Annotated in this window: 45 protein-coding genes and 2 riboswitches (2 of these 47 cut by a window edge); of the genes, 31 read left to right on the top strand and 14 right to left on the bottom strand. The window is 74.2% G+C overall.

The genetic code is table 11. The features are described from left to right. From CAE01nite_RS03490 to CAE01nite_RS03550, 13 genes are all read left to right on the top strand, one after another. Positions 1–903: the 3' portion of an ATP-binding protein gene (locus tag CAE01nite_RS03490; RefSeq protein WP_246130997.1), read on the top strand. The gene continues 354 nt to the left of window position 1, outside the view; only the last 903 of its 1,257 coding nucleotides appear in the window; the start codon falls outside the window, past its left edge; it ends in the stop codon at positions 901–903. Then, complete coding sequence (locus CAE01nite_RS03495; RefSeq protein ID WP_146900036.1) at positions 900–1,562, top strand: LuxR C-terminal-related transcriptional regulator; 663 nt, start codon at positions 900–902, stop codon at positions 1,560–1,562. The genes CAE01nite_RS03490 and CAE01nite_RS03495 overlap by 4 nt, the downstream gene beginning before the upstream one ends. A gap of 20 nt (positions 1,563–1,582) precedes the next feature. After that, entirely contained in the window at positions 1,583–1,930 is a 348-nt protein-coding gene (locus tag CAE01nite_RS03500; RefSeq protein WP_146900039.1) for a hypothetical protein, read from the top strand. 7 nt (positions 1,931–1,937) lie between these two features. Further along, positions 1,938–2,420: a DUF456 domain-containing protein gene (locus CAE01nite_RS03505; RefSeq protein ID WP_146900043.1), complete on the top strand. Its 483-nt coding sequence runs from the start codon at positions 1,938–1,940 to the stop codon at positions 2,418–2,420. Positions 2,421–2,530: 110 nt separating this feature from the next. Further along, complete coding sequence (locus CAE01nite_RS03510; RefSeq protein ID WP_146900046.1) at positions 2,531–3,541, top strand: LacI family DNA-binding transcriptional regulator; 1,011 nt, start codon at positions 2,531–2,533, stop codon at positions 3,539–3,541. 140 nt (positions 3,542–3,681) lie between these two features. Then, positions 3,682–4,998 carry an ABC transporter substrate-binding protein gene (locus CAE01nite_RS03515; RefSeq protein ID WP_146900049.1) on the top strand — a complete coding sequence of 439 codons (1,317 nt, stop codon included), beginning with the start codon at positions 3,682–3,684 and terminating at the stop codon, positions 4,996–4,998. Positions 4,999–5,131: 133 nt separating this feature from the next. Further along, complete coding sequence (locus tag CAE01nite_RS03520) at positions 5,132–6,097, top strand: carbohydrate ABC transporter permease (protein ID WP_146900052.1); 966 nt, start codon at positions 5,132–5,134, stop codon at positions 6,095–6,097. Next, positions 6,097–6,993 (top strand): carbohydrate ABC transporter permease, encoded by an 897-nt coding sequence (locus CAE01nite_RS03525; protein WP_146900055.1) that lies wholly within the window; start codon positions 6,097–6,099, stop codon positions 6,991–6,993. The genes CAE01nite_RS03520 and CAE01nite_RS03525 overlap by 1 nt, the downstream gene beginning before the upstream one ends. Further along, on the top strand, positions 6,993–9,356 hold the full coding sequence (yicI, locus tag CAE01nite_RS03530; protein WP_146900057.1) for an alpha-xylosidase: 2,364 nt from the start codon (positions 6,993–6,995) through the stop codon (positions 9,354–9,356). The genes CAE01nite_RS03525 and yicI overlap by 1 nt, the downstream gene beginning before the upstream one ends. A 291-nt stretch (positions 9,357–9,647) precedes the next feature. Continuing rightward, complete coding sequence (locus CAE01nite_RS03535; RefSeq protein ID WP_146900060.1) at positions 9,648–11,000, top strand: ABC transporter substrate-binding protein; 1,353 nt, start codon at positions 9,648–9,650, stop codon at positions 10,998–11,000. Positions 11,001–11,179: 179 nt separating this feature from the next. Next, positions 11,180–12,124, top strand: a complete 945-nt coding sequence (locus CAE01nite_RS03540) for a carbohydrate ABC transporter permease (protein WP_146900063.1) — start codon at positions 11,180–11,182, stop codon at positions 12,122–12,124. Between the two features lies 1 nt (position 12,125). Continuing rightward, the gene (locus tag CAE01nite_RS03545) at positions 12,126–13,013 is read left to right on the top strand and encodes a carbohydrate ABC transporter permease (RefSeq protein WP_146900066.1); all 888 of its coding nucleotides are present in this window, start codon (positions 12,126–12,128) and stop codon (positions 13,011–13,013) included. 311 nt (positions 13,014–13,324) lie between these two features. Then, positions 13,325–15,283, top strand: a complete 1,959-nt coding sequence (locus tag CAE01nite_RS03550) for a glycoside hydrolase family 2 protein (protein WP_246130984.1) — start codon at positions 13,325–13,327, stop codon at positions 15,281–15,283. 16 nt (positions 15,284–15,299) lie between these two features. Here CAE01nite_RS03550 and CAE01nite_RS03555 read toward each other — a convergent pair whose 3' ends face one another. Beyond that, complete coding sequence (locus tag CAE01nite_RS03555) at positions 15,300–15,626, bottom strand: hypothetical protein (RefSeq protein ID WP_146900071.1); 327 nt, start codon at positions 15,624–15,626, stop codon at positions 15,300–15,302. A 415-nt stretch (positions 15,627–16,041) separates the two neighbouring features. On the opposite strand from CAE01nite_RS03555, the gene pcrA reads away from it, so the two are divergent. Further along, positions 16,042–18,588 (top strand): DNA helicase PcrA, encoded by a 2,547-nt coding sequence (gene pcrA, locus CAE01nite_RS03560; RefSeq protein WP_146900073.1) that lies wholly within the window; start codon positions 16,042–16,044, stop codon positions 18,586–18,588. A 50-nt stretch (positions 18,589–18,638) separates the two neighbouring features. Here pcrA and CAE01nite_RS03565 read toward each other — a convergent pair whose 3' ends face one another. Next, positions 18,639–20,468 (bottom strand): HNH endonuclease signature motif containing protein, encoded by a 1,830-nt coding sequence (locus tag CAE01nite_RS03565; RefSeq protein WP_146900075.1) that lies wholly within the window; start codon positions 20,466–20,468, stop codon positions 18,639–18,641. 293 nt (positions 20,469–20,761) lie between these two features. Here CAE01nite_RS03565 and CAE01nite_RS03570 point away from each other — a divergent pair, with 293 nt between their 5' ends. The 3 genes from CAE01nite_RS03570 (at position 20,762) to CAE01nite_RS03580 (ending at position 24,197) form a co-directional block, all read left to right on the top strand. Beyond that, positions 20,762–22,378, top strand: coding sequence for an OmpA family protein (locus CAE01nite_RS03570; protein WP_146900077.1), 1,617 nt, complete (start codon positions 20,762–20,764; stop codon positions 22,376–22,378). A 141-nt stretch (positions 22,379–22,519) separates the two neighbouring features. Then, positions 22,520–23,512, top strand: a complete 993-nt coding sequence (locus CAE01nite_RS03575) for an NAD-dependent epimerase/dehydratase family protein (RefSeq protein WP_146900080.1) — start codon at positions 22,520–22,522, stop codon at positions 23,510–23,512. Next, positions 23,499–24,197 (top strand): PIG-L deacetylase family protein, encoded by a 699-nt coding sequence (locus CAE01nite_RS03580; protein ID WP_186816398.1) that lies wholly within the window; start codon positions 23,499–23,501, stop codon positions 24,195–24,197. Before CAE01nite_RS03575 ends, CAE01nite_RS03580 begins: the two co-directional genes overlap by 14 nt. On the opposite strand, the gene CAE01nite_RS03585 is transcribed toward CAE01nite_RS03580, so the two are convergent. The 5 genes from CAE01nite_RS03585 to CAE01nite_RS03605 all read right to left on the bottom strand — a co-directional run bounded on the left by CAE01nite_RS03585 (position 24,190) and on the right by CAE01nite_RS03605 (position 34,555). Continuing rightward, on the bottom strand, positions 24,190–25,410 hold the full coding sequence (locus tag CAE01nite_RS03585; RefSeq protein WP_146900085.1) for a glycosyltransferase family 9 protein: 1,221 nt from the start codon (positions 25,408–25,410) through the stop codon (positions 24,190–24,192). The two genes, CAE01nite_RS03580 and CAE01nite_RS03585, sit on opposite strands and share 8 nt — an antisense overlap. An 83-nt stretch (positions 25,411–25,493) precedes the next feature. After that, positions 25,494–27,785 (bottom strand): nucleotide sugar dehydrogenase, encoded by a 2,292-nt coding sequence (locus tag CAE01nite_RS18845; RefSeq protein WP_146900088.1) that lies wholly within the window; start codon positions 27,783–27,785, stop codon positions 25,494–25,496. Between the two features lie 49 nt (positions 27,786–27,834). Next, positions 27,835–29,775 (bottom strand): ABC transporter ATP-binding protein, encoded by a 1,941-nt coding sequence (locus CAE01nite_RS03595; protein WP_146900091.1) that lies wholly within the window; start codon positions 29,773–29,775, stop codon positions 27,835–27,837. After that, complete coding sequence (locus CAE01nite_RS03600; protein WP_146900094.1) at positions 29,772–30,788, bottom strand: phosphotransferase; 1,017 nt, start codon at positions 30,786–30,788, stop codon at positions 29,772–29,774. The genes CAE01nite_RS03595 and CAE01nite_RS03600 overlap by 4 nt, the downstream gene beginning before the upstream one ends. After that, the gene (locus tag CAE01nite_RS03605; RefSeq protein ID WP_146900096.1) at positions 30,785–34,555 is read right to left on the bottom strand and encodes a glycogen/starch synthase; all 3,771 of its coding nucleotides are present in this window, start codon (positions 34,553–34,555) and stop codon (positions 30,785–30,787) included. The genes CAE01nite_RS03600 and CAE01nite_RS03605 overlap by 4 nt, the downstream gene beginning before the upstream one ends. A gap of 38 nt (positions 34,556–34,593) precedes the next feature. Here CAE01nite_RS03605 and sucC point away from each other — a divergent pair, with 38 nt between their 5' ends. The 3 genes from sucC (at position 34,594) to CAE01nite_RS03620 (ending at position 38,310) form a co-directional block, all read left to right on the top strand. Next, entirely contained in the window at positions 34,594–35,760 is a 1,167-nt protein-coding gene (gene sucC, locus CAE01nite_RS03610; protein WP_146900099.1) for an ADP-forming succinate--CoA ligase subunit beta, read from the top strand. Between the two features lie 35 nt (positions 35,761–35,795). Continuing rightward, positions 35,796–36,686 (top strand): succinate--CoA ligase subunit alpha, encoded by an 891-nt coding sequence (gene sucD, locus CAE01nite_RS03615; protein ID WP_146900102.1) that lies wholly within the window; start codon positions 35,796–35,798, stop codon positions 36,684–36,686. A gap of 244 nt (positions 36,687–36,930) precedes the next feature. Beyond that, complete coding sequence (locus CAE01nite_RS03620; RefSeq protein ID WP_146900105.1) at positions 36,931–38,310, top strand: cell division protein PerM; 1,380 nt, start codon at positions 36,931–36,933, stop codon at positions 38,308–38,310. A 67-nt stretch (positions 38,311–38,377) separates the two neighbouring features. On the opposite strand, the gene CAE01nite_RS03625 is transcribed toward CAE01nite_RS03620, so the two are convergent. Next, entirely contained in the window at positions 38,378–38,761 is a 384-nt protein-coding gene (locus CAE01nite_RS03625) for a hypothetical protein (RefSeq protein WP_146900108.1), read from the bottom strand. 466 nt (positions 38,762–39,227) lie between these two features. Between CAE01nite_RS03625 and purN the strand changes: the two genes are divergently transcribed. Continuing rightward, the gene (purN, locus tag CAE01nite_RS03630) at positions 39,228–39,812 is read left to right on the top strand and encodes a phosphoribosylglycinamide formyltransferase (RefSeq protein ID WP_246130999.1); all 585 of its coding nucleotides are present in this window, start codon (positions 39,228–39,230) and stop codon (positions 39,810–39,812) included. Between the two features lie 28 nt (positions 39,813–39,840). After that, a riboswitch (ZMP/ZTP riboswitch) is annotated at positions 39,841–39,934 on the top strand. A 53-nt stretch (positions 39,935–39,987) separates the two neighbouring features. Next, the gene (gene purH / locus CAE01nite_RS03635) at positions 39,988–41,625 is read left to right on the top strand and encodes a bifunctional phosphoribosylaminoimidazolecarboxamide formyltransferase/IMP cyclohydrolase (protein ID WP_146900114.1); all 1,638 of its coding nucleotides are present in this window, start codon (positions 39,988–39,990) and stop codon (positions 41,623–41,625) included. Positions 41,626–41,726: 101 nt separating this feature from the next. Here purH and CAE01nite_RS17990 read toward each other — a convergent pair whose 3' ends face one another. Beyond that, positions 41,727–42,413 carry a superoxide dismutase family protein gene (locus CAE01nite_RS17990; RefSeq protein WP_222595807.1) on the bottom strand — a complete coding sequence of 229 codons (687 nt, stop codon included), beginning with the start codon at positions 42,411–42,413 and terminating at the stop codon, positions 41,727–41,729. A 130-nt stretch (positions 42,414–42,543) separates the two neighbouring features. Further along, a complete protein-coding gene (locus CAE01nite_RS03645) occupies positions 42,544–43,899 on the bottom strand; it encodes an FAD-dependent oxidoreductase (protein ID WP_246130985.1) in 1,356 nt (451 codons plus the stop codon). Between the two features lie 39 nt (positions 43,900–43,938). Here CAE01nite_RS03645 and CAE01nite_RS03650 point away from each other — a divergent pair, with 39 nt between their 5' ends. Then, positions 43,939–44,748, top strand: coding sequence for a hypothetical protein (locus CAE01nite_RS03650; protein WP_146900117.1), 810 nt, complete (start codon positions 43,939–43,941; stop codon positions 44,746–44,748). Positions 44,749–44,830: 82 nt separating this feature from the next. Here CAE01nite_RS03650 and CAE01nite_RS03655 read toward each other — a convergent pair whose 3' ends face one another. Beyond that, entirely contained in the window at positions 44,831–45,829 is a 999-nt protein-coding gene (locus tag CAE01nite_RS03655) for an aquaporin (protein WP_146900120.1), read from the bottom strand. 272 nt (positions 45,830–46,101) lie between these two features. On the opposite strand from CAE01nite_RS03655, the gene CAE01nite_RS03660 reads away from it, so the two are divergent. Both CAE01nite_RS03660 and CAE01nite_RS03665 read left to right on the top strand, forming a co-directional pair. After that, the gene (locus CAE01nite_RS03660; protein ID WP_146900123.1) at positions 46,102–47,319 is read left to right on the top strand and encodes an NADP-dependent isocitrate dehydrogenase; all 1,218 of its coding nucleotides are present in this window, start codon (positions 46,102–46,104) and stop codon (positions 47,317–47,319) included. A 20-nt stretch (positions 47,320–47,339) separates the two neighbouring features. Beyond that, a complete protein-coding gene (locus CAE01nite_RS03665; protein WP_146900126.1) occupies positions 47,340–48,332 on the top strand; it encodes a malate dehydrogenase in 993 nt (330 codons plus the stop codon). A 102-nt stretch (positions 48,333–48,434) separates the two neighbouring features. Here CAE01nite_RS03665 and atzF read toward each other — a convergent pair whose 3' ends face one another. Both atzF and purU read right to left on the bottom strand, forming a co-directional pair. Then, positions 48,435–50,159 carry an allophanate hydrolase gene (gene atzF, locus CAE01nite_RS03670; protein WP_146900129.1) on the bottom strand — a complete coding sequence of 575 codons (1,725 nt, stop codon included), beginning with the start codon at positions 50,157–50,159 and terminating at the stop codon, positions 48,435–48,437. A 192-nt stretch (positions 50,160–50,351) separates the two neighbouring features. Further along, entirely contained in the window at positions 50,352–51,179 is an 828-nt protein-coding gene (purU, locus tag CAE01nite_RS03675) for a formyltetrahydrofolate deformylase (protein WP_246131000.1), read from the bottom strand. A 140-nt stretch (positions 51,180–51,319) separates the two neighbouring features. Here purU and CAE01nite_RS03680 point away from each other — a divergent pair, with 140 nt between their 5' ends. The 5 genes from CAE01nite_RS03680 to CAE01nite_RS03700 all read left to right on the top strand — a co-directional run bounded on the left by CAE01nite_RS03680 (position 51,320) and on the right by CAE01nite_RS03700 (position 56,135). Next, complete coding sequence (locus CAE01nite_RS03680; RefSeq protein WP_146900134.1) at positions 51,320–51,871, top strand: GNAT family N-acetyltransferase; 552 nt, start codon at positions 51,320–51,322, stop codon at positions 51,869–51,871. 164 nt (positions 51,872–52,035) lie between these two features. Next, positions 52,036–52,123, top strand: a riboswitch (ZMP/ZTP riboswitch). A gap of 77 nt (positions 52,124–52,200) precedes the next feature. Continuing rightward, complete coding sequence (gene glyA / locus CAE01nite_RS03685) at positions 52,201–53,523, top strand: serine hydroxymethyltransferase (RefSeq protein ID WP_146900137.1); 1,323 nt, start codon at positions 52,201–52,203, stop codon at positions 53,521–53,523. After that, the gene (locus CAE01nite_RS03690) at positions 53,520–54,422 is read left to right on the top strand and encodes a bifunctional methylenetetrahydrofolate dehydrogenase/methenyltetrahydrofolate cyclohydrolase (RefSeq protein WP_146900140.1); all 903 of its coding nucleotides are present in this window, start codon (positions 53,520–53,522) and stop codon (positions 54,420–54,422) included. Before glyA ends, CAE01nite_RS03690 begins: the two co-directional genes overlap by 4 nt. Positions 54,423–54,514: 92 nt before the next feature. Then, a complete protein-coding gene (locus tag CAE01nite_RS03695) occupies positions 54,515–55,255 on the top strand; it encodes a maleylpyruvate isomerase family mycothiol-dependent enzyme (RefSeq protein ID WP_146900143.1) in 741 nt (246 codons plus the stop codon). 199 nt (positions 55,256–55,454) lie between these two features. Further along, positions 55,455–56,135: a glyoxalase superfamily protein gene (locus CAE01nite_RS03700; RefSeq protein ID WP_146900145.1), complete on the top strand. Its 681-nt coding sequence runs from the start codon at positions 55,455–55,457 to the stop codon at positions 56,133–56,135. 48 nt (positions 56,136–56,183) lie between these two features. Here CAE01nite_RS03700 and CAE01nite_RS03705 read toward each other — a convergent pair whose 3' ends face one another. Next, complete coding sequence (locus CAE01nite_RS03705; RefSeq protein ID WP_146900148.1) at positions 56,184–56,546, bottom strand: VOC family protein; 363 nt, start codon at positions 56,544–56,546, stop codon at positions 56,184–56,186. A 212-nt stretch (positions 56,547–56,758) separates the two neighbouring features. Between CAE01nite_RS03705 and CAE01nite_RS03710 the strand changes: the two genes are divergently transcribed. Continuing rightward, positions 56,759–57,671, top strand: partial view of a 5'-nucleotidase C-terminal domain-containing protein gene (locus CAE01nite_RS03710; protein ID WP_146900150.1) — the start only. It continues 1,691 nt past the right edge of the window; only the first 913 of its 2,604 coding nucleotides appear in the window; it begins with the start codon at positions 56,759–56,761; its stop codon lies beyond the right edge, outside the window.

The following is a 57,671-nucleotide window of genomic DNA, read 5'->3' on the forward strand; positions in this document are numbered from 1 at the left end:
GTGCCGACGCTCATCCTGCTGGCCGGCACCGGGCTGGTCTGGAGCCAGCTCGACCGCGTGCAGCGCGAGCGCTGGCTGTCGCGCGCCGGCGGCCGGACACCCGTGAGCCTCGTACGCCTCGTCGGCGGGATCGTGCTGGTCGGGATCGGCGTCCTGCTGCTGATCGGGCAGGACGAGCCGGTCGGCGTCCTGGTCCGGTCCGGGGTTGCCGCGCTCGCGGTGCTCGCCGGGGCGGCGCTGGTCCTCGCGCCGTGGGGTCTGCGGCTGGTCCGGGAGCTCGGGGACGAGCGGGCGGCGCGGGCCCGCGAGGCCGAGCGCGCCGACATCGCCGCGCACCTGCACGACTCGGTCCTGCAGACGCTCGCGCTCATCCGGACCCGCGCCGACCAGCCCGCCGAGGTCGCCCGCATGGCCCGCGCCCAGGAGCGCGAGCTGCGCGAGTGGCTCTACGACGACCGGTCCGCCCCCGGGACGTCGCTCGCCGCCGCGCTGCGCGAGGTGATCGGCGAGGTCGAGGACGGGCGCGCGGTCGCGATCGACGCCGTCGTCGTCGGCGACCGTGTCCCGGACGCCGACACCGAGGCGCTGCTGCAGGCCACCCGGGAGGCGCTGGTGAACGCCGTCGTGCACGGGCGGCCGCCGGTGTCGCTGTACCTCGAGGTCGCCGACGACGGCGTCGAGGTGTTCGTCCGCGACCGCGGCGACGGCTTCGACCTGGACGCCGTGCCGTCCGACCGGTTCGGGGTGCGCGAGTCCATCATGGGTCGGGTCCGGCGGCGGGGCGGGACGGCCACCGTCACGTCCCGTCCCGAGCGGGGGACCGAGGTGCACCTGCGGGTCCCCGTGCGGCACCACCCCACCCACCACGCCGGTCACGGCCACAGGAAGGACGCGGAGGCATGAGCCAGCCCACCGCGGTGGACGTCGTCCTCGTCGACGACCACCTGATGTTCCGCACCGGCGTGCGCGCCTCGCTCGACGGCCGGGTGACGGTCGTCGGGGAGGCCGACGACGTCCCGTCCGCGATCGCCCAGGTCCGCACGCTGGCGCCGCCGGTGGTGCTGCTCGACGTCCACCTGCCCGGGGGCGACGGCGGCGGCGGAGCGGAGGTCATCACCGCCTGCGCCGACCTGCTGGCCACGACCCGGTTCCTGGCGCTGTCGGTGTCCGACGCCGCCGAGGACGTCGTCGCCGTCATCCGCGCGGGCGCCCGCGGCTACGTCACCAAGGCGATCTCCGGGCCGGACCTGTCCGACGCCGTCGTCCGGGTCGCCGAGGGCGACGCCGTCTTCTCCCCGCGGCTGGCCGGCTTCGTGCTCGACGCGTTCGGCACGTCCGCCGGGGACGTCGCGATCGCCGACGACGAGATGGACCGGCTCTCGGCGCGCGAGCGGGAGGTCATGCGGCTCATCGCGCGCGGGTACAGCTACCGCGAGGTCGCCTCGGAGCTGTTCATCTCGATCAAGACCGTGGAGACCCACGTCTCGGCGGTGCTGCGCAAGCTGCAGCTGTCGTCCCGGCACGAGCTGACCCGCTGGGCGGCCGCACGTCGCCTCCTGTGACGCGACCTACCCTGACGCCCATGGAAACGCTCTACGACCTCCTGCTCGTCCTGCACCTGATCGGCTGGGCCATCGTCCTGGGTGGGGCGCTCACCTCGCTGCGCGCCCCCCGGATCGCCCCCGGCATGCTGCACGGCATCCTCACCGCCCTGGTGACCGGCATCGCGATGGTGGGGCTGGCGTCCTCGGGCCTGGCCGCGGACGAGCCGGACAACGTCAAGATCGGCGTGAAGCTGGTCGTCGCCGTCGCCGTCACGGCGCTGGTCGTGGTCGGGAACAACCGGCCGGAGAAGGCCACCCGCGGGCTGCTCGGCGCCGTCGCCGGGCTGACGGCGCTCAACGTCGCCATCGCGGTCCTGTGGCACTGAGGCGTCGGTGAGCGGCGGTGGAGAGGTCCTCGTCGGCCTGGTGATCGCGGTCGGGCTGCTCGGCGTCGTGGTGCAGGTCCTGCCCGGCGCACTGCTCGTCCTGGGTGCGGTGGTGGTGTGGGCCGCGGTCGAGGGGACCGGGGTGGCGTGGGCGGTCGCGGTGCTGGCCGCGGTCGCGACCGTCGCCGCGGCCGTGGCGAAGTACCTGCTCGCGGGGCGGCACCTCAAGAGCGGCGGCGTGCCCAACCGGACCCTGGTGTGGGGCGGGCTGGCCGGCATCGTGGGGTTCTTCGTCGTGCCCGTGGTCGGGCTGCCGCTGGGGTTCGTGCTCGCCGTCTACCTGGCCGAGTCCGCCCGGCTGCGCGACCGGCGGCGCGCCTGGCGGGCGACCGTCGTGGCCCTGCAGGCCACCGGGATCACCATCCTGGTCGAGCTCGCGGGGGCGCTGGTGGCCGCGGGCACCTGGGCACTGGCGGTCTGGCTCACCTGAGGGCGCCGGCCGCAGGGTCTTGTGCGGGCGCGCCCGGTGCCGCTACGGTCTCGGCTAAGCGTTTCGATTCGAAGCGTTTAGACACTCGACGACGAGAGGGCGGCTCCCGCATGACGACCATCCACGACGTGGCCCGCGTCGCCGGTGTGTCGATCAGCACCGTCTCCTACGCGTTGAGCGGCAAGCGCTCGGTGTCCGCGAGCACGCGCCAGCGGATCCAGGACGCCGTCCGCGAGCTGGACTACCGGCCGAACGCCGGTGCCCGGATGCTGGCCGGACGGCGGACGTACATCCTCGCCGTGACGGAGCCCCTGCGCGCCGACACCTACGCCCCGGCCCACATGGCGTTCGTCCTCGCCGTCACCCGGGCGGCGCGACGCCACGACTACGACGTCCTCCTGCTCACCCAGGACGAGGCCTCCGGTGGTCTGCAGCGCGTGACGTCCAGCCGCCTCGTGGACGCGATCGTCGTGCTCGACGTGCTGACCCACGACGAGCGCGCCGACATCGTGCGCGCGCTGGACATCCCCGCCGTCCTGGTCGGGGTGCCGGCCGACACCAGCGGCCTGGTGTGCGTGGACCTCGACTTCGCTCAGGTGGCGCGGATGGCGGTCGACCGGCTCGTGGAGGCCGGCCACACCACCGTCGGCCTGCTCGGGCACCAGTCGTCGGCCTACGACGGCGGGTCGAACTTCCCCCCGCGCCTGCGCGACGCGTTCCTCGCCCATGCCGCCGAGCGCGGCGTCGTCGGGCGCTTCGCCATGCCCGAGCGCGACCCCGGCCAGGTGGGGTCGGCGGTCGACGAGCTGCTCGGGCCGGACGCCGACCTCACCGGGCTGGTGATGCACTGCGAGGAGCCGCTGCAGGTCCGGGCGCTCGCGGCGCTGCGGGCGCGAGGGCTGCGGGTCCCGCAGGACGTCTCGGTGATCTCCGCCGCGTCGACGTTCGACACCTCCATGTTCACCCCGCCGCTGGACTCGATCCCGCTCGTGGCCGACGAGAGCTGCGAGCTCGCCGTCGAGCTCGCCCTGGCGCAGCTCGACGGGACCGTCCGTCCCACCGTCGAGCTCCTCCCGCCGCACTACCTCGACCTCGGCTCCGTGGCCGACTGGTCCGCCTGACCTGACCTCACCGACACGTACGACGAAGGGACCTAATTTTTATCGAAGCGCTTCGACGGTTTTGTCCGGCCCAGGGACGAGCCCGCACCACATCAGCTGCACCACCCGCGCCCCGGCGCGGCCTACGAGGAGGTAGACCCATGAAGAGGACCAGGACATCGGTCGTCGCGACCGCCATCGGCACCATCGGCGCGCTCGCCCTGACGGCGTGCAGCGCAGGGGGCAGCACCGACGCGGCCGGCGACGGCGGTGGCGGCGACCAGACGCTGCGCCTGTGGCACTTCGAGAGCGAGACCAGCGCCATGGGCGTCGCCTGGGACGAGGCGATCCGGGTCTTCGAGGAGGAGACCGGCGCCACCGTCGAGTTCGAGGAGAAGAGCTTCGAGCAGATCCGGTCGACGGCGAGCCAGGTGCTCAACTCCGACGAGGCGCCGGACATCCTCGAGTACAACAAGGGCAACGCCACCGCCGGTCTCCTGGCCAGTCAGGGCCTGCTGAGCAACCTCGACGACGCCGTCGAGGAGTACGGCTGGGACGACCAGCTCGCCCCCGCCCTGCAGACCACCGCCCGCTACGACGAGAACGGGATCATGGGGTCGGGCAGCTGGTACGGCGTCCCCAACTACGGCGAGTTCGTCGAGGTCTACTACAACAAGGACATGTTCGCGCAGGCCGGGCTCGAGATCCCGACCACGGTGGCCGAGTTCGAGTCCGTCCTGCAGGCGTTCACGGACCAGGGCGTCACGCCGCTGGCCGAGGCGGCGGCCGAGTACCCGCTCGGGCAGCTCTGGTACCAGCTCGCGCTCACGAAGGCGGACCGCGACTGGGTCGACGCGTACCAGCTCTACACCGACGACGTCGACTGGGAGGGCGAGGAGGTCACCTACGCCACCGAGACCATCGCGGACTGGACCCGGAAGGGGTACATCTCCACGGACGCGACGGGGCTCAAGGCCGAGGACGCCGGCGTGTCCTTCATCGACGGCAGCTACCCGATCTTCTTCTCGGGCAGCTGGTGGCACAACCGCTTCACCACCGAGATCAGCGGCTTCGAGTGGGGGACGTTCCTGTTCCCCGAGGCAGAGATGTCGCCCGGCTCGGCGGGAAACATGTGGGTCATCCCCGAGCGCGCGCAGAACGCCGACCTGGCCGAGCAGTTCATCGACGTCACGATGCGACCGGAGATCCAGGCGCTCATCGGCAACAACGGCGGCGTCCCGGTGGCGGCCGAGCCGTCCGACATCACCGACGAGAAGAGCGCCGAGCTCATCGCGAACTTCAACACGCTCAACGAGCGTGACGGCATCGCGTTCTACCCGGACTGGCCCACGTCGACGTTCTACGACGAGCTGAACGCGGGCCTGCAGGAGCTCGTCAACGGGTCGAAGTCCCCGGCCGAGGTGCAGCAGCAGCTCGGCGAGCAGTACCAGTCCGGCGTGGACGACATCGTCGGCTGACCGGCTCCGGGCGCGGGCGGCGACCGTCGTCGCCCGCGGCCGGCTCCCGCGCCCCGCGCGCGCGGCGTCACCGCCCCGCGCGCGCGGCGTCACCGCCCCGACCCCGTCCGACCCCAGCGAGAGAGGCACGCTCATGGCGGCCCCCACCCTGCCCGTCCGGCCACGCGCCGCGCGTGGCGCCCGGAGCTCGAGCCTCATCCCCGGCTCGGGCCGCAACGGCTTCTGGATCTACCTCGTGCCGGGCCTGGCCCTGCTCGTGCTCGTCGTGCTCGTGCCGCTGGTGTGGAACGTCTACCTCAGCTTCACGTCCTACCGCGGCATCCGTCCGCCCGAGTGGATCGGGCTGGAGAACTGGACCGAGCTCCTCGCGGACGCCACCTTCTGGACGTCGTTCCGCAACTCGATCGCCATGGTCCTGGCGATGGTGATCGTCCCGACGCTGCTGGGCCTGCTGCTCGCCGCGATGCTGTTCGACCTGATCGGCAAGAAGTTCGGCGGGAAGGTGGCGAGCTTCCTGCGGGCCACCTACTACCTGCCGCAGATCCTGCCCTCGGTGATCGCGGCGATCGTCATCGGGTGGATCCTGCGCCCCCAGAACGGCGCGCTGAACCAGGTGCTCGGTGGCGTGGGGCTCGACGGTCTCGCGCGCAACTGGCTCGGCGACCCCGCCACCGCGCTGCCCAGCATCATGGTCGTGCTGGTCTGGGTGCAGATCGGCTACCCCGTGGTGATCTTCATGGCCGCGCTGCAGCGCGTGGACCCCGAGCTGTACGAGGCGGCCGAGCTCGACGGCGCCGGCTGGTTCCAGCGGTTCCGCGCGATCACCGTGGGCATCATCCGGCCGGAGATCTTCGTCGTCGTCCTCACCTGCACGATTGCCGCGCTGAAGGTGTTCGGGCCGGTGTACGCGCTGACCGGCGGCGGGCCGGGCACCTCCACGATGGTGCCCGCCTACTACGCCTACAGCGAGTTCTTCCAGTCCCAGCAGGTCGGGTACGGCGCGACCATCGCGACCGCGCTCACCGCCGTCATCGCCGTCGTCGCCGTGGTGTTCATCGCGGCCCAGACGAGGCTCGAGCGCAAGGAGGAGCAGGGCTGATGGCCGTCACGGAGCTCACCCACCGGCCCGCGGCGACGTCGCGCCGGCCGGACCCCGTCAGGCGCGCCGGACGGCGGCGCACCGCCGGCGACTGGTCGGTCCTGGCGATCGCCGTCCTCATCGGGCTGCTCATCGCCGTGCCGTTCCTGATGATCCTGGTCAACTCGTTCAAGTCCCCGGCGGAGTACAGCAGCAGCGGTCCGCTGAGCCTGCCCACGCAGCTGTACACCGACGGCCTGCAGGCGTTCTGGAACCGGGTCGACTTCCCGCGCAAGCTGTGGAACAGCTTCCTCATCTCCGGCAGCGTCGCGGTGCTGGCGGTCGCGATCTCCATGCTGAACGCGTTCGCGCTCGGGATCGGGCGGGTCAAGGGGCGCACCTGGATCGTCGTGGTGATCCTGCTGGCGAACATGCTCCCGCAGGAGGTGCTGCTGTACCCGCTCTACTTCATGTTCAAGGCGGTCGGCCTCTACGACAACGTGTGGTCGGTGATCATCATCTTCACGGTCATCCAGAGCGCCTTCGGCACCTACCTGCTGGCATCGGTCTACAGCACGTTCCCCAAGGAGCTGCTGGAGGCGGCGTCGCTGGACGGCGCGAGCCGGCTGCAGATCCTGCTGCGGGTCGTCTACCCGATCTCGCGTCCCACGCTGAGCGTGCTGCTGATCTTCTTCTTCATCTGGACCTGGAACGAGTTCCTCATCCCGCTGACGTTCCTGGTCAGCAACGCCACCCAGACCGTCCCGGTCGCGATCACCGTGCTGCAGGGCGACCGTCTCATGGACGTCACCACGACCAGCGCGTCGGCCCTGCTCGGCCTGATCCCGACGCTCGTGTTCTTCCTCCTCTTCCAACGCACCCTCACCCGGGGCATCACCGCAGGAGCAGTCAAGTAATGAAGTTCACCGACGGTTTCTGGCACGCACGTCCGGGCGTCGACGCCCAGTACGCCCAGGAGGCCCACGCCATCCATGCGCGCCACGACGACGACGGCGACCACCTCGTCGTCTGGGCACCCACCAAGGTCATCGGGCGCCGGGGCGACACGCTCAACCGGCCGCTGCTCACCGTGACCCTGTCCAGCCCGCTCGAGGGCGTGGTCAAGGTCCGCGTCGAGCACCACCGCGGCACGCCGTGGAGCGGCGGCTTCGACCTGCTCGGCTCCGAGGCCGGGCACGGGGTCGTCGAGATCGGGGAGCAGGACGGTGTGCTCGCCTCGGGGTCCCTGCGCGCCCGCATCCGGCGCGGCGCCCCGTGGGACCTCACCTTCGAGACCGCCGACGGCGAGGTGCTGACCCGCAGCGGGCACAAGTCGATCGGGCTCATGGGGCTCGCCCCGGACGCCCCGGTGTCCGCCCAGCCGGCCGGCGTCACCGGGGTCACCACGACCGGCCTCGCGCCGGCGGCCACGTACCTGCACTCCCAGCTCTCGCTCGGCGTCGGCGAGCTCGTCTACGGGCTCGGTGAGCGGTTCGGCGCGCTGGTGAAGAACGGGCAGAGCGTCGACATCTGGAACTCCGACGGCGGGACGTCCAGCGAGCAGTCGTACAAGAGCGTGCCCTTCTACCTGACCAACCGCGGGTACGGCGTGCTCGTCAACCACCCCGAGCACGTGTCCTTCGAGGTCGCCAGCGAGGCGGTCGAGCAGGTCCAGTTCTCCGTCCCCGGGCAGACGCTGGAGTACCTGGTGATCGCCGGGCCGACACCCGCCGAGGTGCTCGAGCGGTACACCCGGCTGACCGGGCGCCCGGCGCAGGTGCCCGCGTGGTCGTACGGCCTGTGGCTGTCGACGTCGTTCACCACCGACTACGACGAGGAGACCGTCAACCGGTTCGTCGACGGGATGGCCGAGCGCGGTCTCCCGCTGAGCGTCGTGCACTTCGACTGCTTCTGGATGCGCGGGTTCCACTGGACCGACTTCGAGTGGGACCCCGCCGTCTTCCCCGACCCCGAGGGCATGCTGAAGCGGCTCCACGAGCGGGACCTGCGGGTGAGCGCGTGGATCAACCCGTACATCGCGCAGCTGTCGGCCCTGTTCGACGAGGCGGCCGACGCCGGGTACCTCGTCCGCCGGGCCGACGGCAGCGTCTGGCAGTGGGACCTGTGGCAGGCCGGCATGGGACTGGTGGACTTCACCAACCCGGCCGCGGTCGCGTGGTTCCAGGGCAAGCTCAGGACGCTCCTCGGTCAGGGCGTCGACGCCGTCAAGACGGACTTCGGCGAGCGCATCCCGACCGACGTCGTCTGGCACGACGGGTCCCAGCCCGAGGCCATGCACAACCGCTACGCCCAGCTGTACAACCAGGCGGTCTTCGACGTGCTGGAGGAGGTCCGCGCCCCGGGGGACGCCGTGCTGTTCGCGCGCTCCGCCACGACCGGCGGCCAGCGGCTGCCGGTGCACTGGGGCGGCGACAACTCCTCGTCCTACGTGTCCATGGCCGAGACCCTGCGCGGCGGGCTGTCCCTGACGCTGAGCGGGTTCGGGTTCTGGAGCCACGACATCGGCGGCTTCGAGGGCAGCCCGGACCCTGCGGTGTTCAAGCGGTGGGTCGCCTTCGGCCTCATGTCGAGCCACTCGCGCCTGCACGGGTCGGAGAGCTACCGGGTGCCGTGGGCCTTCGACGCCGCCGACGCCGACCCGGCGCAGAGCGCCGTCGAGGTCACCCGGCGGTTCACCCGCCTCAAGCTCGGGCTCATGCCGTACCTGTACGCCGCCGGGCTCGAGGCCCACCGGCGGGGCACCCCGGTGATGCGCGCGATGGCCCTGGAGTTCCCCGGCGACCCGGCGGTGGAGTACCTCGACCGGCAGTACATGCTCGGGCCGGACCTGCTGGTGGCACCGGTCTTCAGCGAGGCCGGCGACGTCGAGTACTACCTGCCCGCGGGTGCGTGGACGAACCTGCTCACCGAGGAGGTCGCCGACGGCGGCCGGTGGCGCCGGGAGCGGCACGACTTCACCAGCATGCCGCTGTGGGTGCGGCCCGGCGCCGTCCTGGTGACCGGCGTCGACGCCGACCGCCCGGACTACGACTACGCGCACGACGCGCTCGTGACCGTGTACCCCGGGGAAGGGGACCGGACGGTCGAGGTGACCCACCCGACCACCGGCGACGCCACCGCGTTCACCGTCGCGCGGCAGACCGACGGCGTGCGGGTGACGGCGGAGCCGCCCGTGCCGTTCCGGGCGCGGCTCGCGGGCCAGGACGCCGTCCCGGCGCGGGACGGGCGCGTGGACCTGGGGCACCGACCCATCGCCTGAACGGGGCCGGGGCGGGCGCCGGCGCGGGGTGGGGAGGGCCGGGAGCCGGGGTCCGGGGCGGCTCCGGGCGTTCATCGGCCGGACGCCGCGGAGCCACCGCTCATCAACGTCGGGACCCTACGGTGGCGGCGCGGAGCACGGCGGACCGGGCAGCACCGGCTCGCCGGGCTGGCCGCGGCCCCGAGCAGTAGCGTGAGCCCACAGCTCGGCTGCTGCGGCGCGCCGCTCCTCCAGGCTCCACGTCACTGTCGGCCTCCGGGTCGACGCGAACTCGAAGGACGGCGAAAGACCATGGCCACCAACCCCGGGACAGGGTCCCGCACCGGTCGCGCAGCCCGAGGGGGCGTGGCCGCGCTGTCCGCCGTCCTGCTCGTGGCGGCGTGCAGCGGCGGCGGTGGCCCGAGGGCCGCCCAGGAGGCCGAGGAGTCCGCCGCGCCGCTGGCAGCCACCTACGAGGGCCCGGAGGTCACCCTCCAGTTCTGGAACGGCTTCACCGGTGCCGACGGCCCCTTCATGCAGTCCCTCGTCGACGAGTTCAACACCGAGCACGACAACATCACGGTCGCCATGGAGTCGCAGGCCTGGGCGGAGTACTACGAGTCCGTGCCCGCGGCCGTCTCGACGGGCAACGGCCCGCACATCGGTGCGATGCACGTCGACCAGGTCGCGACCTACGCCGCGCGGAACGTGCTGTCGTCGGTGGACGACGTGGCGGAGGTGCTCGCCCTCGAGGAGGACGCCTTCGCGCCCGCCGTGTGGCAGGCGGGGCTCTACGACGACCGCCGGTACAGCGTCCCGCTGGACGTGCACCCGATCGGCTTCTTCTACAACCGCACGCTCATGGAGCAGGCGGGCCTCGACCCGGAGAACCCCCCGCAGGACCGCGAGTCCTACGAGGCCGCCCTCGACGCCTTCCAGGAGGCGGGCATCCAGGGGCACTGGGTCTCCCCGTACGCACCGGGCGCCCGCATGTTCGAGTCGCTCGCCAAGCAGTTCGGCGCGGAGCTCTACTCCGAGGACGGCGAGCAGGCCACCTGGGACTCGCCCGAGGCGCTCGAGGCGCTGGAGTGGATGCTCGGCCTCGTCGAGGAGGGCCACAGCCCCCCCGACGTCGCGAACCCGGCAGAGGCGATCGCGTTCCAGAACGGCGAGAACCCGTTCTACTGGGGCGGCATCTGGATGATCAACACCTTCGCCCCCGAGACGGACCTGGACTGGGGCGTGGCGCCGCTGCCGGTGATCGGCGAGGAGCAGGCCGTCTTCGCCGGCTCGCACCAGCTGGTGCTCCTGGAGCGTCAGGAGTGGACCCCGGACGAGCGTCAGGCGTCCGCCGTCTTCATCGACTGGGTCGTCGACAACTCCCTCGGGTGGGCGGAGGGCGGTCAGGTGCCCGCCGCCGCGGAGGTCCGCGAGTCGCCGGAGTTCGCCGCGCTGCCGCACGTCCCGGTGTTCGCCTCCGAGCTCGAGGACACCTTCTTCCCGCCGAGCCTGCCCGGCATCGCCGAGTCGCAGACGATCCTGTGGACCGCGCTGAACGAGGTGCTGCTCGGGGACCGGGACCCGCAGGAGGCCCTGGAGGAGTCCGCGCGAGCGGCCAACGAGGCGCTCGAGCGCAGCCGCGAGCAGTTCGCCACCGCGGAGTAGCCCCGACGGCCGCGCCGCGCAGCAGCCCGCGGCGCGGACGTGGCCACCACGGGGAAGCCCCGCCAGCACGACACATCCGACGGGTCGGCCGCTGCCGAGCCGGTCCCCCCGGCTCCGCAACGCCTCCCGGGCCGGCCGGGGCGACCCGTCGACCGAGCCCTGAGCCAGGAGGTACGGCCATGAGCGTGCAGACGAGCAGCGCGACCTCGCGGGCCGCAGCCGCCGCACCGGCGCGACCGGTCCGGCGCGGGGCGCCGTGGACGCCGTACGCGTTCCTCGCGCCGTACCTGCTGCTCTTCGTCGTCTTCGTGGCCGTCCCGGCGGTGTTCGGGCTGTGGATCAGCCTGCACAACTGGGACTACCTCATCGACAACAGCCCCTTCGTCGGGCTGGAGAACTACACGCGGCTGTTCGACCGCGACTCGCTCGCCGCCGGCGACTTCTGGCAGAGCATGCGGGCCACCGGGATCTTCACCCTGTACAGCGTGCCGCCGCTGGTGGCGATCCCGCTGGCCGTGGCCGTGCTGCTCAACCGCAGCTTCCGCGGACGCACCTTCTTCCGGGCGGTCTTCTTCGCCCCGTACGTCCTGGGGATCGCCGTCATCGGCGTGCTGTTCGGCTTCATCCTCGACCCGAACATCGGCCTGCTCAACGACTACCTGGGGCGCCTGGGCATCGCCCGGAACATCCCCTGGACGACGTCGGTGCCGGAGGCGTGGATCTCCCTGGTGAGCGTGACCGTGTGGTGGACTCTCGGCTTCAACGCCGTCATCTACCTCGCCGGTCTGCAGGACATCCCGCGGGAGCTCTACGAGGCGGCGTCGGTGGACGGCGCGAACTCGTGGCAGCGCTTCTGGCACATCACGCTCCCCGGACTGCGGCGGGTCCTGGTCTTCGTCATCACGATCACCGTGCTGGCCTCGGCCAACATGTTCGGCCAGAGCTACCTCATCACCCACGGTGGCCCGGGCTCGGAGACCCGGGTCGCGATCATGTTCATCGCCGAGGAGGGGCTGGGCAACTTCCGGATGGGCAGCGCCGCGGCGATGAGCTACGTGCTGATGTTCTTCCTCGTCGTGCTCGCGACCGGGATGTTCGCGATGTTCCGCCGGTGGGAGGACTGACATGGCCACCACGGTCGCCACACCGACGTCCGCCCCCGCCGTGCCGCCGGCGCGGCGCCGCAGGCCCCTGGGCCGCTCCGTCGGCTTCTACGCCGGCATGGTGGTGCTCGCGGTCGTCTTCCTCGCCCCGCTGGTCTGGATGCTGTCGACCTCGTTGAAGACGGCGTCGGACGCCACCGACCTGCCGCTGACGTGGATCCCGGAGAACCCCACGACCGAGGCGTACAGCACCATCCTGCAGGCGGGCAGCGACACCCCCGTGCTGCGCTGGTTCCTCAACAGCATGGTCGCGGCCACCGCCCACGCCGTCCTGGTCGTCGCGACCGCGGCGCCGGCCGCCTACGCCATGGCCCGCATGCAGTTCCGGTTCAAGCGCTCGATCCTCGCGGCCATCATCTCGACGCTGTTCATCCCCAACATCATCTTCCTGACGCCGACGTTCCTCATCGTCGACCGCCTGGGATGGATCGACACCCTGATCGCCCTCATCGTGCCGGGGGCCGCCGGTGCGTTCGGCGTCTTCTTCCTGCGCCAGCTGTTCCTGGCGGTGCCCGTGGAGCTGGAGGAGGCGGCCTACCTGGACGGCGCCAACCGGTTCGTCGTGTTCACGCGCATCGTCCTGCCGCTGTCCAAGCCGGCACTGGCGACCCTGGCGGTGCTGAGCTTCCTGTCGAACTGGAACGAGTTCCTCTGGCCGGTCTACGTCATCTTCACCCGGACCCGCGAGACGCTGCCGCCGGGACTCGCGACCCTGCAGGGCGCGTTCACCCAGAACTACCCGGTGGTGATGGCCGGTGCGGTGATCGCGAGCGTCCCGGTGCTGATCCTGTACGTCCTGGCGCAGCGCCACATCATCGAGGGGGTCTCGCAGACCGGCGTCAAGGGCTGAGACCGCTCCCGGCTCGTGCGGGACGCCGTGCACCCGGGCCGAGCCCGGGCAGCACGACGAGCCACCTGGATGGACCCGGCCATGCGCCGGCTCCGCCCTGCCTCCGCTCCGCCATGCCCTGAGTCGGCCGTGTCCTCCGTCCGCCGTGCCCGCCGCCCGCCCTGCCCCGCATCCGCCGTGCCCCCATGCCTCGACCCCATGACCCGGCGCCGCCGGTGCCGTCCCGTCAGCGCCCGAGCCAGTCCCGGCGCCCCAGCGTCGCTCGCAGCGCGCACCGACCCTGCCTCTCGACCTACCACCGGAGCCGAGCCGTGCCCCAGACGACCGTTCATCCCCGCCCCCAGCTGGCCCGCGAGCGCTGGTGGGACCTGTGCGGGACGTGGCAGTTCGCCTTCGACGACACCGACACCGGCGTCGCGGAGCGCTGGTACCGGGCGGATGCCGCGGGTGCCGCCTTCGACCGCGAGATCCTCGTCCCGTTCCCGCCCGAGTCCCGGCTGTCCGGCGTCCACGAGCGGGGCTACCACCCCGTCGTGTGGTACCGGCGCACGTTCGCCGAGCCCGTGCGTGCCGCCGGGGAGAGGCTGCTGCTCCACTTCGGAGCCGTGGACTACCGGGCCGACGTCTGGGTGAACGGCCAGCACGTGGGTCGCCACGAGGGGGGCCACACGCCCTTCACGGCGGACGTGACCGGCGCGCTCCTGGACGACCAGGTGGACCAGGTCGTGGTGGTCCGGGCGGAGGACCGGCCCCACGACGTCACGCAGCCGCGCGGCAAGCAGGACTGGCAGCTCGAGCCGCACGCGTTCTGGTACCACCGCACGACGGGCATCTGGCAGCCGGTGTGGCTCGAGCCGGTGCCTGCGAGGCACGTCACCGCGGTGCACTGGGTCCCCGACCTGGCACGGGCGAGCGTCGAGGTGGAGGTCCGGCTCTCCCGGCTGCCGGAGCGGCCGTCGGCGGTGCGGATCCGGCTCGCCCTCGGTGAGGAGCTGCTCGCCGACCAGACCACGGCGCTGACGGACGACGTCCTGCACCAGACCATCACCATCCCGGCCGCCCGCAACGGTCTGGACCGCACCCGCCTGACCTGGTCCCCCGAGTCGCCCGTGCTGATCGACGCGGAGGTGTCGGTGATCGAGGACGGCCGGACGGTCGACACCGTGGGCAGCTACCTCGGGCTGCGCAGCGTGGGGTTCGCGGACGGCAAGTTCCTGCTCAACGGTCGCCCGTACTTCCTGCGGCTCGTGCTCGAGCAGGGCTACTGGCCCGCGTCGCACCTCGCCGCCCCGAGTGCGGACGCGCTGCGCCGGGAGGTCGAGCTCACCAAGGAGCTCGGCTTCAACGGCGTGCGGATCCACCAGAAGGTGGAGGACCCTCGCTACCTCTACTGGTGCGACCGGCTCGGGCTCGTGGTGTGGAGCGAGATGCCGAGCGCCTACAGCTTCTCCACCGCGGCCATCGAGCGGGTCACCCGCGAGTGGGTCGACGTCGTCCGCCGCGACCGCAGCCATCCGTGCATCGTCACCTGGGTCCCCCTGAACGAGAGCTGGGGGGTCGCCGACCTGGAGCACGTCGCGGCGCAGCGGCACTACGTGTCGGCGCTGTACCACCTGACCAAGGCCCTGGACCCCTCGCGGCCGGCCGTCGGCAACGACGGGTGGGAGCACACCGACGGCGACATCTGGGGGGTCCACGACTACGGCGGGAGCAGCACCGGCCTGCGCGAGCGGTACGGCGACGCCGCGAGCATGGAGCACTCCCTCCGGCAGGGTCGGCCGTACCGGCGCCGGGTGGTGCTCGGTGACCTGACGCGTGCGGGACGACCGGTGGTGATCACGGAGTTCGGCGGGCTGTCCTTCACCCCGGCGACGGGTGAGCGGTGGGCGGGATACGCCACGGTCGGGTCCGCCGAGGAGCTGGTCGAGCGCTTCGGCGACCTGGTGGGTGCCCTCCTGGACAGCACGGAGGTCGCCGGCTTCTGCTACACGCAGCTGACCGACACCGAGCAGGAGAGGAACGGCCTGCTCACCGAGGACCGCCGGCACAAGGTCGACCCCGCCCGCATCCGCGCCGTCCTCAACCGGCCGTCACGGACGGTGCCCGCCGAGGAGATCGACCTCTACCGGCTCGCCGCCGCCGAGGCGGCGCGCGGTGCGCTCGCCGGCGCCACGGTCGAGCCGTCGGACCCGACGGCGCCCCGTCACGGCACGCGCGTGCCGGTCGGCGCCACGGGCGTGCTCCCCGGTGCAGGTCCCGCCGCAGGGTGAGTCCCAGGGAGGCGGGTCAGCTGGGGCGGACGGTGTAGGTGCGGAAGGTCAGCACCTGCCCGTGGCCCGTGCTGATGCTGCGGTACGCCCACCGCAGGGTCGGGGGCTCGTTGAACACGAGCTCGAAGGCCTGCACCAGCATGTCCGCCTGCTGCGCCAGCGACTTGGTCGCGTCGACCTGAACCATGAGCGGGCCGTTGGGCATCTGCTGGGCCAGCGTGCCCAGCACGTCCCCAGCCATGGGCTCGGGGGACAGCACGACGCTCGCGCCGGCCTCCCTGAGCTGGTCGACCTGCCGGGCGAGGGCGGCGAGCGGGTCCTGAGGCGCCGGATCATCGCTCACCCGGTCACCTTGCCACGCACCGGTCCGGCCGCACCCGGGCTGCCAGAGCCCACCGGACGACCCCGCGGAGCCGCGGTCCGACGACGGCGGCGGTGGGACGACGTGAGCAGGCCAGGCGCCGCTCGGCCGCTCGACGCCCGAGCGCCGACCGCCCCGACGCCCGAGCGCCCGGCGCGCCCCGTCGCCCGAGCGGCGGCCCGCTCGAAGCCCGAGGGCCCGGCGTGCCCGTCGCCCGAGCGCCGGGGCTCCCGACAGCAGGCGGCCCGCTCGAGGCCCGAGCGCCCGGCGTGCCCGTCGCCCGAGCGCCGGGGCTCCCGACAGCAGGCGGCCCGGCACACGCCCGCGCCCTCGCGGGCGCCGGTGTGACGAGTCGCTCGTCGTGCGTGTGGGTGAGCGTGCCTACGCTGGTACCGCCATGACCTCTCTCTTCGAGAACCTCCCGCTGCCCGGCTTCGGTCCCGCCGACCTCGCGTCGCGCGGGTCCGGGGCATCCGCGGCCGCCGGCGACGCGGACGGCACGCCGGTCGCCGCGGGAGCGACCGGCGTCCCCGTGGGCGGCGCGCGCGAGCGGCGCGGCGGCCCGTCGACGAAGGACCCGGAGAGCCTGCTCACCGGGCTCAACCCCCAGCAGCGCGAGGCGGTGCTGCACAGCGGGAGCCCGCTGCTCATCGTCGCCGGCGCCGGGTCGGGCAAGACTCGGGTGCTGACCCACCGCATCGCGTACCTGCTGGCGACCGGACGGGCGCGTCCGGGGGAGATCCTGGCGATCACGTTCACCAACAAGGCCGCCGGCGAGATGCGCGAGCGGGTGGAGTCCCTGGTCGGCCCGGCCGCCCGGATGATGTGGGTCTCGACGTTCCACTCCGCCTGCGTGCGCATCCTGCGCAAGGAGGCGTCGACGCTGGGCCTGCGGACGACCTTCTCCATCTACGACGCCGCGGACTCCCAGCGGCTGATGACCATGGTGTGCCGGGAGCTGGAGCTCGACCCCAAGAAGTACCCGCCGAAGGCGTTGTCGTCGCGCATCTCGGCGCTCAAGGACGAGCTCGTCGACCCCGAGACCTTCGGTCGCGAGAGCGGCGCGTCCGCGGGGACGGCCAACGACTTCGACGCGGTCCTCGCCCAGGCGTACACGCGCTACCAGGACCGGCTCCGCGCCGCGCACGCCCTCGACTTCGACGACCTGATCATGACGACGGTGCACCTGCTGCAGGCGTTCCCGGCCGTCGCCGAGCACTACCGCCGCCGCTTCCGCCACGTGCTGGTCGACGAGTACCAGGACACCAACCACGCGCAGTACACGCTCGTGCGCGAGCTCGCCGGCCACGACCCGGCGATGGACACCGACGAGACCGACGACTCCCCGGTCCCCGACGCCGTCGGGCCCGGGGAGCTGACGGTCGTCGGGGACGCGGACCAGTCCATCTACGCCTTCCGCGGCGCGACGATCCGCAACATCCTCGAGTTCGAGGCCGACTACCCCAGCGCCCGCACGATCCTGCTCGAGCAGAACTACCGCTCCACCCAGACCATCCTCTCGGCCGCCAACGCGGTGATCTCCCGCAACCCCGGGCGGCGGCCCAAGCGGCTGTGGACGGACTCCGGTGCCGGCGCGCAGATCGTGGGGTACGTCGCGGACAACGAGCACGAGGAGGCCCGCTTCGTCGCCGAGGAGATCGACCGGCTGGCCGACTCCGACGGCGTCCGTCCGGGCGACGTGGCGATCTTCTACCGGGCGAACGCGCAGGCCCGCGCGCTGGAGGAGGTGCTCATCCGCGTCGGCCTGCCGTACAAGGTGGTCGGCGGGACGCGCTTCTACGAGCGCAAGGAGATCAAGGACGCCGTCGCCTACCTGCGCGCGGTCGACAACCCCGACGACGACGTCAACCTGCGCCGCATCCTCAACGTCCCCAAGCGCGGGCTCGGGGACCGGTCCGAGGCCATGGTCGCGGCCTTCGCCGACCGCGAGCGGATCTCGTTCGGTGCCGCGCTCGACCGGGTCGACGAGGTCCCCGGGCTCGCCACGCGGTCCCTCAACGGGCTGCGGTCGTTCGCGCAGATGATGACCGACCTGCGCGACCTCGCGGCCAAGGGCGGCGGGCCGGCGGAGGTGCTCGGCGCGGTCCTGGACCGCAGCGGGTACCTCTCCGAGCTGCGAGCGAGCGACGACCCGCAGGACGCGTCCCGCGTCGAGAACCTCGCCGAGCTGCACGCCGTCGCGACCGAGTTCGAGCAGAGCGACCCCGAGGCCGACCTCGCGGACTTCCTCGAGCGCATCTCGCTCGTCGCCGACTCCGACCAGATCCCCAGCGCCGACGACGCCGACGGTGCTCCGAAGGTGGACCAGGGCGTCGTCACGCTGATGACCCTGCACACCGCCAAGGGCCTGGAGTTCCCGGTGGTGTTCCTCACCGGGCTCGAGGACGGCACCTTCCCGCACATGCGGACGCTCGCTGACACCGAGCAGCTCGCCGAGGAGCGGCGACTCGCCTACGTCGGCCTGACCCGAGCGCGCCAGCGGCTGTACATCTCCCGCGCGGCGGTCCGCACGTCGTGGGGCGTGCCGAACGAGTTCCCGCCCAGCCGGTTCCTCGACGACCTGCCCGACGACCTGCTCGACTGGCGCCGGCGGGAGTCGAGCATGGCGACGCTGCGGTCGGGCCTCGGGTACGGGTCCGGCTTCGGCGGCAGCGTGTACGGCTCGGGGACGCCCCGCACCGGGGCGCCGTCCACGCGCGTCCCGCCGTCGCCGCCCAGCCCGACCTTCGGCTCGGCGAAGTCCCGCCCGACCGGGGACGCCCCGAGCCTGTCGGTCGGCGACCGCGTCACACACGACACCTACGGTCTGGGCACCGTCGTCGTCGTGGAGGGCTCCGGCCCCAACGCCGTGGCGAAGATCGACTTCGGCACCGAGGGCACCAAGCGCCTGCTCCTGCGGTACTCGCCCGTCACCAAGCTCTGACGGCCCGCCGGGCGGCCGAGCACGCGGGTCGCCTCACCGGACGGTTCGCCTCACGGGACGAGGAAGAAGTCGGGCACCCGCATGCCGGTGAACGGGTCCGTCGTCCAGACGAGGTCCGACCCGTCGTGGGTCGCCCCGTCGCCCCCGGAACCCGCTGACGGTTGCGGGACCGTCGGCGAGTGGGGCGGTGGTGACTCGCCGGGTCGAGTGAGACCAGCCGCGGGGGCGCGAGGTGGCGGCGGACCGGCCGCGCGCGTGCTTCCGGCCGGGGGATTGAGGTCCCGCGCGCTGGTTCCTGGCTGACCCGGTGTCACTCCCGTGCCTGAGGCGACCGGCGGCGGCGCGGGTCGCCCGGGTGGCTGGGGTGACCCGGGTGCGAGGGGCGAACTGGTGGTGCCGGGCGGCCCGGTCGGCGGTGATCCACCGATGACGCGGCCCTCGGAATCGCGGAACCGGTAGCCCATCGGGGCGAAGCCCCCCGACGACCCGCCGTGCACGGCAGACGGATCGTCGGCGCCTGCCTTGCCCCTAGCCTCGGCGGTTGCCACGCCGACGCGCGTGATCAACAGGTCACGGCGGTGGACCTCGTGGTGGTGGAAGCTGCACAGCAGGACGCCGTTGTCGACGCTGGTGGGTCCGGTGTCCCGCTCCCACCAGCGGATGTGGTGGACCTCGCACCACCGTGCATGGGCGTGGCAGTGGGGCCAGGCGCACTCGCGGTCGCGGGCGATGACCGCGCGCCGTTGCTGACCTGTGAAGACGCGCCGGCTCCGGCCGAGGTCGATCGGGACGCCGTCGGCGTCGATGACGATCCGGGTGATCTCGCAGTCGCACATCGCCACGGCGAGCTCGTAGGCCGGGACCGGTGTGCCGTCCTCGAGCGTCGCAGGCTCGTAGGGCGCGCATGCGCCTCCGTCGGCGATCTGGCTGGGGACACCCCGAGCGTCGACCGGGCTGGCACCGTCCACGGCCGACGGACCGACCCCGGCCTCGGGCCCGGTGGTGGCCGCGCGGGCTCGCCGGCGGTCGCGTTCGGCTCGGGCGGCGATCCAGGTGTCGGCCGTCAGGATCATCGACACCTGGGGTGGCACGTGCCCGCCGGGCCTGGAGTCGGCCAGCGCGAGGATCCGACCCGCCATGGCATCCAGCGCGTCGGCACAGCGCTGCCCGTGGTCGCGGTCGTCGTCGGCCGCCGGACGGGGGGAGAGGGCCTCCAGGGCGAGGGTCAGGCGGTGGCCGGCCATGGCGTCCAGGCGCCCCTTGAGGAAGGTCCCGGCGGGCGTCCGGGCCACGTGCAGGAACCGCTGGGCGCGTTGGTTCTCGTGGTCGCGGTCCAGGGCGGCGGGGTCGAGGGTCGCGGCCCATCGCGTCACGCCGGTGGCGAAGGTGCCGGCGTCCATCCCGTCCGCCATCGCGAGCAGGCGCTCCTGGCCGGCCGGCGAGGTGACGGCGTCGCGTTGCGCCGGGGTACCTGTGCCGGCCACCTTGCCGATGGCCACGGCGTGCTCGAGCCGGATCCGCCCGGAGGCCACCGCAGCAGCGACCGTCGGCACCGCCTGCAGCTGGTCGGCCTGCCGGACCTGCGCCGCCGCGGACCGCAGCCCGGTCCGGCCGGTGCGTCCACGCCACGCCTCGAACGACCGGTCGCCCGCACCCTGCCACGCGCCCGAATCACGCTCGGCGACCAGGACAGCGCCCCGGACGGTCGCCAGCCCGTCGACGGCGCGGTCGAGCCGTCGCAGCACCGACCGGCGCGTCGCGCTCGGCCAGTGGCCCGCTTCGTCCGCAGCGCCGGCGAGCCGCTCCAGCGACCGGGCGATGACGTCCATCTCCGTGACCGGGTCGACCGGAGCCAAGGGGGCGACGCCTGACGTCTCCATCGACGGCACGACCGCTCACCTCCTCGTCGAACTGATGTTCGAAGCCTATCGCCGGGCGCCCACACGAGGCCCGGGGCGGCAGACGGTGTGGAAAGCCGCACGGGCTGCTCGCCGAGGGGACCGCAGCGGGCCGGTCACACGGCGTCTGCACCGGACGGTGACCCGAACGGTCCTGCCGCTCCGCGTCGGTTCGTCCCGGACCGACGCGGTGGGGGAGACTTCCGCCGCGCTTCCCGCGCCGCCCGGTGCCTCACCAGGCAGGCGCCACCCGATCTCGTCGAGCAGGAGCCCCCATGCCCGTCCGCCGACCCGTCACCGCGCTGGCCGTGGCCGCCACCCTCGTGAGCCTCGTCGGCTGCACCGGGCAGGACGCCACAGACGCCACGGACGCCGCGACCGGCGACACCAGCAGCGAGGCCCCAACCCCCACAGCGACCGAGCGCCCGACGGCGCCCGTCGTCCGGTCGTTCGTCATGGGGAAGGAGACGGTCGACCTCGAGGTCGGCCCCCTCGTCGTGGAGGGTCCGGGCGACAGCGATGGCGACGGCGGGATCGGGGTCCTCACGCTGCGGGCGTCCGAGGGCACGTCCCGGGACGTGGCGTTCGCACTGGGCGTCCGGCTCGGCAACGCGCTGCTCGACCCCAAGCCGGGCCCGAGCGCGGTGCGCCTCGTCGACCCGCGGGAGCGGACCGTCTCCCTGCCGGCGCGCGGCCCGGACGACCGGCCGGTGTTCACCATGGGCGACGTCTTCGCCGACGAGCCGGTGCCGATGGCGGTCGCCTTCGCAGCGCCGAGCGGTGACACGGTCGACGTGCTTGTCCCGCTGGCCGGCTACGTCGCCGACGTGCCGGTGGTCAGCGCCGCGGACCCGTCGGGCACCGGCCCCGCGGTCCTCGCGGACATCACGGACGCCCCGGCGGAGGACCTGACGGCCCGGGTCGCCACGCTGGACACCTACACCGAGCAGGTGGGCCGGACGGTCCGGACGCGGACCCAGGCGGAGCAGGTGACGGTCGACATCGCCGCCGACGTCCTGTTCGCACCGGACTCCGCGGACCTCGGCGCGGACGCGGACGCCGCCCTGGCCGCCGCCGGTGCGCAGATCGCCGCCTACCCGGGCGGGACCCTGGTCGTCGTCGGGCACACCGACGACGTCGCCTCGGACGCCTACAACGTGGACCTGTCGGTCCGTCGCGCGCAGGCAGCCCGGGACCGCCTCGGGTCGCTGGTCGACCTCGGCGCGTACGGGGTGACGGTGGAGGGCCGCGGGGAGAGCGAGCCGGCGGCGCCGGGCAGGGACGACGCGGCACGGGCGGCGAACCGCCGCGTGGAGCTGCGCTTCATCCCGGCGCCGGACGCCGACCCCGAGCCGGCCACCGCGAGCGCCGCCCCCACCGGGATGGGGACGGAGCCGGCCGCCGACGGACCGGTCGCGACCGGTGCCGAGGGGGTGCGCGTCGGCGTCCGCGACGGGGTGGAGTTCGAGGTGCGGCTCCCCGAGGTGCGCCGCGTCGGCGAGGTGCTGGTCGGCGAGGTCGAGGTCGAGCAGACCGCGGGCGACCGGGCGGCCGACATCGGCTCGCTGCTCTCGTCGGGGGTGTGGGACGGCCGGGGCGAGTTCGACGCGACCACCCAGTCCGCGGCCACGAACCTCACCCTGCTGGACGGCGGCACGCGCGTGTTCCCGTTCGACTACGTCCGCAACGACGACGGCGACCGCCATCCGCTCGCCGACCGGTTCCTCACCTCGCCCGTCGGTGTGGGGCAGGTGCAGACCGTCACCGTCGTCTGGCCGGCGGCGCCGGGGGACACGGTCACCGTGGACTCCGCGGCCACCCCGCACGCCGGCGGCCCGGACGCGGGCGGCCCGCCGTTCCGGCTCACGGACGTCCCCGTGCGCGGGGACTGACGGTCGCCCGCGCTCCACCCGACGCTGAACCGATCCTCGCAGCAGGCCGTTGTCCGGGTGTCAGCCGGCGCTCACGGTCCGCCGTGACCGCCGCAGGCCCCGCAGCGCAGCGGGGCCCACGGACCACGCGGGGGGTTGACCATGGGGCAGGTCGTCGTCACCGGAGGACTCGGGTTCATCGGCTCGCACGTCGCCGACGCGTATCTGGCACGGGGCGACACCGTGCGCATCATCGACTCCGAGGTCGGCGCCGTCGTCGACGGGGAGGACTACGACACCGACCCGCGATGCACGGTGGTCCGGGCGTCGGTGGAGGACTACCTCCGCGGCGGCGGGGACTTCGCCGGCGTCGACCGGGTCGTGCACGCCGCAGCGCACGTCGGTCCGGCCGGGATCCTCCACCACGTGGGGACCCTGGGCGTCGACATCGTCATGAGCACCAGCCCGGTCCTCGAGGCGTGCCTGGCGGCCGACGTGCCGCTGTGCGTCTTCAGCTCCGCGGAGGTGTACGGCCGCAGCGGTCAGCTCGCCGAAGGGGACGACATCCGGGTGCCGCGCGACTACAACGCGCGGATCGAGTACGCCGTCGCCAAGACGCTGACCGAGGTGATGACGGTCAACAGCCGCCACCGGGGCCTGCGTGCCATCGTGATCCGCCCGTTCAACGTCGGCGGGGCGCGGCAGTCCCGCGCGGGCGGGTTCGTCATGCCGACCTTCGTGCAGCAGGCCCTGGCCGGGACGCCGATCACCGTGTTCGCCACGGGGCAGCAGGTGCGCGCGTTCCTGGCCGCCACCGACCTCGCCCGCTTCCTCACCGACCACATGGATGCCGCGCTGGCGGCGGGGCACACGGTGATCAACGTGGGGAACCCGGGGAACGCCGTCACCGTCATGGCCCTGGCGGAGCGGGTCAAGGAGCTCATGGGCAGCTCCTCCCCGATCGTGCGGGTGGACGCCAAGACGATCCACGGTCCGCTGTACGAGGAGGCCGAGTCGTTCCACAAGGTCCCGGTCCTGGGGGCGGCGGCTGCCCTGGGCTGGCGCCCGCAGCTCGACCTCGACGACCTCATCCTGCAGACCGCCGACTACTACCGGCGCCGCAGCGACGTGCGGGCCGACCGTGCTGCTGTCTGAGGGCGGCACCGTCCTGGTGCTCGCGCCGCACGCCGACGACGAGGTGCTGGGCTGCGGTGGGCTCATGGCGTCCCTGGCACGACGGGGCGTCGGGGTGCACGTCCTCTACGCGTCGGTGGACGGCTCGCGCCACTACGGCCTGGCGGGGACGACGACCTTCGCCGAGCGGGTCGCGGAGATCGAGGAGGTGAGCCGGCTGCTCGGCTTCACCTACGAGATCGCCTACCCCGAGAAGGGCCTGATGATGGAGCTGGACACCCTGCCGCGGCGCGAGCTGGTCGACCTCTACCAGCACGCGATGGACGAGCGGCGCCCGGACGTCGTGCTGCTGCCGTCCGGGGCCGACTACGACCACGACCACGTCACGGTCTTCCTCGCCGGCTTCGCCGCGGCACGGCCCATCCCGGAGCAGTTCGGCAAGCGGCTGGTCCCGCACGTGCTGGCCTACGAGATGACCAAGATCCAGTGGGCGGCCGAGCCGTTGCCCCGGTCCACGGCCTACCACGAGCTCACGGGGGAGGACCTGGAGACCAAGCAGCGCGCGATCGCCCTCTACCGGACCCAGGCCCGGGTGAGCCCGCACATCCGCAGCCCCGAGTCGGTCGCCGCGCTCGCGGTCGTCCGGGGAGCGGAGGTCGGGGTGCCCCACGCCGAGGCCTACCAGGTGCTGCGGACCCTCATCTGATCCCCCCGGCCGCGGGGGTGCCGAACGAGACGGTGGCCAGGTGGGTGAGCACCACCTGGGCCACCTCCTGCGGCGACAGCCCCTCCAGGCAGGTGAAGGTCCGGTCCGTCCAGCGGGACGGGTGCAGGCGGTCGAACACCCCGAGGCGGGTCAGCACCCGCTTGTAGGGCTTCCACAGGTGCAGCGGCTCCAGGCGCTGCTTGGTGCGCGGCTTGGTGTCCCGTGAGCACAGGCACGCCCCGCGGGTGGTGTGCTGGCACCAGGCGACCCGGGAGGCGCTGACGTGACGCGGGTCCGCCGGCCACCACAGGGGCCCCGACCGGTTGTGGCCGGGGTAGTCACGCTCCCCGGGGCCCTGGACGGAGACGGTGGGCGTGCCCACCGCCATCGCCACGCACACCGGGCCCGCGGGCTCGCCGACCACCACGGTGCAGCGCTCCAGGACCGCGCTGAGCTGCCCCACCGTCGGCCGCTCCAGGAGGACCACCCGCGGGTCGGCCCGGTCTTGCGCCCCGCGGAACTCCTCCATCTGGGCCGCGCTGCCCCCGTTGACCACGACCCGGACGCCGTGGCGGAGCAGGACGTCGGCCGTCGCGAGGTAGCGCTCGATGCCCCACCGGCCCATCCCGACCCCGTACTGGGGGCCGCGGGTGTTCAGCAGCGCGACCGGTGCCTCGTCCAGCCGGTGGCGGGCGAAGAAGTCCGCCGCGTACCGCCGGTCCTCCTCCGCCGGCTCCAGGTGCGGGCGGACGACCTCGGCGAGCGGCTGCCCCAGGAGCAGCTCGGAGGTCATCAGCTCGAAGAAGACGTGGGCGGGGAAGTCCGCGAAGGGGCTCTTGCGCCGGTCCCGGTAGCGGTAGCCGTGCCGGTGGTGCAGGCGCGCGCCGGCCAGCCGCACCGCCAGGGCGAAGGGCCAGGCCACCCGCTCCCGCCGCGCCAGGACGAGGACGTCGTCGACCCCCCGCAGCAGGGACAGGTCCCGGGGCAGCCGGCGCAGCGTGGTGCCGGCGTCCCGGATGCCCCCGGGGAGCCGGACCACCCGCGCCACGTGCGGCGACCGGTCCAGGACCGCCGCCTGGGTGTCCCGGCCGACGGCGGCGGCGACCTGCGTCCGGGGCCAGTGGCGGTGGATCAGCTCGAACACACCGAGCGCCTCGGCGGCGTCCCCGATCCCCTTGGCGTCGAGCACGACCAGGACGCGGCGCGGCGGCACGCGCCCCGGACGCCGTCCCCGCGGCGTGCGCACCCGGCTCCGCGGCACGGTGCCCCGTCCCTCGTCCACGTCGCGCCCGGTCGCTACAGGCGCTCGACGTTGTCGCCGGACGACACCCCGCGGGTGTCGAAGACCCGGACGGCCGAGGTCGCCAGCTCCCGCAGGTCGTAGACGGCGTGCGCCTGCAGCACCATGACCAGGTCGGCCTCCGCCGCCGCCGCGGGCAGGCTGTCGGGCGCCTTCTCGACGCCGTCGACCGGCCAGTGCGGCACGTACGGGTCGTGGTACCGCACCCGCGCCCCGAGCCGCAGCAACCGGGTGGCCACCTCGCGCGCCGGTGACTCGCGGTGGTCGGCGACGTCCGCCTTGTAGGTCACGCCGAGCAGCAGCACGGTGCTGCCCCGCAGCGCGATCCCGTCCTCGTTGAGCAGCTCCTGCGCGCGGCGGACCACGTACGCCGGCATGGACTCGTTGACTTCCTGCGCGAGCTCGACGAGGCGCAGCGCCCGCCCGAGCTGGGTCCGGACCCGGTAGGTCAGGTAGTTGGGGTCGATGGGGATGCAGCTGCCGCCGACGCCGGGTCCCGGCACGAACGACTGGAACCCGAACGGCTTGGTCGCCGCGAGGCGGATGACGTCCCAGAAGTCGACGCCCATGTCGTGGAAGCACTGCGCCAGCTCGTTGACCAGGGCGATGTTGACGTGGCGGTAGGTGTTCTCGAGCAGCTTGGCGGCCTCGGCCTCGCGGGTCCCGCGCGCCACCAGCACCGTGTCCACGAACCGTGCGTAGAGCTGCCGCGCCGCCTCCGTGCTCTCGGGCGTCACCCCGCCGACGATCTTGGGGGTGTTGCGCAGCCCGAACTGCTCGTTGCCCGGGTCGATCCGCTCCGGGGAGAACGCGAGGTGGAAGTCCGTGCCCGCCCGGAGCCCCGACCCCTGCTCGAGGATGGGCTGCACCACCTCCTCCGTGGTGCCCGGGTAGCTCGTGGACTCCAGCACGACGAGCGTCCCGGGCCGCAGGTGCCGGGCGACCGCCGCGCTCGCCCGGCTCACCGGGCCGAGGTCGGGCACCCCGCCGGACCCGAGCATCGTCGGCACGCAGATCACCACGGTGCCGGCCCGCTCGACCACGGAGACGTCCGCGGTGGCGCGGAAGCCGCGCCGGACCAGACCGGCGACGTCGTCGTCGGACAGGTCGTGGACGTGCGACCGGCCGTCGTTGAGGGCGCGGACGACGTCCCGGTCCAGGTCCAGCCCGGCGACGGACATCCCGGCCCAGGTGGCGTGCGCGGCCACCGGCAGGCCGACGTACCCCAGGCCCACCACCACGAGGTCCACCGGGTCGACGGGCTGGGTGACCGGCCGGGCCGGTGCTGCCCGCCGTGCCGCGGCGGCGCAAACCCGGGACAGCTCCTCGCGGTGCTCGTGCAGCCACCGCACGCGGTTGCGCTCCATGCCGATCTTCACGTGGTCGTTGACCGACAGCGGCTCGCCGTCGTGCAGGCGGCCCAGGCGCCCGAAGGTGCGCTTGAGGTCCCGGCACTCGACCATCAGCGGCAGGGCGATCGCCTCCGCGGGCGTGAGCCGGCCCGACTGGTCGACGTAGGCCTCGAGGAGGGCGGCCACGCGGTCGAGGTCGAGGGCGACCTTGTGGTCCTGCGCGCCGGACGCCGTGTAGACCATCCCGAGGTCGTGCGTCGCGATGGCCAGGTCCACCACGCGGGCGTCGGGCCCCGCGCTGTCCAGGTCGAGCAGCGCCGAGAGCCGGTCGCCGTCGAACAGGACGTTGCCGCGCCGGGCACCACCGTGGGTGATCAGCCGGGGCAGGTCGGGGGTCAGGCGTCCGAGCTCCTCCATCACCTGCGTCGCCCGCTGGTGCAGGTACGGGTCGAACGGCCCGCGCGCCGCCCGCAGGCGCAGCTCCACCAGCGGCGACGGCTCACCGGCGCCGGCGTCGAGGTCGGCGACCGTCTGGTGGTACCAGGCCAGCACGCGCCCCAGCTGCTGCAGGTGCGCCGGACGCCCGGGGTCGTAGGGCGCACCGCTCATCGCCTCGGTCACGACCCAGAGCCGGCCGCCGATCACGGCGTGCCGGGCGCCGGTGGCGGTGGGCACGACCCGGGGCACGGGCAGCCCGCGCCGGGCCAGCAGGGACATCAGGTCCAGCTGCTGCAGGAGGTCGCCGACCGACTTCGACCGGTGCGAGCGGCGGGCGAAGAAGTCCCCCTGCGCGGTCGTCAGGCGGAAGTGCTCGTTCAGGCTGACGGTCGCCGGGGCGAGCCGGCGCCAGCCGCCCAGCGGCCAGTGCTCCATCAGCTCCCCGACCGGCAGGGGCCCACCCAGCCGGTCGACGGCGGTCTCGAGGTCGAGGGTCACGACTCTGCCCTCCCTGGGGCGATCCGGATCATCACTGCGGCGGTAGGGCTCATGACGGCTCCCGTGCTCCGTGGGTCGTGCGTCCGTCGGTCTGCTGCCCGTCGGCCCCGGCGGGCGTGGACGTGGGGTGGGGCGTGGATGTGGGGTGGGGCGAGAGCACGGTGCGGCGGTCGGCCGCACCGTGGCCGTTCCCGGTCCGGGCGTCGACGTGCTGCAACCGGCACATCTCCGCGTAGACGCCGTCCGCGGCGAGCAGGGTCTGGTGGTCGCCTCGCTCCACGACGACGCCGTGGTCGAGGACGACGATGTGGTCGGCGGTCATCGCCGCCGCCATCCGGTGCGTGATCATCACCGTGGTCCGCTGCTCGCTCACCCGGCGGATCGCCGCGAGCACCGCGCGCTCGGAGCGCGCGTCCAGACCCGTGGTCGGCTCGTCGAGGATGAGGACGGGGGAGCCGCGGACCACCGCCCGCGCCAGCGCGAGCCGCTGCCGCTGGCCACCGGACAGCGAGGCGCCCCGCTCGGCCAGCAGGGTGTCGTACCCCTGCGGCAAGGTCTGGATGAACTCGTGCGCGTCGGCGACCTTCGCGGCCTCGACCACCTCCTCCATCGACGCCTCGGGCCGTCCGTAGGCGATGTTCTCCCGCACGGTGGCGCGGAACAGCGTCGCCTCCTGCAGGACCAGCCCCACGTGCCGGTGGACGCTGTCGAGCGTCAGGTCGCGCAGGTCCGTCCCGTCGAGCGTGACGGTCCCCTCCACCGGGTCCTGCAGGCGACACAGCAGCGAGGCGATGGTGGACTTGCCCGCGCCGGTCGGTCCGACCACGGCCAGGGTCCGGCCGATGGGGACCTCCAGGTCCACGCCGCGCAGGACGGGCCGACCCTCGACGTACGCGAACGACACCCCCGTCAGCCCCATGCCGACCCGGGGGACCGGGGCCGGGACCGCCCCGGGGAGGTCGACGATGTCCGGCCGGCGACGCAGCACCCGGGCGATCCGCTCCGCCCGCACCCCGGCCTTGGTGAGCTGCGCCGGCAGCTTGGACAGCGACTGGGTCGGGCCGAAGAAGCTGCTGAGGTAGGAGGTGAAGATGAGCAGGTCGCCGGGGGTGAGTGCACCGGAGACCACGCGGGAGGCGCCGAGCCAGATCAGGCCGGCGGTGGCGACCGCGACGAGGACGTCGACGGCGTACGCGAAGCCCGCCGAGGTCCGCTCGGTCCGCAGGATCGCGCGCATCGAGGTCGACGACCGCTCGGCGAACCGCTCCGACTCCGCGTCCTCGCGGCCCAGCGACTTCACGAGCTTGATCGCGACCAGGGACTCGGCCGCGGCGGCGGCGAGATCGCCCTCCACCACCCGGGCGTGCTCCTCCGCCGCCTTGATCCGGCGGCGCGAGCCCACCACGACGACAGCCAGGAGCGGGACCACCAGGACCAGGCCCAGGCTCAGCTGCCAGTCCAGGACGAGCAGCACCCCGGCCATGCCGATCAGGGTGAGGGCGTCGGTGGTCGCGTCCACCACGGTGGAGGTCAGCACCCCCCGGACGCGGTCGACGTCGGACGTGATCCGGTTGGTCAGCTCACCGACCGGGACGCCCTCGTGGTAGCGCATCGGCAGCCGCTGGAGACGGGCGAAGAGGTCGGACCGCACCCCGGCGGCGACCCGCTCGCCGAGCGCGCTCAGCACGTAGCCGCGCAGCAGCCCGACGAGGGAGTCCGCGACCGTGATGAGCAGCAGCGCCAGGACCAGCAGCACCAGGACCGTCCCGGCGTCGGCCCGCGCGCCGCCGTCCGCCGGCACCAGGACCTCGTCGAAGAGGTACTTCAGCGGCCACGGCTTGAGCAGCCCGGTGCAGGTCCCGGCGAGCGCGAGGACACCGGCCAGGGCGTACCCGGGCCACTGCGGGCGCAGGTACGGCGCGAAGGTCCGCACCATCGCCCGGGGACCCAGGGCGTCGTCCCGTGGACCGCCTGCCGCTGGGGTGCTCACAGTGCCGCGCCACCTCCGTCCAGGCAGCGCTCCCAGGCGTCCAGCCACCCGGGCACGAAGTCCGTCCGGCCGACCGGCCGGACCACGAGCCGGTAGTAGAGGACCTCCGCGTAGGTGCGCGCGACATACGGGCCGGCGGCGGACACGGCGTCGGGGGAGCCGCCCTCGTCGAGGTACCCGTCGAGGAAGGCCCCGACCCACGTGTCGGCCAGGGCGGGGGACCCGTGGTGGGCGGCCACCATGGTGCGGGTCTGCCCGACGAAGTGACCGAGGTCGCGGGCCCCGGGCGCCGCGGCGGCCCGGTCGAAGTCGATGACCACCACCCGCCGGTCGTCGAGGTGGACGTTCTTGGGCTGGAAGTCGCCGTGGGTGGGCACGTGGGGCAGCCGCACCGCCGACAGCGCCCTCCCGGTCGCGGACCGCAGGGCGCCGATCCGGCCGGCCAGCTCCGGCAGCTCGGCCTCGAGGGCCACGCCGTAGCGCTCGAGCGCGTGCGTCTCGAAGTCGGCCGGCAGGGAGGGCAGGTGCAGCGTCCGCACGGCGTGCAGCCGGGCCAGCCAGGTCCCGACCCGTCGCGCCGGCTCCGCGGTCCCGAGCGCGCCGTCGACCAGCAGCGCGTGGAGGGTCTCGGCGGGGGCCTCCTCCTGCGCGAGCAGCTGCCGGTCGGGGTCCCAGCCGAGGGGGCGGGGGACGCCGGAGGTCGGGCCGTCGAAGCCGGCCGCCCGAAGGTCCGCGAGCAGCCGGCCCGCGTCCTCGCCGCCGCCCCGGAGGAACGCCTTGCCGATGACCGTCAGGGGCTCGGCCCCGTCGGGTCCCCGGTCCACGCTCAGGTGCCATCGCACCACCGGCCTGCTCCGCGAGGCGTGGACGACCTCCCCGCCCAGCACGGTGACCTGCCGCACCGCGAGCCGGTCCAGCGGTGGCGGTGCCTGCAGGAGCGCGGTCGCGGCGGCGAGGCGCTCGGCCCGGCGGGCGTCGCGCTGCTCGGTGCGGGTCTGGTCCAGTGCGGTCACGCGGTCCTCCTCGGTCCACCGGTCGGGTCGGTCGGAGCGGTCCGGTCGGTCGGGTCCCCGGCGAGGGCGCTCCGGGTCTCCTCGAGGCGGCGCCGGACGGTCGCCGCGTCGGTGGGGCCGGCGCCGAGGACGAGGTGGAACGTCGGGCCGCACCCGGTCACGGCCACCGTCACCCCGTGCCCGGGGTCCGGGCGGTCCGGTGACGTCCAGGCGACGCCCTCCGCCTCGTCGACCGCCAGCCACACGCAGACGTCACCGGTGCGCGCCCCGCGCCACCCCGGTCCGTCGTAGGGCTGGAGCGCGGAGCGCCCGTGGCGCAGCAGCGTCGCGTAGTCCGGGGACAGGCAGGTGTGCAGCGTCGTGGGCGCTGCGGGCTCGTCCCTGCCGTCGCCCCGGTCGTAGCGGACGCCGAGGGCGGCCTCCCGACCCAGGAAGACCCGCTTGCGCGCCCCGCGCATCGGCCCGGTGGCCTCCTCGTCGACCAGGTCGACGACGACGCCCGCGGGCGTCGTCTCGACCCGGGCCCGGTACCGGTCGTCGAAGGCGCCGTGGTCGGCGAGGGCGCCGGGATGGTTGGCCGGCTGGTCCATGTACCGGTTGAGGGACTCCTGCCAGTTCCAGTCGTCGGTGGGGTTGCCGACGAGCAGCGCGCCGCCGTGGTCGGTCCGGCAGGCGAGGTACACGAGCCGACCGCCGTGCTGCGGGGTGAGCACGGCGTAGAGGTGGTGGTTGGCCAGGACGACCTCGTCCTCGCCGTCGTCGTCGATGTCGACGAGCTCGGCCCGCTGCGAGGGGTCCGTCGAGCCGGCGAACCACCGGGCCGCGTCCGCGAGCACCCGCGAGCTGCGCGCGTGGCTGGCCAGCGCCTTGGCCCACGGCGCCGGTGGGCGGTCCGGCCGGGTCGTGTCCCGCCAGCCGGTCTCGTAGCCGGACGCGAGCAGGTGGTTCCACGCCAGGTCCAGCAGGGAGCCGCGCGCACCGGCGTGCTCGACCGCCTGCACCGCGGCCTGGGAGGCGGCGAGGTGCGACCGGTACGGCGCCCAGGCCGGGTCCGCCGACCAGCCGGAGTAGTCCTCGTCGGCGCCCCAGCCGCGGGCCAGCTCGAGGAACGTGCCGTCCTGGACCTCGCGGACCGCGGCCGGGTGCCGTCGCTGCGCCAGCCAGGTCGGCAGCGACACGGGCACGACGTCCGGCTGGGCGGACAGCCAGCGCAGGAACGCCTCGTAGCCGTCCAGGTGCGCCGGGTCCCACGGCCCGACGCCGGCGGTCTTCTCCATGTCGTCGGCGTAGACGACCACCGTGTCGTCGCCCGGCGCGATCGGCATGCGGGTCAGCCGGGCCAGGCTCTCCCAGTGCGTCCGCTCCGACGGGGGCACCCAGTAGCGCAGTCGCGTCGAGATCGGCACCGCGTGCAGGCCGTGGCCCCCGGCGATGCGGTACAGCCGGGAGGCGTCCGCGGGGGGCGGCGCGCCGACGTCGGAGACGTCGAACATCTCGCGGTGGCTGCCGGCGTACCGGCCGTCGGTCGGGTAGAGCAGCCGGTCGTCCAGCAGGACGTGGCGGAACCCGCCGTTGGGGAGGGTGGGGTCGGTGAGCACCGGGGCGAGCGCGCCGGTGCGCCACACCCGCTCGGGGACCCAGAAGATCGACAGCTCCTGCGGTGGGCACCCCAGATGGCGCTCGTGCAGCGCGAAGACCTCGCGCAGCTGCCGGCGGGCGAAGTCCTCGTCGAACTCCGGCAGGACGCTCTCGGAGTACGCGCCGCCGACGAGGGTGACCAGCCCGCGCTCACGCAGGTCCCGGACGAGGTCCAGGAGCTGCGGGGCTCCCCAGGCCGCCGCCTCCAGCAGCGTCCCGGACAGGTGCAGGTGGGTGGGGACCTGGTACCGCTCGTGCAGGCGCAGCACCGAGGTGTACCCGCGCACCAGCTCCGTCAGCCCCTCCCGGTCCGGGTACCCGTCGGTGATCAGGTACTGGTTCGCGTGGTGCACGAGCGCGATCGGCACCGGCAGCCGCCGCGGCGCCGCCGGTTCCTCCGGACGTCGCGTGGTCACCGCGGCCGGGCGCCGCCGGCCCGCGGCCGCGGCGGCGTACAGCGCCGCGTACTCGCGCGCGGGGCGCTCCCAGGAGAAGTCGGTGGCCATGGCACGCCGCTGCAGGGCCTGCCACTGCGAGGGCTCCCGGTAGACCGTCAGCGCACGGTCGACGGCCCCGAGCAGCGCGGACACCCGCCGGGGCCCGAACGTGAACCCCACCCCCGCGTCCGGGTCCTGGGTGCGGTCGACGATGGTCTCGGCCATGCCCCCGGTGCGCCGGACGACGGGCACGGTGCCGTAGCGCAGCGCGATCAACGGGGTCAGGCCGCACGGCTCGTACGCCGACGGCGCCAGGAAGAGGTCGGAGCCGGCGTAGACGAGCCGGGCCAGGCCCTCGTCGGACGCCTCGTGGAACGCCACAGCACCGGGATGGCGGGCGGCGGCCGCGCGCAGGTCCCGGGTGTACCGCTGCTCCCCGGTGCCCACGACGACCAGCTGGGCACCACGGTCGACCAGCGCGTCGACCGCTCGGCACACCAGTCCCACGCCCTTCTGGGGCACGAGCCGCGCGACCATGGCCAGGAGCGGGCGTCCCGGCTGCGGGTCCAGGGCGCCGGCGCTCTGCAGCGCCGCCTTGTTCAGCGCCTTCCCCACGATGAACGTGCCGTCGTACCGGCTCGGGAGCCAGGGGTCCGACTCCGGGCTGAAGTCGGTGTAGTCGACGCCGTTGAGGATGCCGTGGGCGTCGTCGCGCCGGGCGCGCAGGACGTCGTGCAGGCCTGCGCCGTACGCCGGCGTGAGCAGCTCCTGCAGGTGCGTGCGGCTGACCGTGGTGACCTGGTCGGCGAAGGTGATGCCCCGCGCCAGGAGGCTGCCGGTGCGGGACAGGCCGATGAGCTCGTCGGTGGAGGCGCCCACCGGTCCCTGGTAGGCCATGTTGTGGATCGTGAAGACCAGGCCGACGTCCGCCAGCAGGTCCCGGTGCGGGCCCTCGCGCACGTCCTGGGCGACCAGACCGGTGTGCCAGTCGTTCGCGTGGATGACGTCGGGGCGGCGCGGTGAGCGGGCGGCGAGCGTGCTGACGGCGAGGCTGAAGAGGACGAACGGCAGGACGTCGTGGTCCTGGTAGCCGTACGGGGTGCTGCGGTCGAACCAGCCCGGGGCGCCGATGGTCAGCACCTTGACGCCGCCGTGGACGGCCAGGCGACGCACCACCACGTGCTCGGTCACGCGCCCGAACGGCAGGTCGAGCTCCAGGACCGGCTCGCCGCCCAGCCCGCGGTACGCCGGGATCACCACGGTGACGTCGTGCCCCATCGCGGCCAGCTGCTTGGGCAGCGCGCCGCTGACGTCCGCCAGGCCGCCGACCTTCGCGAACGGGTGCATTTCCGCGCTCGCGAACAGGATCCTCAGCCGTGAGCCGACCGCGGCCACCCGCTGCTCGACGTGCTCCTCGCGGAGACGACGCTGTCCCCCCGCAGGGCCCATTGGGCTCCCCCCAGCTGCTCCCGGCCGTCCCGCGGTGGCGGTCCGGCAGCGGGTGCTCGTGCGATCCGGCCTCCTACGACGAACGCGGGTGAGCCCGTCCGCACGGGCACCCCTGGTCGTATGTCTACGGACGGGACGCCGATCCGGTTCAGCCCCCGGCGCTCGGGTGCGCGCTGCCGGCCGGTGGCCGAGGTGAACAGCACAGAGGCCCGCGGCTACCATCACCTCCGGCGGCGTGGTCATCCGACGACACGTCAGCGGCGACGGAAGGACCCAGCCAGGTGGACCTGTTCGAGTACCAGGCACGTGACATCTTCGAGAAGCACGGTGTCCCCGTGCTCGGCGGCATCGTGGCCACCACGCCCGACGAGGCGCGGGCCGCAGCGGAGCAGCTGGGCGGTGGCACGGTCGTCGTCAAGGCGCAGGTCAAGACCGGGGGCCGCGGCAAGGCCGGTGGCGTGAAGCTCGCCCACAACCCCGACGAGGCGGCCGAGAAGGCCGGGCAGATCCTCGGGATGGACATCAAGGGCCACACGGTCCACCGCGTGATGATCGCCGCGGGGGCGAAGATCGCCGAGGAGTTCTACTTCTCGCTCCTGCTCGACCGCGCCGAGCGCCGGTACCTGGCGATGGCGTCCGTCGAGGGCGGCATGGACATCGAGCAGCTCGCCGTCGAGCGTCCCGAGGCCCTCGCCCGGGTCGCCGTCGACCCGCAGGTCGGGATCGACGACGCCAAGGCCCGGGAGATCGCCCAGACCGCCGGCTTCCCGGCCGAGATCACCGACGCCGTGGCCGACGTCTTCGTCAAGCTGTGGGGCGTGTACAAGGGCGAGGACGCCACGCTCGTCGAGGTGAACCCGCTGGTGCGCACTGAGGACGGGCAGATCGTCGCCCTGGACGGCAAGGTCACCCTCGACGAGAACGCCGAGTTCCGGCACGCCGAGCACGGCGGCCTCGAGGACGCCGCCGCGGCCGACCCGCTGGAGGCGCGCGCCAAGGAGAAGGGCCTCAACTACGTCAAGCTCGACGGCGCGGTCGGCATCATCGGCAACGGCGCCGGCCTGGTCATGAGCACGCTCGACGTCGTCGCGTACGCCGGCGAGGAGCACGGCGGGGTCAAGCCGGCCAACTTCCTCGACATCGGCGGCGGCGCCTCGGCCGAGGTGATGGCGAACGGGCTGGAGATCATCCTGTCCGACCCGCAGGTCAAGTCCGTCTTCGTCAACGTCTTCGGCGGCATCACCGCGTGCGACGCGGTCGCGAACGGCATCGTGCAGGCGCTGGAGATGCTCGGCGACAAGGAGACCAAGCCGCTGGTCGTCCGCCTCGACGGCAACAGCGTGGTCGAGGGACGAGCGATCCTCGAGGCCGCCGCGCACCCGCTCGTGACCCTGGCCGACACGATGGACGGCGCCGCGGCCAAGGCCGCCGAGCTGGCCAACGCCTGACCCCGGCCCGACAAGACAAGGAACTGACTCCCCCCATGGCAATCTTCCTGACCGAGAAGTCCAAGGTCATCGTCCAGGGCATGACCGGGTCCGAGGGCCAGAAGCACACGACCCGGATGCTCGCGTCCGGCACCGCCGTCGTCGGCGGCGTGAACCCGCGCAAGGCGGGCACGTCCGTGGACTTCGCCACCGCCGACGGCTCCGTCTCCGTGCCGGTGTTCGGCTCGGTGAAGGACGCCGTCGCCGAGACCGGCGCCGACGTGTCGGTCATCTTCGTGCCGCCGGCCCACACCAAGGGCGCCGTGGTCGAGGCCGTCGACGCCGGTGTGCCGCTCGTCGTCATCATCACCGAGGGCGTCCCGGTCGCCGACACCGCCGAGTTCTTCAGCTACGCGCAGTCCAAGGGCGTGCGCCTGATCGGCCCGAACTGCCCCGGGCTGATCAGCCCCGGGAAGTCCAACGTCGGCATCATCCCCGCCGACATCGCCGCCGCCGGCAAGATCGGCCTGGTGTCGAAGTCCGGCACGCTGACCTACCAGATGATGTACGAGCTGCGGGACTTCGGGTTCTCCACCGCCATCGGCATCGGCGGCGACCCGATCATCGGCACCACGCACATCGACGCCCTCGAGGCGTTCGAGGCCGACCCGGAGACCGCCGCGATCGTCATGATCGGCGAGATCGGCGGCGACGCCGAGGAGCGCGCAGCGGCGTTCATCAAGGACAACGTGACCAAGCCGGTCGTCGGCTACGTCGCCGGCTTCACCGCCCCCGAGGGCAAGACGATGGGCCACGCCGGCGCGATCGTGTCCGGCTCGTCCGGCACGGCGCAGGCGAAGAAGGAGGCCCTCGAGGCCGCCGGCGTCAAGGTCGGCAAGACGCCGAGCGAGACCGCGGCGCTCATGCGGGAGATCCTCTCCGCCTGACCCGGGCGAGGGCGGCGCGGGCCGCCGCCCACCGCGTCCCGACGGCGCCGGTCCACCACGGACCGGCGCCGTCGTCGTCCCGGGTGCTCGTGCCGCGTGGGCGTCGCGTGGGCGCTGCGTGGGCGCCGGGCGGCCGTGTCCGGCCGCGCGGGGCGGCGGCGTCGGGCACGTCACAGCGCGCCGATCGGGGCCCACCCGGCGCGGCGGGGCCGGTGCACCCGCGGCCGTCGGTGACCATGGGGCGGTGAGTGACAGCAGGGGGCCCACGCAAACGCTGTCCCGATGGGGGCATCGGCTGCTGACCACCGAGGACGGGTCCCGTCGCTCGCTGACCGGCTCGATCGACGGCGCCCCTCGCTGGGTCGCGGGCCTTGCCGCGGGGCTCCAGGCGGCGATCCTCTCCCTGCTCGTCGTGGTGGTCCCGACCGTCGCCGCCTACGTCGCGACGTCCGCGGACCCGTCCAACGCCGACGTCTCCTGGCTGGCGGCGGTCGGCGTGGGGTCCGGGTTCTGGCTGCTGGGCCACGGGTCGCCGCTGACGGTCGGCGGTGTCACCGTGTCGCTGGTGCCGCTGGGGCTGACCGTGCTCGCCGCCTTCTGCTGCTACGCGTCCGCCCGGCGGTCCGGCCGCGCGACCCGGTCCGGCTACGCCGCGGGGGTGGGCGCGTACGTCGCGGTGGCCCTCGTGGTCGCGCTGCTCAGCGGCAGCAGCGGGGTGCTGCCCGCGGTCCTGGGCAGCGCCTGCGTCAGCGCCCTCGGCCTCGGCGCCGGCCTGCTCGCGCAGCCGGGCGCTCCGCCGCTGCGTCGGCTCAGCCGCCCGCTGTGGACGCGCGTGCCCGCCCCGGCGCGCACCGGCGCGGTGGCCGGGGCCATGGCGCTCGGCGCCCTCCTGCTGGTCTCCGCCGGCGTGGTCGCGGCGTGGGTGGTCGGGCGACGCGACGCCATCACGGAGGTCTGGACGAGCCTGGGCGTCGACGCCGTCGGCGGCACCGTCCTGGTACTCGCGCAGGCGGCGATCGTGCCCGACGTCGTCGTGTGGGCGCTGTCGTACGTCGTCGGGCCGGGCTTCCAGGTGGGCACCGGCACGCACCTGACGCCGGCCGAGGTGGTGGCCGGACCGCTGCCCGCGGTCCCGCTTCTCGGCGCGCTCCCGGAGCCGGGCACCGTCCAGCCCTGGGAGGCCTGGTGGCCGCTCGTCACCGTGCTCGTCGGTGCCGCCGTGGGCTGGTGGCTGCACCGGCGGCTGCGGCACGGGGAGTGGTGGCACCCGCTCGTGGCGTGCCTGACGACGGCGGCCGTGGCCGGGATCGGCGCCGGCGTCCTGGCCGCGCTCGCGCGCGGGTCCGCAGGCCCGGGCCGGATGGAGCAGGTCGGTGCGTCCGGACCTCTGGTGGGCGCCGCCGTCGCGGTCGGGACGCTGATCGGCGCGGCGGTCGTGGCGCTGCCGGTCAACCCGGAGGTCCGGCGGGAGGCCTCGCGCCGGTGGAACCGGGTCCTGACGCGGGACGCCGGGCGGTGGACGCCGGCCGCGGCGCCGGGCGCGGAGCCGGAGACCGACCAGCTCCCGGCCGTCACCGACCAGGTCCGGCTGCCGGTCGGCGACGACGCCGAGCCGCGCGGCTAGGTCAGGCGCCCGCACGTCCGGCCGGAGGGCCGGCGCAGGGCTCGCGGGGATTCGCGGGGCGGGCCCGTCAGGACCCGGCGGGCGACCGGCCGGGGTCGAGACGGCTCTCCACCGCGCGGCGGAAGTCTGCCTCGCAACGCTCGGTCGCGGCGATCGTCACCGCCCCGGCGAGGCAGTCCTGCCGCTGCATCTGCTGCGGCCAGACGACCAGCAGGCTCAGGACCGTCAGCGCCACGAGCCCGGCGGACGCGACGCCGAGGGCCAGCATCGGCAGGATCGCGCCGCGGATGCCGCCCCGCCACGCCTGCACGAACGCGCGGATGCCGACCACGATCGCCGCGACGACGAAGGCCAGCGACCCGGCCTGCCAGGGCAGCGGGAGCGTGCTGGTCAGCACCGCGGCCAGCAGCAGGACCCCGAAGTGCAGGAGGCGTCGCGAGGTGGCGCGCACGGCGGCGGGGTCGGGCTCGGGTCGCGGGGGTCGACCGTCGGGCGTCCCGGGCGGCGCAGGCTGCCGATCGCCCGGTGCCGGCGGTGCGCCGGACCCGCGCCACGCGGGTGGCGCCACGTGCGAGCCCCCGGCGCGGTCGCCGCTGCCGTGAGCGGGCGGACCGGGCGGCGGCGGCGTCCCCGCTCCGGGCGCGGGGTCCCCGCCCGGCGGCACGACGACGGGGTCGTGACGGTCGGGGGAGGGCGGCGCGTACGGGTTGCCCACGGGGCGGCCTCCAGGCGGTCGGTCGGCGCGCCGGTCCGCGCGCCGGTCCATTGTCCCGCACGCCGTTAGGGTCGTCCGCGTGACGTCATCCAGCGGTTCGCCGGGCGCCGGGCCGGGACCGCGCCCGCAGACCCGGGACCGCCGCGCCGCCACCCCGGCGGGGGAGCCGGTCGCGTCGTCGCACGGCCGCCGGGTCGTCGTCCTGGTGTCCGGGGCGGGCAGCAACCTCGCGGCCCTGCTCGCGGCGCACACGGACCGACGCTACGGCGCGCGCGTCGTCGGCGTCGTCAGCGACAACCCCGCTGCCGGCGGGCTGGACATGGCCCGCGCGGCCGGCGTCCCGACCGCCGTCGTCGCCCCCCGCGACTTCCCCGACCGCGCCGCGTGGGACCGGGCGCTGGCGCAGACCGTCGAGGTCTTCGGGGCCGAGCTCGTCGTCAGCGCCGGCTTCATGCGCATCCTCGGGGCGGCGTTCCTGGACGCCTTCCCGTCCCGCGTCGTCAACACCCACCCGGCGCTGCTGCCGTCCTTCCCGGGCGCGCACGGGGTCCGCGACGCCCTCGCCTACGGGGTGGCGGTCACCGGCTGCACGCTCCACGTCGTCGACGCGGGGGTGGACACCGGCCCGATCATCGCCCAGGCCGCCGTGCCGGTGGAGCCCGACGACGACGAGGCGACGCTGCACGAGCGCATCAAGGTCGCCGAGCGCGCCCTGCTCGTGGACTGGGTCGGCCGGATCGCCCGCGGCACGCTGGAGGTCGACGGGCGCCGGGTGACGGTCCGGTAGAGGGCGGCCACGTCGGTTCCGCTACCCTGGGTCCGGCCGTGACTGGCGTACCTGAGGTGGGCGCAACCACCGGGGAGCGGCCGAGACATCCCGCTGGTGCACCGCCCGCCTGGGTGCCTGGGTCCGACCATCGTCCTCGATGCCGCGCCGACCCGCTGCCCACCACAGGAGTGCCATGTCCCCCGCACCGGCCCCGCTTCCCACGCCTGCCGACCCCACCGCGACCGACACGCGCCGGCCGCTGCGCCGCGCGCTGGTCAGCGTCTACGACAAGACCGGCCTGACCGACCTGGCGTCCGCACTGCACGCCGCCGGGGTCGAGATCGTCTCCACCGGGTCGACCGCGGCGACCATCGCCGACGCCGGCATCCCCGTGGTCCCCGTGGAGAGGCTCACCGGGTTCCCCGAGTGCCTGGACGGCCGGGTCAAGACGCTGCACCCGCGCGTGCACGCCGGCATCCTCGCCGACACCCGCCGCCCCGAGCACGTGGCCCAGCTCGCCGAGCTCGGCATCGCGGCGTTCGACCTCGTCGTCGTCAACCTCTACCCGTTCACCGCCACGGTGGCGTCCGGCGCCAGCCCGGACGAGTGCGTCGAGCAGATCGACATCGGCGGGCCGTCGATGGTGCGCGCCGCCGCGAAGAACCACCCCAGCGTCGCGGTCGTCGTCGACCCCGCCCGGTACGAGGACGTCGTCGCCGCGGCCGGGGCGGGCGGCTTCACCCTGGCCGAGCGCCGGGCGCTGGCGGCCGCGGCCTTCGTGCACACCGCCACCTACGACGTGCACGTCGCGAGCTGGATGGGCAACGTCCTGGCGCCCGAGGGGTCCGCCCGGGGCGAGGAGCCCGCGACGCCGTTCCCGGCGTGGGTCGGCGCCACCTGGGACCGCAGCGCGGTGCTGCGCTACGGGGAGAACCCGCACCAGCCGGCGGCCCTGTACACCTCCGGCTTCGGCGCAGCGGGCCTCGCGCAGGCGGAGCAGCTGCACGGCAAGGAGATGAGCTACAACAACTACGTCGACGCGGACGCCGCCTGGCGCGCCGCGCACGACCACCAGGGCCCGGCGGTGGCGATCATCAAGCACGCGAACCCGTGCGGGATCGCGGTGGGCGCGGACATCGCGCAAGCGCACGCCCGGGCGCACGCGTGCGACCCGCTGTCCGCCTTCGGGGGCGTCATCGCCGCCAACCAGGTCGTCACCGCGGCGATGGCCGAGCAGGTCGCGCCCGTGTTCACCGAGGTCGTCGTCGCACCCGGCTTCGAGCCGCAGGCGCTGGAGATCCTCACCGCCAAGAAGAACATCCGGCTGCTGCAGGTCTCCGGCACGCCGCACGCCGGCGCGGAGTTCCGGCCGATCAGCGGCGGGATGCTCATGCAGCACCTCGACCGGGTCGACGCGCCCGGGGACGACCCGACCACCTGGACGCTGGCCGCCGGCGAGCCCGCCGACGAGGCGACGATGGCCGACCTCGTGTTCGCGTGGCGCGCGGTGCGGGCGGTCAAGTCCAACGCGATCCTGCTGGCGTCCGGCGGGGCGTCCGTCGGGGTGGGCATGGGCCAGGTCAACCGGGTGGACTCGTGCCGGCTCGCCGTCGAGCGGGCGGGGTCGGGGGCGGACGGGCGGGCGCGCGGGTCCGTCGCCGCGTCCGACGCGTTCTTCCCGTTCCCGGACGGCCTGCAGGTCCTCGTCGACGGCGGCGTCCGCGCGGTCGTCCAGCCCGGCGGCTCCGTGCGCGACCCCGAGGTGATCGAGGCGGCGCAGGCGGCGGGTGTGACGCTGTACCTGACGGGCACCCGGCACTTCGCGCACTGACCGGCGGTCCGGTCGGGCCCGGCGCGCTGCGCACGCGTCCGCGGCTGGTCGGCCGGTCCGCCCCCCAGCGGACCACCGGACCAGCCGCGGTGCGCGCGCCGCTACCTCAGCAGACCGCAGATCGCCGGGTCGGTGGCCTCGGCGGGCAGGCTCGGGTCGAGCTCGCTGGCGCCGCCCCGGCTGAAGCTGTAGGTCCCGTCGCCGTCGTAGTCCACGCCGTGGACGACGACGACGCCCTCACCGCGGCGCACCGCGTCGGCCACCTGGGCCGCGGAGGCGGTCCCGCCGCCTGCTCCGGCACCGGCCACGTCGGAGAACGGGACGTGGGTTCGCCGGTAGTTGATCCGCCCCTTCTCGGCGAACGGGTAGCGGGGGACGGCCAGGACGCTGGCCGGGGAGGTGTCCCCCGTGGTGGTGAGCGACACGGCGACCGGGCCGTAGGCCGGGATGCCCTCCACCGTGGTCAGCCGGCCGTCCGCGTCGAGGTCCTGGGCCACGCCCGGGCACTCGTTGAGGGCCTGCTGCCCGTAGTGGATGTGCTGGGCGTGCGGGGCGTCCGGGGTCAGACCCTCGGCGCGGACCCGGACCCGGAGGATCTCGTCGCCGCGGACCACGACGGTCGCCTTGCCGGACGCGCCCGAGCCGTTGAGCGCCGCCAGGTCCGCCTGCTTCGTCACCACCTTGTCGCGGTCGCCCGACCGCCCGTGGTCGTCGTGGGCGGCGGCGGGGCCGACGCCCAGCACCCCCACGGCGCACAGCGCCAGCGCCGTCGTGCTCGCGGTCCTCATCGACCGTCCGTGCATGGCCGTCCTCAGCATGGTGTGCTCCTTCTGGTGCCACGTCCGGCGCGCGTCGTCGCGCGTCAGGAGGTGTTCGGAGCGGACGCTGGGCCGGACGGGTGACCCGTGCCCTGGACGGTCACGCCACGACGGCGTCCCGCAGGGAGCGCGCACCGTCGGCCGCCACCTCAGGGTGCAGGCGCGGCAGGTGCGGGCCGGTAAACAGGCGCCGGGCCGCGGCGACGTCCCGCGGACGGTCGACGGCCAGCACCGCGGTGAGGGCCCGCCCGTCGGCCCCCCCGCCGGACGCTGCTACCGCGGCGTCACCGGGGTCCGGGGCGGAGAACCACAGCGCCCCCCAGCCGTCGCCGGCGTCCGGGTCGCCGCGCAGGACGAGCTCGTCGCCCGCGCCGGCCTGCCCGTACAGGGTCAGGTCGTGGCCGAGCTGGGTCGAGAACACGTACGGCGCGGGGTCGGCGGGCGGCCCCCCGCCGAGCAGCGCCGTGACGGCGACGGCCGGGCCGCGCAGCGCCCCGTCCCAGTGCCCGCCGCCGACCCAGCCGTGCCGCGGCGACCACCGGCGCGCGATGTCGCCGACCGCCCGCAGGTGACCCGGCGCGCCGACGACGCCGTGGCCGGTGTCCACCCGCAGCGAGCCGTCCGGGTCGCGGGGAAGCACGCCGTCCAGCCACGCCGTTTCGGGGCGCGCGCCCACGGCGGCGAGCACCACGTCCGCGGCGAGGTGCCGTCCGTCCGCGAGCCGCACGCCGTCCTGCGCCACGGCGACCACCTGACCGCCCGTCACCAGCTCCACCCCCGCGGCGGCGTACCACCCGGTGGTCAGGTCGCCGACCCTCGCGCCGAGCGCGACGCCGAGCGGCGTGGTGGCGGCCTCGACCACCGTGACGTGGACGCCCTCGGCCGCGGCGACGCCGGCGACCTCGGCGCCGATCCATCCCGCGCCGACCACGACGAGCCGACGACCGCGCCGCAGGCGGTCGCGCAGCCGGGCGGCGTCGTCGGCGGTGTGCAGCGTGACGGCGGCGCCCCAGCCGGCGGGACGGACGGCGTGCGAGCCGGTCGCCAGCACGACGGCGTCCGCGCGGACCTCCCCGGACGACGTCGCCACGACGGCGCCCGCGGCCTCGACGGTCAGCCGCTGCGCGGTGACCGGGCGCAGCACGTCGTCGGCCAGGGCGTGCACGTCGGCACCGAGCTCGTCCGCGAGCCACGTCGGTTCGGGGTGGTCGAAGAGGTGCTTGGACAGCGGCGGGCGGTCGTAGGGGTCCAGGGCCTCCCGTCCGACGAGCGTGACCCGGCCGTCGAACCCCTGGGCGCGCAGCGCCGCCACGGTCTGGGTGCCCGCCAGGCCCGCTCCGACGACCACGACGGAGCGCAGGGGGTGCGCGGGCGGCGGGATCGGCGCGGGAGCCGCGACGGTCGAGGTGCCGGTGAGAGCGCGCACCTCCGTGGCGAGGCGGAGGTCGTCGGGCACCCGGCCAACGGTAGTCTGGCCGGTCGGGGAGGCCAGCCGATGCACCAGGACCAGCGCGCGCAGCGACCGGGCGCGCCCAGCGTGCCCGCTGCGGCCACCGTGTCCGCCGAGCCCCCGCGGACCCCGGTCGCGGCCACGACGACGGGCGTCGACGCGCAGCCCACCCCGGTGCCTGGTCTGCGTCCGGTCTGGCACCAGGTCACCGGCGGAGCCCCGGCGGAACCCTCCGAGCCCGCCACGTCCCCGGTCGTGACCACCCGCCCCGCCGGCGCACCCGTACCGGCGGCCCCGACCGCGTCGTCGGCACCCGCCGCCACCGGACGCGGACCCTCGACCCGGCTCTCCGCGCCGGGGCTGGCGAGGGACATCCCCGCTGCCGATGTCCCCGCTGCCGATCTCGGCGTCGCCTACGTTCCCGACGCCGTCCCCGCTGCCGAGGTCCCCGCTGCGATCGTCCCCGCAACGGACGTCCCCGCTGCCGACGAGGAGCCGGTCGTGCCGTCGGCGGCGTCCGGGGTGCCCGTCGAGCCCGCGCCGCCGGTCCCGACCCCCCCGACACCGGCCGACGTGCGTGCCGCCGCCCGGGCGTCGTTGGCCGCCGGTCGCAGCCCGTCGCTGTGGTGGGTGTGCGGTGGGCTCGTGCTCGCCCTCGTGGTCGCCGGGACGGCCGGTGCGGTGCCGGCGGCGCTCCTGCTCGCGGTCCTGCTCGCGGTCTCGGCCGTGGCCCGCGCGGTGCTGCGCCGTGGTCCCGTGGCGCTGACGGTGCGGTCCCGGTGGCTGGACACGGCGGTGCTGCTCGCGCTCGCGCTCGGCGTCGGCATCCTGTCCCAGGTGATGCCGACCCGCTGAGCCCCCTTCCCAGGGATCGGCACCGACGACGACGGCCGCCCACCCCGGAGGGCGGACGGCCGTCGTCGGTGGCGCGGAGCGGTCAGACGCGCGGGCTGACCGCGACGTCGTCGTCGAGCAGGGAGTCGTCGTCCACGACGAGGTGGTCCTCCTCGAGCAGGTTGTCCGAGTCGGCGTCGACGGCGAAGGCGCGGTGCGCCAGCCCGGCGATCGCGGCACCCACGAGCGGGGCGGCCCAAAAGACCCAGAGCTGGCTGAGGGCCCAGCCCTCGGAGAACACGGCGGCCGCGGTGGAGCGGGCCGGGTTCAGGGAGCCGTTCGTGATCGGGATGGCGACCAGCAGCAGACCGGCGTAGCTCAGGCCGAAGGCGAACGGCGCGGCGACGTGCCAGTTGCGCCGGCTCGTCGCGCCGAGCACGACGGCGACCAGCACCGCGGTCAAGACGACCTCGATGAGCAGCGCGGGGAGGAGGTCGAAGGTGACCTGCCCGTTGGACTGCGTGGACAGCGGGGAGTGCGAGGCGTAGCCGTTGGCGGCGCCGGAGAAGAAGGTGCGGCTCGTGCCGCCCTCGGCCACCAGACCCGGCAGCGCCGAGGGGATGGTGGCGAACAGCGCGGCAGCGGCCAGCGCGCCCCCGACGAGCTGGGCCAGCCAGTACGGGACGAGGTCGCGGACCGGGGTGCGGCCCGCGATGACGGCACCGAGCGTGACGGCCGGGTTGAAGTGCCCGCCCGAGACGTGGCCGAGCGCGATCGTCCCGGCGACCAGCGCGAACCCGAAGGCCAGCGCGATGCCGAGCGACCCGGCGTTGGACAGCGGCGAGTAGAGCGTCACGCCGAGGCCGATCAGCACGAGCAGGAAGGTGCCCAGCGCCTCACCGGCCGCACGGGCGGCCAGGGAGGGACGCGACGACTCGAGGACGACGAGGTCGTCCGTGTCGCCCGCGTAGGTCGAGGCGGTCGAGGTGGCCGTGCCCGACGGCGTCACGGCCGTGGCACCGGTGGTCGAGCCGGGCACGGCGGTCGAGCCGCCGTCCGGCGTCAGGTCGGAGGTGTCCTGCGACATGGTGGATCCCGTCATCGTGGGGTGGGTGGGCGCCGACGGCGCCGGCGACGGAGCGTGCCGGCGCGTGCACGGCCGCTCTCGGTGTCGGGTACCAGCATGGCAGGCGATGCGCCGCAGGCCCAACGCGGTCGCCGTCGGGGGGCGTCCGCCCGCCGTGCGATCTCTTGACGTCGAGTAATCTGGCCCGCGGTGGCCACCTGAGTGGCCTCAGGGGCGACGGAGCACCCGGCACGCCGGCGGCACCTCGCGACAGCGCACGTACCACGACAGCACCGAGGGAGTCCCGCATGGCCAAGATCAAGGTAGTCGGCCCCGTCGTCGAGCTCGACGGCGACGAGATGACGCGGATCATCTGGCAGTTCATCAAGGACCGTCTGATCCACCCCTACCTGGACATCGACCTGCGCTACTACGACCTGTCGATCGAGAACCGCGACGCGACCGACGACCAGGTCACCATCGACGCCGCGCACGCCATCAAGGAGCACGGGGTGGGCGTCAAGTGCGCCACCATCACCCCCGACGAGGCGCGCGTCGAGGAGTTCGGCCTGAAGAAGATGTGGGTCTCGCCCAACGGGACCATCCGCAACATCCTCGGTGGCGTCGTCTTCCGTGAGCCGATCATCATCTCCAACATCCCGCGCCTGGTGCCGGGCTGGAACAAGCCGATCATCATCGGCCGCCACGCCCACGGGGACCAGTACAAGGCGACCAACTTCAAGGTGGCCGGCGCCGGTACCCTGACGCTGACCTTCACGCCCGCGGACGGTGGCGAGGAGATCAAGCAGACCGTCGTGACCTACCCCGAGGCCGGCGGCGTCGCGATGGGCATGTACAACTTCAACGAGTCGATCCGGGACTTCGCGCGCGCCTCGTTCGCCTACGGCCTGCAGCGCAGCTACCCGGTGTACCTGTCGACGAAGAACACGATCCTCAAGGCCTACGACGGTGCCTTCAAGGACATCTTCCAGGAGGTGTTCGACGCCGAGTTCAAGGAGCAGTTCGACGCCGCCGGGCTCACCTACGAGCACCGCCTCATCGACGACATGGTCGCCGCGGCCATGAAGTGGGAGGGCGGCTACGTCTGGGCCTGCAAGAACTACGACGGCGACGTGCAGTCCGACACCGTCGCGCAGGGGTTCGGCTCGCTGGGCCTGATGACGTCGGTCCTCATGACCCCGGACGGCAAGACGGTCGAGGCCGAGGCGGCGCACGGCACGGTCACCCGCCACTACCGCATGCACCAGCAGGGCAAGCCGACGTCGACCAACCCGATCGCGTCGATCTTCGCCTGGACCGGCGGGCTCAAGCACCGCGGCAAGCTGGACGGCACGCCCGAGGTCACGCAGTTCGCGGAGACGCTCGAGCAGGTCGTCATCGAGACCGTGGAGAGCGGCAAGATGACCAAGGACCTCGCGTCGCTCGTCGGGCCCGACCAGGCCTGGCAGACGACCGAGGACTTCCTCGCCTCGCTCGACGAGAACCTCGCCGCCCGCCTCTCCTGACCAGACAAGGAAGTCCTCCCATGGCCTCGAACACCCCGGTCAACGTCACCGTCACCGGCGCCGCCGGCCAGATCGGCTACGCGCTGCTGTTCCGGATCGCGTCCGGCCAGCTGCTCGGCCCGGACACGCCCGTCAAGCTGCGCCTGCTCGAGATCCCGCAGGGCGTCAAGGCGGCCGAGGGCACCGCGATGGAGCTCGACGACTGCGCGTTCCCCCTGCTCGCGGGCATCGACATCTTCGACGAGCCGAACGCCGGCTTCGAGGGTGCCAACGTGGCGCTGCTCGTCGGTGCCCGCCCGCGCACCGCGGGCATGGAGCGCGGGGACCTGCTGTCCGCCAACGGCGGCATCTTCAAGCCGCAGGGTGCCGCGATCAACGCCGGTGCGGCGGACGACATCCGTGTCCTCGTGGTCGGCAACCCGGCCAACACCAACGCGCTCATCGCCCAGCAGCACGCGCCGGACGTCCCCGCGGAGCGGTTCACCGCGATGACCCGCCTGGACCACAACCGCGCGCTGTCGCAGCTCGCGAAGAAGGCGGGTGTCCCGGTCGCGGAGATCACGCGGCTGACGATCTGGGGCAACCACTCGGCCACCCAGTACCCGGACATCTTCCACGCGGAGATCGCCGGCCGTCCGGCGTCGGACGTCGTCGCGGACCAGGCGTGGCTGGAGGGGGACTTCATCCCGACCGTGGCCAAGCGCGGCGCGGCGATCATCGCGGCCCGCGGCGCGTCGTCGGCGGCGTCAGCGGCCAACGCGGCCGTCGACCACGTCTTCGACTGGGTGAACGGCACGCCCGAGGGTGACTGGACCTCCGCGGGCATCGTGTCCGACGGGTCCTACGGCGTCCCGGAGGGGCTCATCTCGTCCTTCCCGGTCCGCTCGGTCGGCGGCCGCTGGGAGATCGTCCAGGGCCTGGACGTCGACGAGTTCTCCCGCGCCCGCATCGACGCCTCGGTCGCCGAGCTCGTCGAGGAGCGCGACGCGGTCCGCGAGCTCGGCCTCATCTGAGCGGGTCCGGCCCGCCCGGCCGGACGCCACGGTGCCCGACGGCGCCGCACCCATCCGGGTGCGGCGCCGTCGGCGCGTCCGGAGGGGCCCGGTGGGCCCTGCTCAGCCGTGGCGGTAGGCGCGCCAGCCGCCGGGCGACGTGATGTCCGGCTCGGCGCCGGTCAGCGCGCCGGTGAAGCCGACGACCTCGCGCCCGTCGTCCAGCACGACCTTGCCCAGCGCGAGCGGCGCGTCGACGGTGGTGAGCAGGGTCCCGAGCGCCGCCGCGGACAGCAGCCACTCCTCGCCCGGCAGCGCCGCGCCGGCGCCCTCGGCGGTCCGGACGACGACCGGGCGCAGCCCGTCCGCCGCCAGGTGCATCGCGTAGTGCGGCGCGGTCGCGACCTCGCGGACGAACCGGGCGCCGAGCGCCTCGAGCTGACCGTTGCGGGGCTCGCCGCGCAGGTGAGCGCCGAAGGCCACGAGCGGCACGCCGCCGGTCGGGTACGGCACGGCCGCCGGAGGCTCGCCGACCAGCATCGCGGCGATGTCGAGCCCCACCTGGTCCTCGAAGCCGCGGGTCACCACCGTGACCCCGAACCGTCCGCCGTCGGCCGTGCCCGCCGGGACCGCGACCGCCGCCAGGTCGAACAGGTTGACGAAGTTCGTGTACGTGCCCAGGCGGGCGTTGACCCCGAGCGGGTCGGCGGCCACCTGCGCGATCGTCGGGTGCTCCGGAGCCGTGGGCACCAGCAGCGCGTCGAAGCCCTCCAGCGCCGCCAGCGCCTGGGCGCGCAGCGACCGCAGCCGGTGCTGGTCGCGGATGACGTCCGGACCGGTGACCGTCGCCGCGCCCCGCGTGATCGCCGCGACGGACGGGTCGGCGCCGTCGGGGTGGGCGGTGAGGAACTCGCCGAACGCGGCGTACCGCTCGGCGACCAGGGCGCCGTCGTAGAGCAGCCGCGCCCCTGCGAGGAACGGGGTCAGGTCGACCTCGGCGGTCACGGCCCCGTGCGCGACCAGCCCCGACCGCGCCTCGTCGAACCGGGCCCGGGCCGCGGGGGAGAGGAGGGCCAGGTCGGCGTCGCGCGGGACGGCCACCCGCGGTCGCGCGGGAGCGGCGAGCCGGACGTCGGCCGGCCAGGTGCGCGACGACGGGTCGAGCTCGCCGCGGCCGGTCATCAGCCGGGTGGCGAGGGTCGCCAGGGCGAGCGTCGGGGCCAGGACGGTCACGCAGTCGTACGAGGGGCACGCGGGCACGACGCCGTCGGTGGGCACCAGCCCGAGGGTCGACTTGATCCCGACGACGCCGTTGAAGGCCGCCGGCACGCGCCCGGACCCGGCGGTGTCGGTGGCGACGGCCAGGTCGACGAGCCCGAGGCCGACCGCGGCGCCGGACCCGGCGCTGGACCCGCCGGACACCCGGTCCGGGTGCTCGGCGCTGCGCACCACCCCGTAGGGGCTGCGGGCACCGGTCAGCCCGGTGGCGAACTGGTCCATGTTGGTCTTGCCGAGCACGATCGTCCCGGCGTCGAGCAGGCGCTGGACGGCCGTCGCGGTGCGGTCCGGCAGGCGGGGGAAGTCGGGGTGCCCGGCGGTGGTCGGCAGCCCGGCCACGTCGACGTTGTCCTTGACGGCCAGCACCGTCCCCGCCAGCGGCAGGTCCTCGCCGGCGGCCAGGCGTCGCTCGACGGCAGCGGCGTCGGCCAGCACGTGGGCCTCCGGGCGCAGCGTGATCCAGATCTCGGGCCGGTCCGCCGCGGCGATCCGCCGGTAGGCGTCGAGCACGCGCTGGGTCGGGCTCACGGCTGCGACGACGGCGGGCGGGTGCGGGGTGGTGGTCGTCATCGGGCGTCCCGTCCGTCGTGGGCGTCGGCGCGGACCGCGGGCGACGCCTGGCTCACTGTGCTCACGGGTGTGAACGGTCCCCGACCCGTGTTTCCGGCGGGGCGCGCGGACGTGAACTCCGTGTGACGCGGACGCCAGACGGGGCGCCGTCGTCCCGCTCGGCCCGGCGTCCGGGACGAGCGGGACGGACGATCAGCGGAAGACGATGGTGCGGTGCGCGTTGAGCAGGACCCGGTGCTCGGCGTGCCAGCGCACGGCGCGCGCCAGGGCGCGCCGCTCGACGTCCTGCCCCAGGGCGACCAGGTCGTCGACCGTCCGGGTGTGGTCCACGCGCTCGACGTCCTGCTCGATGATCGGACCCTCGTCGAGCTCGCCGGTGACGTAGTGCGCGGTGGCACCGATGAGCTTGACGCCGCGGTCGTGCGCCTGGGCGTAGGGGCGGGCGCCCTTGAACGACGGCAGGAACGAGTGGTGGATGTTGATGACCCGCCCGGCCAGCGCCCGGCACAGGTCGTCGGACAGGATCTGCATGTAGCGCGCCAGCACGACCAGCTCGACGTCGAGCTCGGCCACCAGCTCGAGCAGCCGCCCCTCCGCCTGCGCCTTGGTGTCCCTGCGGACCGGGACGTGGTGGAACGGGATGCCGTAGAAGGCGGCGAGGTCGGCCAGCGCGGTGTGGTTGGAGACGACCGCCACGAGCTCGACCGGCAGCTTCTCCGACCGCTGGCGGAACGCGAGGTCGTTGAGGCAGTGCGCCGCCGTCGAGCCCATGATCAGCGTCCGCATCGGCCGGCCGGCGACGTCCAGCGCCCAGGTCATCGAGAACCGGCCCGCGAGCTCGGCGAGCGCCTCCTCGAGCTCCCCGCGGGGCGAGGCGGACTCCACCTGGACGCGCATGAAGAACAGCCCGGACAGCGGGTCCCCGAACTGCTGCGACTCGGTGATGTTCCCGCCGTGCGCGGCGAGCAGGCCGGCGACCGCGTGGACGATGCCGGGCCGGTCCGGGCAGGACAGCGTCAGGACCCAGTGCGTGAGGGCCGAGGCCGGCGGGGGCTCCGGGGAGCCGGCCGGTGCGCCGTTCGGGGGGACCGTGGGCGGGGATGCGGGGGACACGGGTGCCCAGGGTAGTGGGGCTCCGGCAGGGCTGACACGATGAGTCCATGAGTGCACCGGACGTCACGATCCAGCCCGTCACCGACGAGGAGGCGGGCGAGCTGCTGACCCTGCGGCGGGCGGCCTTCGTGAGCGAGGCCCAGGTGTACGGGGACCCGAACATCCCGCCGCTGACCCAGACCCTCGAGGAGCTGCGCGCCGACCTGGCGGCGGACGGCGTCGTCACGCTCGGTGCCCGCGCCGGCCACCGGCTGGTCGGGTCGATCCGCGTCAGCCTGGAGGACCAGCGCGCCACGCTCGGCCGGCTCGCCGTCGCCCCGGACCTGCAGGGTCAGGGGATCGGCACGCAGCTGCTCTTCGCGGTGCTGCCCTACCTGCCGGAGGGGACCCAGGAGATCTGGGTGTTCACCGGTCAGGACTCCGCCCACAACATCGCGCTCTACGAGAAGCACGGCTACGAGCACCAGTACGACCAGACCGCGGGTGACCTGACGTACGCCTACCTGCGCAAGTTCCTGGGCGACGACGCCGAGGACGACGCCGATGCCGACGCCCCGCAGGGCGCGCCGGACCGGGCGACGTCGTCCCGGCCGTCCTGACGGCCCGCGCCGGCTGTCAGGCCTACCCCTCGGCGACCACCTCTCCGGCGCGCGGAGCCCGGACCAGCACGAACACGGCGGCGACCACCAGGAGTGCCGCTGGGCACCCCCGCGACGCCGTCGGCCGGTGGCGGCGCGGGCGTGCGGCAGCCGCCTTGGTAGGCTGACCGGGTCGCGACTGGCGAAGGTGGGTCACCACCGGGGAGCGGCGAGCAGCAGCAGACTCTTGGGTCGTCCGCCTGGGCCCGCGGTCACCACGCCCGCGTGCGGGTGGCCGGACGAACCACGCCGGTCGCCACCACACTGCTCACAGCGCGAGGAGAACTCCCATGCCCTCCCAGCCCGGCAGCTCGACCGGCAGCTCGACCGACACCCTGACCGGCAGCGTCCTCGACCAGTCGCTCGCCCAGGTCGACCCCGAGATCGCCGCCGTCCTCGAGGGGGAGCTGGACCGCCAGCGCGGCACCCTGGAGATGATCGCCAGCGAGAACTTCGTCCCGCGCGCCGTCCTGCAGGCGCAGGGCTCCGTGCTGACGAACAAGTACGCCGAGGGGTACCCGGGCAAGCGGTACTACGGCGGCTGCGAGCAGGTCGACGTCGCCGAGAACCTCGCCATCACCCGCGCCAAGGACCTGTTCGGCGCCGAGCACGCCAACGTCCAGCCGCACTCCGGTGCGCAGGCCAACGCGGCCGTGCTGCACGCGCTGATCAACGCCGGGGACAAGATCCTCGGCCTGGAGCTCGCGCACGGCGGGCACCTCACGCACGGCATGAAGATCAACTTCTCCGGGCGGCTCTACGACGTCGGCGCGTACGGCGTGGACCCGGACACGTTCCTCATCGACATGGACACCGTCCGGCAGCGTGCCCTGGAGCACCGCCCGGACGTCATCATCGCCGGCTGGTCGGCCTACCCGCGGCAGCTCGACTTCGCCGCGTTCCGGTCCATCGCCGACGAGGTCGGCGCCAAGCTCTGGGTGGACATGGCGCACTTCGCCGGGCTGGTCGCGGCGGGGCTGCACCCGACGCCCGTCCCGCACGCCGACGTCGTCTCCTCCACGGTCCACAAGACCATCGGCGGCCCGCGCTCCGGCTTCATCCTGTCCCGCCAGGAGTACGCCCGGAAGATCGACTCCGCGGTGTTCCCGGGTCAGCAGGGCGGGCCGCTCATGCACGTGATCGCCGCCAAGGCGGTGTCCTTCAAGATCGCTGCGAGCGAGGACTTCGCCGCCCGCCAGCAGCGCACGCTCGACGGCGCGCGGATCATCGCCGAGCGGCTGTCCGCGCCGGACGTCGCCCGGGCCGGCGTCTCGGTCCTGACCGGCGGCACGGACGTCCACCTCGTGCTGGTGGACCTGCGTGACTCGGACCTCGACGGCCAGCAGGCCGAGGACCTGCTGCACGCCGCCGGGATCACCGTGAACCGCAACGCGGTGCCCTTCGACCCGCGCCCGCCGCGCGTCACGTCCGGCCTGCGGATCGGTACCCCGGCGCTGGCGACCCGCGGCTTCGGTGACACGGAGTTCACCGAGGTCGCGGACATCATCGCCACGGCCCTAATCGCCGGTGCCTCGGCCGACGTCGAGGCGCTGCGCGCCCGCGTCGCCACGCTCGCCGACGCGTTCCCGCTCTACCCCGGCCTGCAGCAGTGAGCGCCGCCGAGGGCTCCCCGCGGGCGCAGGTGCTCGACGGCACCGCCACCGCCAAGGCCATCAAGGCCGAGCTCGCCGAGCGGGTCGCGGTCCTGCGCGAGCGAGGGGTGGTACCCGGGCTGGGCACCGTCCTGGTCGGGGACGACCCGGGCAGCAAGGCGTACGTCGGGGGCAAGCACCGCGACTGCGCCGAGGTCGGCATCGCCTCGATCCGGGAGGACCTGCCCGCCGACGCCACCCAGGCGGACATCGAGGCGGCGGTCGAGCGGCTCAACGCCGACCCTGCCTGCACCGGCTACATCGTCCAGCTCCCGCTGCCGAAGGGCATCGACACCAACCGCGTGCTCGAGCTCGTCGACCCCGACAAGGACGCCGACGGCCTGCACCCCACCAACCTCGGGCGCCTCGTCCTGCGGGTCACCGAGCCGGTCACCTCGCCGCTGCCGTGCACCCCGCGGGGGATCATCGAGCTGCTCCTGCGGCACGGGATCACGCTGGCCGGCAAGCACGTCGTCGTGGTCGGCCGCGGGACCACGGTCGGGCGCAGCATCGGGCTGCTGCTCACCCGGCGCGAGCACAACGCGACCGTCACGCTCACCCACACCGGCACGCTCGACCTGGCCGAGCACACCCGGCACGCCGACGTGGTCGTCGCGGCGGCCGGGGTGCCCGGGATCATCACCGCGGACCTGGTCCGGCCGGGCGCGATCGTGCTGGACGTCGGCGTCACCCGCGTCGTCGACGGCGGGACCGGCAGGACCCGGCTCGCGGGCGACGTCGACCCCGGCGTCGCCGAGGTGGCCGCCTGGGTCTCGCCGAACCCCGGTGGGGTCGGTCCGATGACGCGGGCGATGCTCCTCGCCAACGTGGTCGACAGCGCCGAGGCGCAGGCCGGCTGACCGCGGGCCGCGCCGCCGCCGTCCGATCCCGCCGCGCGCAGCGGCGGACCGGCGCCCTTCCGGCGGCGCGGCCGGTCGGTCAGGATGCGCGGATGACGACGCCCCGGCCGACCGCACCGCTCGACCACCTCGTGCACCTGGCAGAGCTGCAGAGGGCGTTCGCGCGCACGGTCCCCGCCGTCGACCCGCAGGCGCGCGTGCCGTGGTGCGGGCGATGGCGGGTGCACCACCTCGTCGTCCACCTCGCGCGGATCCACCACTGGGCGGCCGCCCAGGCGCGCCGGACCTGCGAGGTCCCGCTCGGGCGTGGGCCGTTCGAGCTCGAGCCGTTCTACCGGCGCTGCGCCGCGGAGCTGCGTGACACGCTCGTCGAGCTCGGCCCGGACGCGGTCGGCTCCACGCTGCTCGGCCCCGGTCCGGCGTCGTTCTGGCGGCGCCGCCAGCTGCACGAGGCGCTCGTCCACCTCTGGGACCTGCGGACCGCGGGCGGCCTCCCGCTCGACGTCGACCCGGCGCTGTGGGCCGACACGGTCGACGAGGTGGTGACGGTCATGCAGCCGCGGCAGGTGCGGATGGGCCGGATGGACCCGCTGCCCGCGCCGGTGGCCCTGGTCGCCACCGACGCCGGTGACCGGACGTGGACGCTGGGCCCCGGCGGCGGTGACCAGGCCGGGGTGCGGGCCGGGATGCCGGCCGGGGCGCAGGTCACCGGACCGGCGCAAGGACTCGCCCTGCTCCTGTGGGGCCGCGCGCCGGCCGACGACCCGTCCCTGGCCGTCACCGGTGACCGCGCCGTGCTGGTGGACACGCTGAGCCGGCGCCTGACGCCGTGAGCGACCGTTGACCACCGCCCGCGGGCGTCCCTAGGCTCGACGTGGCTGATGCGGCCGGCCGCGTGCGCCCTGCCGGGGTGTGGTGAACGCATCGCAGGCAGGTCCTTCGCTGACCGATCCCCCCGCGACGACGCAGGCGGGCCGGCCGGAACGCACGCACCGACCCGTTCCCGCCGACGCCCGAGCGGAGGATGCGTCCATGACCGCCCTCATCCACCCGGCGGACCCCAAGGCCATGGCGCGCGTGCTGCGCGCCGACGTCCACGACCGGTACGGGGTCGAGCTCACGCACAGCCAGTGCCTGGAGATCGTCGCCCACCAGCTCGGCGCCGGGAGCTGGAACGTGCTGGCCGCGCGCCTGCGCGACGCCGTCGGACCCGAGGCCGACGGCGCACCCACCGCCCCCGCGGCCGCCGCCCCCCCGGCCGCCGCGACCGATGGGTTCCCCTGGGGTGGTGCCGCGACGACCATCCCGGTGCTGCGCATCTTCTCGGTGGCGGCGGCCACGCAGTTCTACGTCGACTTCCTCGGCTTCCGGCTGGACTTCGGCGGCCCGGCCGGCGGCCCCGGCACGGCGTTCTACGGCCAGGTCACCCGCTGCACCACGACGCTGCACCTGACCGAGCAGCCCTACGACCCCCGGCCGGGCGCGACGACGCACGTGTGGATGTCGGGCCTGGACGCCTTGCGTGCGGAGCTGGACGAGCGGCGCACCACGGTCCCGGTGTGGGGCCCGGCGGTGTGGGTGCCGGACCTGGAGCAGGCGCCGTGGGGAGCGCGCACCCTCACGCTCGCGGACCCGTTCGGCAACACGCTGCGCCTCACCGAGCCGGACGACCCTGCGGAGCGGGCCGGGCTCCCGGTGTGGTCGACCGGCTGACCCGTGTGCCGCAGGCGCCGTCGCGCGTCCCTCGGCGCCCCGCGGAGGTCACTCGAAGGTCAGGCAGAACGGGTGGCCGGCGGGGTCGGCGTACACGCGCCACGTGCCGTGGTCGTCGGAGACGAGCCGCGCCCCCAGGGCCAGGACCTTCTCCTGCGCGACCGCGATGTCGTCCACCGCGATGTCGAGGTGGAGCTGCTGCGGCACAGTGGGGTCCGGCCAGGTCGGGGCCGGGTTGTCGGGCGCCAGCTGGAAGGACAGCCGGGGCCCGTCCCCGCCGGGCGCGGGGCCGATGTCCACCCAGTCCGGCTCCACCCCGATCACCTCCAGGCCGAGGACGGCGGCGTAGAAGTCCGCGGCGGCGCGGGGGTCGGGGCAGTCCAGGACCACGGTTCCGAGTCGGCCGATCATCGGGCCATCGTGCCCCCGGCTGCTGCGCCGCGCCACGGTCGCCCGACCCGGTCGGCGACCCGTCCCCGGGCCGACGCCGCCCGGTCACGTGCGGGACGCCCGCCGTTGCTTGACCCGCGGGTGATCTGCCACCAGGTTGTCCCCGGCGCACATCCACGCCACCTCACTCACTCTCGCGACCCGCACGTGGGGCGCGGACAGGGGATCGACACATGCACGCAGTGACGGGTCGAGCACGAAGGGCAGGCGCCGTCACGGCGACGGCCCTCTCTGCTCTCGCCGTGGTCTTCGCCGGTGCGGCACCGGCCGGGGCAGCGGAGGTGGAGGCGGCGGCGACGGTCGACCTCAACCTCCTCAACATCAACGACTTCCACGGCCGGATCGGCCGCACCGGCCCCAACCTGGCCAGCACGGTGCCGTTCGCCGGGACGGTCGAGCAGCTCCGCGCGGAGCACGGCGAGGAGAGCACGCTCTTCCTCTCCGCCGGCGACAACATCGGCGCCTCGCTGTTCGCCTCGTCCTCCGCGCAGGACCAGCCCACGATCGACGTCCTGAACGCCCTCGACGTGCAGGCGTCGGCCGTCGGCAACCACGAGTTCGACCAGGGGTTCGCCGACCTGCGCGACCGGGTCATCGGCGGCGGGAACGCAGACTGGACCTACCTGGCCGCCAACGTCTACGCGGTCGGCACGACCGACCCGGTGCTGGACGAGTACGCGCTGTTCGAGGTGAGCGGCGTGACCGTGGGCGTCGTCGGGGCCGTCACCCAGGAGACCCCGACGCTGGTCTCGCCCGCCGGCATCGCGACCCTCGAGTTCGGGGACCCGGTCGAGGCCGTCAACCGTGTCGCGGCGCAGCTGAGCGACGGCGACGCGGCCAACGGGGAGGCCGACGTCCTGGTCGCGGAGTACCACGAGGGCGCCGCGTCGGTGGACGCCGACCCGACCCTCGAGGAGGCGCTGGCCGCCGGTGGGGTCTTCGCCGAGATCGTCGGGGAGACGTCGGCCGAGGTCGACGCGATCTTCACCGGTCACACCCACCAGAGGTACGCGTTCTCGGCGCCGGTCCCCGGCGTCGACGGCGCGACCCGGCCGGTCGTGCAGACCGGAAACTATGGCGAGCACG

Source organism: Cellulomonas aerilata, from assembly GCF_007991755.1.
GTDB classification, from domain to species: domain Bacteria; phylum Actinomycetota; class Actinomycetes; order Actinomycetales; family Cellulomonadaceae; genus Pengzhenrongella; species Pengzhenrongella aerilata.

Bases quoted from the DNA above. Each gene is read 5' to 3' on its own strand.
- CAE01nite_RS03545 (WP_146900066.1), top strand. From the start codon at position 12,126: ATGGCCACCACGGTCGCCACACCGACGTCCGCCCCCGCCGTGCCGCCG.
- yicI (WP_146900057.1), top strand. From the start codon at position 6,993: ATGAAGTTCACCGACGGTTTCTGGCACGCACGTCCGGGCGTCGACGCC.
- CAE01nite_RS03680 (WP_146900134.1), top strand. From the start codon at position 51,320: ATGAGTGCACCGGACGTCACGATCCAGCCCGTCACCGACGAGGAGGCG.
- CAE01nite_RS03525 (WP_146900055.1), top strand. From the start codon at position 6,097: ATGGCCGTCACGGAGCTCACCCACCGGCCCGCGGCGACGTCGCGCCGG.
- CAE01nite_RS03660 (WP_146900123.1), top strand. From the start codon at position 46,102: ATGGCCAAGATCAAGGTAGTCGGCCCCGTCGTCGAGCTCGACGGCGAC.
- sucD (WP_146900102.1), top strand. From the start codon at position 35,796: ATGGCAATCTTCCTGACCGAGAAGTCCAAGGTCATCGTCCAGGGCATG.
- pcrA (WP_146900073.1), top strand. From the start codon at position 16,042: ATGACCTCTCTCTTCGAGAACCTCCCGCTGCCCGGCTTCGGTCCCGCC.
- CAE01nite_RS17990 (WP_222595807.1), bottom strand. From the start codon at position 42,413: ATGAGGACCGCGAGCACGACGGCGCTGGCGCTGTGCGCCGTGGGGGTG.
- atzF (WP_146900129.1), bottom strand. From the start codon at position 50,159: ATGACGACCACCACCCCGCACCCGCCCGCCGTCGTCGCAGCCGTGAGC.
- glyA (WP_146900137.1), top strand. From the start codon at position 52,201: ATGCCCTCCCAGCCCGGCAGCTCGACCGGCAGCTCGACCGACACCCTG.
- CAE01nite_RS03655 (WP_146900120.1), bottom strand. From the start codon at position 45,829: ATGACGGGATCCACCATGTCGCAGGACACCTCCGACCTGACGCCGGAC.
- CAE01nite_RS03495 (WP_146900036.1), top strand. From the start codon at position 900: ATGAGCCAGCCCACCGCGGTGGACGTCGTCCTCGTCGACGACCACCTG.
- CAE01nite_RS03520 (WP_146900052.1), top strand. From the start codon at position 5,132: ATGGCGGCCCCCACCCTGCCCGTCCGGCCACGCGCCGCGCGTGGCGCC.
- CAE01nite_RS03570 (WP_146900077.1), top strand. From the start codon at position 20,762: ATGCCCGTCCGCCGACCCGTCACCGCGCTGGCCGTGGCCGCCACCCTC.
- CAE01nite_RS03695 (WP_146900143.1), top strand. From the start codon at position 54,515: ATGACGACGCCCCGGCCGACCGCACCGCTCGACCACCTCGTGCACCTG.
- CAE01nite_RS03565 (WP_146900075.1), bottom strand. From the start codon at position 20,468: ATGGAGACGTCAGGCGTCGCCCCCTTGGCTCCGGTCGACCCGGTCACG.
- CAE01nite_RS03515 (WP_146900049.1), top strand. From the start codon at position 3,682: ATGAAGAGGACCAGGACATCGGTCGTCGCGACCGCCATCGGCACCATC.
- CAE01nite_RS03605 (WP_146900096.1), bottom strand. From the start codon at position 34,555: ATGACCACGCCGCCGGAGGTGATGGTAGCCGCGGGCCTCTGTGCTGTT.
- purH (WP_146900114.1), top strand. From the start codon at position 39,988: ATGTCCCCCGCACCGGCCCCGCTTCCCACGCCTGCCGACCCCACCGCG.
- CAE01nite_RS03500 (WP_146900039.1), top strand. From the start codon at position 1,583: ATGGAAACGCTCTACGACCTCCTGCTCGTCCTGCACCTGATCGGCTGG.
- CAE01nite_RS03700 (WP_146900145.1), top strand. From the start codon at position 55,455: ATGACCGCCCTCATCCACCCGGCGGACCCCAAGGCCATGGCGCGCGTG.
- CAE01nite_RS03665 (WP_146900126.1), top strand. From the start codon at position 47,340: ATGGCCTCGAACACCCCGGTCAACGTCACCGTCACCGGCGCCGCCGGC.
- CAE01nite_RS03575 (WP_146900080.1), top strand. From the start codon at position 22,520: ATGGGGCAGGTCGTCGTCACCGGAGGACTCGGGTTCATCGGCTCGCAC.
- CAE01nite_RS03510 (WP_146900046.1), top strand. From the start codon at position 2,531: ATGACGACCATCCACGACGTGGCCCGCGTCGCCGGTGTGTCGATCAGC.
- CAE01nite_RS03650 (WP_146900117.1), top strand. From the start codon at position 43,939: ATGCACCAGGACCAGCGCGCGCAGCGACCGGGCGCGCCCAGCGTGCCC.
- CAE01nite_RS03535 (WP_146900060.1), top strand. From the start codon at position 9,648: ATGGCCACCAACCCCGGGACAGGGTCCCGCACCGGTCGCGCAGCCCGA.
- CAE01nite_RS03540 (WP_146900063.1), top strand. From the start codon at position 11,180: ATGAGCGTGCAGACGAGCAGCGCGACCTCGCGGGCCGCAGCCGCCGCA.
- CAE01nite_RS03705 (WP_146900148.1), bottom strand. From the start codon at position 56,546: ATGATCGGCCGACTCGGAACCGTGGTCCTGGACTGCCCCGACCCCCGC.